Source organism: Brevundimonas sp. (genome assembly GCF_041648115.1).
GTDB lineage: Bacteria > Pseudomonadota > Alphaproteobacteria > Caulobacterales > Caulobacteraceae > Brevundimonas.
Window position 1 is genome coordinate 221,656 of record NZ_JBAZPR010000003.1, and the last position, 50,187, is coordinate 271,842.

Consider the following 50,187-nt stretch of genomic DNA (forward strand, 5'->3'; position numbering starts at 1 on the left):
CTTGCCGCAACTGGCGGCGCGCCTGGATCGCGAGGCGGCGGCAGGACGGTTCATGGGGGCGGTTCTGGTGGCCAAGGGCGACCGGGTGCTGTTCCGCCAGGTCTATGGCAAGGCGAATTACGAGCGGGACGAGCCGCTGGCGCTGGACTCGCGCTTCCGCCTGGCATCGATCTCCAAACAGTTCACGGCGACGGCGATCCTGAAGCTTCAGGACGAAGGCAAGCTGAACGTCTCCGACCCTGTCTGCAAATGGATCCAGCCCTGCCCGCAGGCCTGGGCGCCGGTGCGGATCAGTCATCTGCTGTCGCACACCTCGGGCATTCCCGACCTGATGGCGCGGCCCGGCTGGGGCATGCGGCGCACGACGCACGCGACGCTGGACGAGCTGACCGAGGATTCGAAGCGGTTCGGCCTGCAGTTCGAACCGGGGACCGAGGTCCGATACGACAACGCCGCCTTCAACCTGGCCGCTGCTATCGTCGAAAAAGCCAGCGGCAAGCCGTATCAGACCTATATGCGCGAGACCTTCTTCAAGCCTCTGGGCATGAAGGACAGCGGGCTGGATCTGGACGGCGGCGATCACGGCGTCATCATGGGCTACGCCAACTTCCCAGGCGGTCTGGCGGCCCAGCCGAACGCCAATACCTCCATCGTTGCGGGGGCGGGCGCGGTCTATTCGACCCTGGACGACCTGCTGGTCTGGCAAAGGGCGCTGCACCGCGGCGCGCTGCTGACGCCGGGCAGTTACCAGCAGATGCTGGCCGACCATGCGCCAGCGGACATGAAACCGAACGAGCGCAGCCATCCGCGTCGGGACTGGGGTTTCGGCATCTTCGCCAATCGTCTGGGCGATCAGGTGCAGCCCAGTTTCCAAGACCGCCAGATCTATCACACCGGCAGTTGGGGCGGGTTCCGCAACCTGATGCTGTATCAACCCGACGCCGACGTGACGGTGATCGTACTGTCCAACAATTATCACCTGCGCGACCAGGTATTCCTGATCAGCCAGCAGGCGATGGCCGAAGCCCTGGGTCGCGAGTTTCCGACGACGCTGGCGCGCTGAGGCATCCACCTGGTTTCCCAACGGGGAGAACAGGACTAGAACAGACGCATGATCGCCCTTTTCGCCACCATCGCCCTGTCCGCGTCTCTGATGCAGGCGTCGGATGACCCCAGTGTCACCGCAGGCGTCGTTCTGGACCGGATGCATGAGGCCGCATCACGCGCGGACGGCCCGGCCTATTTCGACCTGTTCACCCCCAACGCCCGGTTCATCGGCACGGATGCGACCGAGCGCTGGTCGCTGGCCGAGTTTCGCGCCTATGCGACGCCGTTCTTCTCGCGCGGAAAGGGCTGGACCTATCGGCCGCATGACCGGGTGGCGACATTGGCGCCGGGCGATTGTCGCTGCATCGTCTGGTTCGACGAACTGCTGGACAACGACGCCTATGGGCTGACGCGGGGATCGGGCGTGCTGCGTCTGACCGACGACGGCTGGAAGATCGAGCAATATGTCCTCAGCTTCACCGTGCCGAACGACAAGGCCAAGGGCGTGGTCGGATTGATCGCCGAAGGGCCGGCCGACTGATGGACTTTCACGAAGAGGCGTTCGTCCTGTCGGCGCGCAGCCATGGCGACACCGGGTCCGTGGTGGACCTGTTGACCGAGAACCATGGTCGACGGTCCGCCTATGTCGCGGGCGGGGCGTCGCGCAAGATGAAGCCGTTCCTGCAAGCTGGAGCGCGGGTCGTGGCGGACTATCGCGCGCGAACCTCGGATCATCTGGGCGCTGCGCGGCTGGAGCCGGTAGGCGAGGGGCCCAGCGCCCTGTTCGACGACGCCCTGGCGCTGACCGGGTTGGCGGCGGCGGCCGGCGTGGCGCAAGGGGCCTTGCCCGAGCGCGAGCCGCACCCGGGCATCTTTCTGGCCTTCGAGGCGCTGATGGCGGCCTTCGCCCTGCCGGATGTCTGGCCCGCCGTCTTCGTGCGGTTCGAGGCGGGGCTGCTGGAAGACCTGGGCTTTGGCCTCGATCTGTCGAAATGCGCGGCGACGGGCACGGCCGATGACCTGATCTACGTCAGCCCCCGCACCGGCCGGGCGGTCAGCCGCGAAGCCGGCGCGCCCTATGCGGACAAGATGCTGACCCTGCCGCCCTTCATGCTGGGCGCCCAGGCGGGGTTAATCGAGGGCGACGTGAAGGCTGGGTTCGATCTGACCGGGCATTTCCTCGAACAGTTCGTATTCCACCCGCAGAACAAGCCCCTGCCGGCCGCGCGCGTGTGGATGCTGGACAAGCTGGGCGACGCAGGCCGGCTCTAGCCGAAGGTGAAGGCGAACACCTGAACGCCGGGATCCAGGAATTCGATCTGGAACGTCCGCTCGCGCACCGCACCCGTCTGGCGAACCAGTTGATAGAGCCGTTCACCATCGACCCGACCCAGGCCCTGGGCGTCGATGTCGCTGCCCGCGTTCGAGCCTGGCGCGGCGCCATCGATCCGGACGCGGAAACGGACCGGGGCGCCCGGCTTGCTCGGCCCCATGACCAGATGCAGGTCGCGGGCCTTGAAGCGGAATGCGACACGCCCTCCAGCAGTCTGAAGGTCGGCGTGTTCGCGGGTGACCCTCCAGCGGCCGGACAGGTTCCAGCCGTTCAGTTGCAGCGGCGCGGCGACGTAGTCCTTGATGACATCATTGGCCAGGCCGCCGGGCGAACGGAAGTTCTCGGCGCGGGCATAGCCGACATAGGTTTCCGGCGATTGGACCTGGGCCATGTCGGCGGCCGCCTCAGCACCCTGAGCCTGGACGCTGACGACATTGCTGGCGACGTTTGCGGCCCCGGCTTCCTTGAGCAGTTGCTGGATCACCCGTTCGGAGCCCTCATAGTCGCCTTCGCCGAAGTGGTGGTGACGAATCTGGCCCTTGGCGTCGATGAAGTAGTGGGCGGGCCAGTACTGGTTCTTGAACGCGCGCCAGATGCCGAATTCGTTGTCCATGGCGACGGGATAGGTGATGCCCAACCGCTGAATGTTCTGGCGGACGTTGGCCTCGGATTTTTCGAAAGCGAACTCCGGCGTGTGGACGCCGATCACCACCAGGCCCTGATCCTTGTACTTCTCGGCCCAGGCGCGGACGTAGGGGATGGAGCGGATGCAGTTGATGCAGGAGTAGGTCCAGAAATCGACCACCACGACCTTGCCGCGCAGTTGCTCGGTCGTCAGGGGCGGGGAGTTGATCCAGGTCGTCGCGCCCGTCAGCGGCGGCATGACGCCCTCGACCGGCAGGTTCGCCAGATCGGTCGGGGCTTCGTTCGTCGGCATGCCGCGCCCGATCCCACCCAGCAGCGCCTGTTCGATCCGGCCTGTGCTGGCGGCGGAAATACGGGTCAGCAGGCCGGTATCGGCGCCCAGGCCGATGACGACCACGCCGATCAGGACCAGCACGCCCAGCCCGCGACGCACCCATTCGCCGACGCCCAATGCGCCCTTCATGGCCTTGAACACACGACCGCCGACCAGCAGGGCCAGACCCAGGGACGTCGCCGCGCCCGCCGCATAGGCCAGCAGCAACACCGTCGTGCCGACGCCCGCGCCCTGAAGCGCGGCGCCCGTCAGGATCACGCCCAGGATCGGCCCGGCGCACGGCGCCCACAGCAGACCCGTCGCAACGCCCAGCAGCAGAGAGGCTCGCACCTCGCCCTGATCACCACTGTGACGTTCCGCACGGTCCGTCAGCCAGGAACCGGCGGCGACGAACGGCCGCATCAGCCGGTCGCCCACTGCGGGGAACAGCAAGCTCAGGCCCAGGACCGCCATCACGCCCAGCGCGACCCAGCGCCCGACCTCATTGGCGCGCACCGCCCACCCGCCGCCCAGCGCCGCCAGCGTCGCCACGCCCGCGAAGGTGACCGCCATCCCAACCAGCAGCGGAAACCCATTGCGCAGGAACGGCCGGCCGGCACGCGCGAAAACGAACGGCAGGACAGGCAATATGCAAGGACTGATGATGGTCAGGACGCCAGCGAGATAGGAAAGCAGGAACAGGATCATGGCGCGGCCTGACGATGATGTGTGTCTCACATACGAACGGCGGAGGACTTTGGTAACTCCGCAACGCGCTTATCCCCCAATCTGCGGCTGGGCGGGCTAGACTTATCGCTTCCGATCCCCGATTCGCAGAGCCATGACGATCCATGCCCCGCCGCCGGAAGGCGGCCGTATCATCGACGAGCCGATGGAGACGGCGCTCAGCCGTCGCTATCTGGCCTACGCCCTGTCGACCATCACCAACCGCGCCCTGCCGGACGTGCGCGACGGGTTCAAGCCCGTGCACCGGCGCATCCTGTACGCCATGCACCAGATGCGGCTGAACCCGCAGGCGGCGGCGCGCAAATGCGCCAAGGTCGTCGGCGAAGTCATGGGCGGATACCACCCTCACGGCGACGCCTCGATCTATGAGGCCCTGGTGCGTCTGGCCCAGGATTTCGCCCAGCGCTATCCGCTGGTCGACGGTCAGGGGAATTTCGGCAATATCGACGGCGATAGCGCCGCAGCCATGCGCTATACCGAGTGCAAGCTGACGCCTGCCGCCGTGCTGTTGCTGGAGGGGATCGATCAGGATTCGGTGGATTTCCGCGCCACCTATGACGATCAGGACGAGGAGCCCATCGTCCTGCCGGCCGGCTTCCCCAATCTGCTTGCCAACGGCTCGTCCGGCATCGCCGTCGGCATGGCGACTTCGATCCCGCCGCACAATGTCGGTGAGCTGATCGACGCCTGCCAGATGCTGCTGGACAGGCCCGAGACGACGACGGCGGAACTGGTGCAACTGGTGCCGGGACCGGACTTCCCGACCGGCGGCGTGGCCGTCGAAGGTCATGCCTCTATCCTGGACGCCTATGAGACGGGCCGGGGCGGGGTGCGTCTGCGCGCGCGTTGGGAGACCGAGGACCTGGGGCGCGGCGTGTGGCGGATCATCGTCACCGAGATGCCGTACCAAGTTCAGAAGTCGCGCCTGATCGAGGCGCTGGCGGACCTGATCGAGCACAAGAAGGCGCCGCTGCTGGGCGACGTGCGCGACGAGTCCGCCGAGGATATCCGCCTGATCCTGGAGCCCAAGAACCGCACCATCGAGCCTGAAATGCTGATGGAAAGCCTGTTCAAACTGTCCGATCTGGAGGTCCGCTTCCCGATCAACATGAACGTGCTGGACGCCAGCGGCACGCCGCGCGTCATGGGGCTGAAGGACTGCCTGCGCGCCTTCCTGGATCACCGCCGCGTGGTCTTGAACCGACGTTCGCAATGGCGGATCGAGCGGGTCGAGAAGCGGCTTCACCTGCTGGAAGGCCTGCGCATCGTCTTCCTCAACCTGGACGAGGTGATCCGCATCGTTCGCGAGGAGGAGCAGCCCAAGGCGGTGCTGATCGCCCGCTTCGGTCTGACCGAAGCCCAGTCCGACTATATTCTCGACACCCGTCTACGTCAGTTGGCGCGGATCGAGGAAATGGCGATCGAGAAGGAATTCAATGCGTTGTCGGAAGAACTTGCACATCTGCAAGCGCTGACGTCGTCGGAAGGCAAGCAGTGGAAGGCCGTGTCCAAGGAGCTGGAGGTGGTGCGCAAGGCGCTGATCTCGCCGCGTCGGACCACCATCGCCGACGCCGTCGACAGCTCGGCCTTCGTCGCGCCCGAGGCCTTCATCCCGCGTGAAGCGATAACCGTCATCCTGTCGGAACGCGGCTGGATCCGCGCCGCCAAGGGCAAGGTCGAGGATCCGTCGGAACTGAAGTTCAAGGAAGGTGACCAGCTTGCCTATCTCGTGCCGGCCTATACGACCGATAAGCTGCTGGTGGCGGCGTCGGATGGGCGCATCTTCACCATCGGGGCCGACAAGCTTGCGTCGGGTCGAGGGCATGGCGAGCCGCTGCGCCTGATGATCGATCTGGACGAGAAGGCCGAAATCATCAACGTCCTGGCGCATCAGCCGGGCGGCAAACTGCTGATCGCGTCCAAGGCCGGTTACGGCTTCATCGCGCCGGAAGACGACACACTGGCCCAGAAGCGGGGCGGCAAGCAGGTGCTGAACGGCGACATGCTGGCCGTGCTGCGGGTCACCGGGGATCACGTCGCGACCATAGGCGAGAACATCAAGGCGCTGATCTTCCCGCTGGCAGAACTGCCCGAGATGGGTCGCGGCAAGGGCGTGCGTTTGCAGAACTTCAAACAGGGCGGCCTGGCCGACGTGACCGTGTTCAACGCCGAACAGGGGCCGGAATGGGCCGATGGCGGCGGACGACGTCGCAACTGGCCCGACTGGAAGGATTGGCTGGGCAAACGCGCCGGCGCCGGCCGTCAGGGGCCGCGGGGCTTAAGGAAGTTCAGGTAGAAAGTTACTTCTCCCTCCCCGTTTCGGGGAGGGTGGCTGAGGCGCAGCCGAAGCCGGGTGGGGAGGGCAGAGCGACGTCCCACAGACCTGTTTTGATGAAAAATGTGCGTCCCTAGCGGGCCGCCCCCACCCCGTCGCTGGCGCGACGACCCTCCCCGAAACGGGGGGGGAGAGGGGCGGGCTTTAGTCTTCCCTCCGGGCCCAGCCCAGCTTGCCGAGGACTTCCATCGGGCGGAAGTCGGCCTTGTAGTCCATCTTGGCCGAGCCCTGGACCCAGTAGCCCAGATAGACGAAGGGCAAGCCGACGATCGCGGCTTGGCGGACGTGATCGAGAATGGCGAACCGCCCCAGGCTGCGGCGCTCCATCGTCGGATCGTAGAAGCTGTAGACCATCGATAGCCCGTCCTTGAGCAGGTCGGTCAGGGTCACGGCGACCAGATCGCCGGGGCCGCCGTCGGTCGAGGGCAGACGATATTCGATCAGATGGGTGCGGACGGCCGTGTCCTCGACCATGGCGACATAGTCGAGCCAGCCCATGTCGCTCATGCCGCCGGTCGGATGGCGTGTGGTCAGATAGCGGCGCAGAAGCTGGAACTGCTCGGTCGTCGCCTCGGCCTCGACCAGATCGCGCGACAGATCGGCGTTGCGGGCCAGAACCTTGCGTTGAGAGCGGCTGAATGCGAACTCGGGCACGGGCAGACGCACGGAAACGCAGGCGTCGCAGGCCTCGCAGGCCGGGCGATAGGCGATGTTCTGGCTGCGGCGGAAGCCGGCGATGGTCAGTTCGTCGTTGACGTGGGCGCCGTCGGAGAAGGGCAGGTTGGCGAACACCTTCCGCTCGGTCTTGCCCGGCAGATAGGGGCAGGGCGCGACCGAGGTCATGAAGAACCGGAGCTGGCGGGTCGGTACGTGCTGGGTCACGGCCTCAGGTCCGCATCCGATCTTGCCAATATTGCGACAGTTGAACGCTCATGGCGCGATTTGGCGTCATTCGTGGCTGGGCTGCAAGCGTGTTCACGTCGCAGCCGAGCGGGGTCACAACGAGGTATCCATCGGCAGGACAGGCGCCTCGCGCAACAGGACGATGGCGATGCGGCGGTTGCCGGCGAGCGTGGGGTCGTCGGGATAGAGGGGGTCGGACCCCGCCTTGCCCGCCACCGAATAGACCCGGTCGGGATCGACGCCTGCGCCCTGAAGCACCAGGCGCGAGCCGTTGGCGCGTTCGGATGACAGGGTCCAGTCGGCCGGCGCGCTGGCGCGGCTGGAACCCGGCGTGGCGCTGGTGTGGCCGGTGATGGAGATCCGGTTCGGCAGTTGATTGATGACCTTGGAGATGGCGCGCAGCAGGACCTGGGCCCGCGCGTTCGGTCGTGACGAGTTGTTGTCGAACATCGACCGGCCTTCCTGATCGACCAGCTGGATGCGCAAGCCCTCAGGCGTCTGATCGACGATCAGCTGTTTCGACAGCTCGGCCAGTTCCGGCATCGACTGCATGGCCTGACGCAAGGATTCGGCGGCGCTGGCGAACTCGGCGGCTTCGCGTTTCTGGATTTCGGCCTGAAGGGCGGCGTCGCTGGCGGAGGACAGGTTCGAACTGGGGCCGGTCTGGTCGGTCGCCGGCGCCTCGGGCGCCAGTTCCTGCAGCACGGATTGCGAGCCGGAACTCTTGGGACCATCGTCGCCCAGCGACGTGCCGCCCAGGATGCCGCCCGAGCCGGAGGTCGTCTCGGACACGCTGGCGGGTGCGAAATATTCGGCGATGCCGCGCTTTTGTTCGGGGTCGGTCGTGTTGATCAGCCACATCAGCAGGAAGAAGGCCATCATGGCGGTCACGAAGTCCGCATAGGCCACCTTCCACGCGCCGCCGTGGTGGCCTCCGCCGGAGACCTTCTTGACCTTCTTGATGAGGATCGGACGATCGCTCACGGACATGGACACGTATCCCGAGGAGTGTTGTCCCATAATGCCCTCGCCAAGGTTAACCGGGCGTTGACCTTGAACCCCGGCGCGACCCGGCCTAGTCCGACGGCGAGATCAAGGAGCCTGTCATGAAGATCGCATTCGCCGGCCTGGGCGTCATGGGCGCCCCGATGGCGCGTCATCTGGTCGAGGCGGGCCACGACGTGACCGGCTTCAATCGCACGACGGCGAAGGCGCGGGCCTGGGCGGCGGCGACAGGCGGCAAGTCGGCCGCGACGGTGGCGGAGGCGGCGCAGGGCGTCGAACTGTTCATCCTGTGCGTCGGCAATGATGACGACGTGCGGGCCGTCGTGACCGAGGCCCTGCCGCATCTGGCCGAAGGCGCGGTTATCGTGGACCACACCACGACCTCGTCCAAGGTGGCGCGCGAGATGGCGGAACTGGCCCAGGGGCAAGGGCGCCAGTTCGTCGATGCACCAGTGTCAGGCGGTCAGACCGGCGCCGAGAACGGGCAGCTCAGCGTCATGGCTGGCGGGGAAGCCGCCGCCCTGGCGACGGCGGAACCGGCGCTGAAAGCCTATTCCAAGGCGATCAAGCACATGGGACCGGCCGGATCGGGCCAACTGACCAAGATGGTCAATCAGATCGCCATCGCCGGCGTGGTTCAGGGCCTGGCAGAGGCGGTGCATTTCGCCCAGGTCGCCGGCCTGGATACCGACGCCGCCTATGAAGCCGTGTCGAAGGGCGCGGCGCAAAGCTGGCAGATGGACAATCGCTGGAAGACGGCGGCCAAGGGCGAGTTCGAGTTCGGCTTCGCCGTCGACTGGATGCGCAAGGATTTGGGCCTGGTGCTGGACGAGGCGCGGTCGAACGGCGCGCGGCTGAGCCTGACGGCTCTCGTCGATCAATTTTACGCCGAGGTTCAGGCCATGGGCGGAAACCGCTGGGATACGTCCAGCCTGGCGGCGCGACTACAACCCCGCGACTGAAGCCTAAAGTTTGCGGTGCATGAGGTGCAGGCCGACCAGGCCGTGGGCCGGATGATCGAAGGCCTCGGGGACTGTGCCGACGATCTCGAAGCCCAGCGCCTTCCACAGGCCGACGGCGACGGTGTTGGTCTCGACGACCGCATTGAACTGCATCGACTTGAAACCGGCGTCGCGAGCGAAGGTCAGAGCGGCCTCGCCCAAGCTGCGGGCCACGCCTCGACCGCGTGCGGCAGTGGCGACCATGAAGCTGCCGTTGGCGACGTGGGCGCCGTTTCCTTGCTGGTTCGGAATGATCTTGGCGGCGCCCAGCACCTGGCCGTCCTCGATCGCGACCAGAGTTCCGCCGGGCGCAGGCGGCGTCCACATTATGCGGGCCTGCGCCTCGGTCATGTCCAGCGGATAGGTATAGGTCTCGCCCGCGCGGGTGACGGCCTCGATGATCGGCCACAGGCCGGGCCAGTCGGCATCCGCGATCGGTCGGATTTCCAAGCCCATCAGCCCAGCAGCCGTGCGGCCTGAGGCGCGAAATAGGTCAGCACGCCTGCACAGCCGGCGCGCTTGAACCCGTGCAGGGTCTCAAGGATCGCGCGGTCCTGATCCAGCCAGCCGTTGGCGATGGAGGCCTGCATCATCGAATATTCGCCCGACACCTGATAGGCGAAGGTTGGAACGCTGAAGGTCTCGGACACACGCCGGACGATGTCCAGATAGGGCATGCCCGGCTTGACCATCACGGCGTCTGCGCCTTCCGACAGGTCCATCGCGACCTCCTTTAGGGCCTCGTCGGAGTTGGCGTAGTCCATCTGATAGGTCTTCTTGTCGCCCTTCAGCAGGGTCGAAGAGCCGACGGCGTCACGGTAGGGGCCGTAGAAGGCCGAGGCGAACTTGGCCGCATAGGACAGGATCAGGGTGTCGGAAAAGCCGTTGGCCTCCAGCGCCTCGCGCACCGCCTGGATGCGGCCGTCCATCATGTCGGAGGGAGCGACCACATCGGCGCCGGCGTGGGCGTGGATGAAGGCCTGTTCGGCCAGCCGGTCCAGCGAGGCGTCGTTGGCGATCCGGTCGCCCTCCATCACCCCGTCGTGGCCGTGGTCGGTGTAGCAGTCCAGCGCCACGTCGGTCATGACGCCGATCTCGGGCGCGGCGTCCTTGATGGCCTTGATACAGTCGGGGATCAGACCGTCGGGATCGGTCGCGCCCGTGCCTACCGCATCCTTGATCGCGCCGTCCACGTTCGGAAACAGGGCGATCATCGGAATGCCCAGGTCGCGGGCCTCAACCGCCGTAGCCGCAGCGGCCTTTGGCGACAGGCGGAAGACGTCGGGCATGGAGGCGACGGGAACCCGATCCTCGGCGCCGTCGTGGACGATCAGCGGCCAGATCAGATCGGCCGGCGTCAGGGTCGTCTCCGCCACCAGCCTACGCACCCACGGGCTGGACCGCAGGCGGCGCGGACGGGCGAGCGGGAAGGGGGCGGGCTGATAGGGAAGCATGACGAAACCTTGGAAACTTGCCGTCGGACTAGCGCCGCAGCGACCAGGGCGCAAATCGCGTGATGCGTCGGATCGTTTCGCGCGTGATGACGGCTTGCGCGGATCGGCGAAATGCGAGCCTATCAGCGCCAAATCCAGGGAGATGACGATGATCAAGCGATTGGCGGCCGGCGCGGCGGTTCTGGCTCTTGCGACGGGCCTTTCGGCCTGTATCATCGTGTCGTCCGACGGCGGGTCGCGGACCGTGGTCGCGGGCGACAACGCCGTGATGGCGTCGCCGTCCTATGTCTCGCTCTATACCGACGCCGTCGCCGACACGAAGCGTCCGGCCGAAGAGGTGGCGCGTGATCCGCTGCGTCATCCGGCCGAGATCCTGGCCTTCGCCCAACTGGCTCCGGGCGACAAGGTCGCCGACATCCGCCCCGGCGCCGGCTATTTCACCCGCCTGTTCTCTGACGTGGTCGGCCCGACCGGCCGGGTCTACGCCTTCGTGCCCGAGCGGACGATGGCGCGGGAGAACGCCGGAGCGGACGCCCTTGCCGCTGCCTATTCCAATGTCACGCGCGTCAACGGCCTGCTGGACTCGATGACCTACGCCGAGCCGCTGGACATGATCTTCATGAGCCAGGAATACCACGACTTCCACATCCCCGGCTTCAACACCGACGTGGCCAAAATGAATGCGGCCGTGTTCGCCGCGCTGAAGCCCGGCGGGCGTTACATCCTGATCGACCATGAGGCGGCGCCCGGCACGGGCATTTCGGCGGTCCAGACCCTGCACCGCATCGAAGGCGACTATCTGAAGCGCGAGGTCGAGGCGGCGGGCTTCGTCTATGAGGGTGAGAGCACGGCTGTCGCCAATCCGGCCGACGACCACAGCCTGAACGTCTTCGACGAGAAGATTCGCGGCAAGACCGACCAGTTCGTCTATCGCTTCCGCAAGCCGGGCTGATGCGGGTGACGGCCGCGCTGGCGACGGCGCTGGTTCTGATCTGCGGGCCGGTCGCGGCGGCTGACGGCGATCCGCCTTATACGGTCGCGCCGAATCTGTTTCGGCTGGATGCGCCCGATCTGGGCCTGACGCCTGCGCCGGGGACCGAGACTTTCACCGTCTTCGCGCCGACGCAGGACACGGATCGGTTCAGCAATGGCGTGGTGCTGATCCCCTTCAGGGGCCGCCTCTACGCCCAGTGGCAAAGCTCAGCGCGGGACGAGGACGCCGCCGACACCTGGGTCGCCTACAGCGTCAGCGACGACGGCGAGACGTGGGCGGCGCCTCATGTGTTGGCGCCAAAGGGGCAGGGCGGGCGGATGCATTCCAGCGGCGGCTGGTGGACCGACGGCGAAACTCTGGTGGCCTATGTCAATGTCTGGCCCGAGGGTTTTCAGTCCGGTGCGGGCGGCTTCACTGAATATAGAACCAGCACGGACGGCGTGACCTGGAGCGATCCGCGTCGCGTGACCGGCGCGGACGGTCGTCCGGTCGAAGGCGTGATCGAACAGGATCCACACCTGATCGACGGTCGGGTGATGACGGGCTTTCACCTGCGACCCGGCATGATCGCGACGCCCTTCTTCACCGATGATTCGCTGGGCGTCACAGGATGGACGGCGGGCCAGATGGAGAACCTGCCGCGCGACGCCAGCGGCGCCCAGGCCGCACACGAGCGTCGTCTCAGCCGCGAGATCGAACCCAGTCTGTTCCGGCGCGCCGATGGCTGCGTGGTCATGGTGTTCAGGGACGAGGAGCTCAGCTTCCGCCAACTGGCGTCCGAAAGCTGCGACCGGGGCGTGACCTGGACGACGCCGGTGTTGACCGACATGCCGGACGCTCGCGCCAAGCAGAGCGCCGGCAATCTGCCGGACGGAACGGCCTATCTGGTCAATGCGCCCAACAGCGACCGACCCCGCCTGCCGCTGGCGGTGACGCTTAGCCGCGACGGTCGCCTGTTCGATCGCAGCCATCTGTTGCGGGGGCAAGGCGACCTTCAGCCGTTGCGGTTCGAGGGGCAGTACAAGCGGCCGGGCTATCACTATCCAAAGAGCGTCGTGTGGGGCGCCTACCTCTACGTCGCCTATGCCGCGAACAAGGAGGATGTGCAGGTCACGCGCGTCCCGCTGCGATCCCTGCAATACTGAGAACCGTTATCAATTAAGGGTTTGGGTCGTTTTGTCCATGTGGCGGACATGGACAAGCCCGCGCCGGGGGAGCAAATAACGCAAAGACATCGCCATAAGCGAAAGAACGCGTAGTTTGTTCGACTATAAGGCCGCCTTTAAAAGCTCGGTGGAGCAGGTTCGCAGCGAAGGACGTTACCGCGTCTTCGCCGATCTGAAACGCGTGCGCGGACAGTTTCCGCTGGCGGTGCGCCGCCGCGACGACGGTTCACAGCAGGACGTCGTGATCTGGTGCTCCAACGACTATCTGGGCATGGGCCAGCATCCCGTCGTTCTGGACGCCATGCACAATGAGATCGATGCGGTCGGCGCCGGCGCAGGCGGCACACGCAACATTTCGGGCACCACCCGTTCGGCCGTCGATCTGGAGGCTGAACTGGCCGACTGGCACCAGAAGGAAGCGGCCCTGCTGTTCACCTCGGGCTACGTCGGCAATGAGGCGACCCTGTCGACGCTGCAGAAGATACTGCCCGGCCTGATCACCTTCTCCGATTCGCTGAACCACGCCTCGATGATCGCCGGCATTCGCCACGGCGGCGGCGAGCGCCATGTGTTCATGCACAACGACCTGGCGCATCTGGAGGCTCTGCTGGCGGCGGCGCCGTCCGAGGCGCCCAAGCTGATCGCCTTCGAGAGCGTCTATTCGATGGATGGCGACATCGCCGACCTGGCCGGCACCATTGCTTTGGCCAAGAAGTACGGCGCCCTGACCTATCTGGACGAAGTCCATGCGGTCGGCCTGTATGGCGAGACCGGCGCGGGCGTGGCCGAGCGTGACGGCGTGCTGGATCAGATCGACATCATCGAATGCACGCTGGGCAAGGCTATCGGCGTGATGGGCGGCTATATCGCCGCCGACGCCATGATCATCGACGCGGTGCGCAGTTGGGCCTCGGGCTTCATCTTCACCACCTCGTTGCCGCCGGCGTTGACGGCGGGAGCGCTGGCCTCCGTGCGGCACCTGAAGGCCCACCCCGAACTTCGCGTCCAGCATCAGGAGCGGGCCGCGACGCTGAAGTCGCGCTTCGCGGCGGCTGGCATTCCGGTGATGGAAAGCGAGAGCCACATCGTGCCCGTGCACGTCGGCGATCCGATCCACTGCAAGATGATCTCGGACATGCTGCTGGACGAGTACGGCGTCTATGTTCAGCCGATCAACTATCCGACCGTGCCCAAGGGGACCGAGCGCCTGCGCTTCACGCCTTCGCCGAACCACACCGACGCCATGATGGATCATCTGGTCCAGGCGATGGACAAGCTGTTCGCCCACTGCAACGTGGCGCGCCAGCCCGTCGCGGCCTGAGGCTCGGCGATGGCGGACGAAGATCTCGGCGAGGTGATCGTCGAGTTCACGCGAAACGGCTCCTACCTCAAATGTTCGGCCATCCACGTCGCCACCGGCCGCGAGGTCAGCGCCATGGGGCCGGTCAACGAACCGAAGTCCGTCGAACGGGTGGCGATCGCCAAGTTGCGGCGGGCTTTGGCTTCAACCTGACCACAAGATGTTGTGGTCGGGCGCTGTGGGGACTAGATAGGCGGCCTTCTGATTTTCGGGGATTCCAGCGTGACGGCCTTCACCCACGACGCCTATTTCACCAAGACTCTCGCTGACGCCGACCCGGACGTCTTCAAGGGCATTCAGGGCGAGTTGGGTCGCCAGAAGGAGCAGATCGAGCTGATCGCTTCCGAGAACATCGTCTCCCAGGCGGTGCTGGATGCGCAAGGCTCGGTGCTGACGAACAAATACGCGGAAGGGTATCCCGGTCGTCGCTATTACGGCGGCTGCGAGTTTGTCGACATCACCGAGGATCTGGCGCGCGAGCGGGCCAAGACGCTGTTCGGCGCGGCCTTCGCCAACGTCCAGCCCCACTCGGGCGCCCAGGCCAACCAGGCGGTCTTCTTCACCCTGCTTCAGCCCGGCGACACCTTCCTGGGCATGGACCTGGCCTGCGGCGGTCACCTGACGCACGGCTCGCCCGCGAACCAGTCGGGCAAGTGGTTCCGCCCGGTGACCTACAAGGTGCGCGAAGACAATCACCTGATCGATTACGATCACGTCGCCGAAATGGCCGAGCGTGAGAAGCCCAAGCTGATCCTGGCCGGCGCCTCCGCCTACAGCCGTCACATCGATTTCAAGCGCTTCCGCGAGATCGCCGACAGCGTCGGCGCCTATCTGATGGTGGATATGGCCCACTATGCGGGCCTGATCGCCGGCGGGGCCTATCCCGACCCGGTGCCGCACGCCCACGTCGTGACGACGACGACGCACAAGACCTTGCGCGGTCCGCGCGGCGGCATGATCCTGACCAACGACGGCGACATCGCCAAGAAGATCAACTCGGCTGTCTTCCCCGGCCTGCAGGGCGGGCCGCTGGAACACGTCATCGCCGCCAAGGCCGTGGCCTTCGGCGAGGCGCTGAAGCCCGAGTTCAAGCTCTATGCCAAGCAGGTGGTCAAGAACGCCCAGGCCCTGTCGGGCGTGCTGATCGAACGCGGCCTGGCCATCGTCTCGGGCGGCACCGACAGCCACCTGGCCCTGGTCGACCTGCGGCCCAAGGGTGTGACCGGCAAGGCGACCGAGCACGAGCTCGAAAAGGCGCTGATGACCTGCAACAAGAACGGCGTGCCTTTCGACACCGCCCCCTTCACCGTCACCTCGGGCGTCCGCCTGGGCACCCCGGCGGGCACCACGCGCGGCTTCGGCGAGGAAGAGTTCAAGCAGATCGGCCACTGGATCGCCGACGTCGTCTCGTCGATGAACGGCGGCGACGAAGCCGATCCGGCCGTGGTCGCGGGCGTGGCGGCCCAGGTTCGCGAGTTGACGAACCGCTTCCCGATCTACGGATAACCCTCTGATGAAGTGCCCCTTTTGTGGTCATCAGGATACTCAGGTGAAGGACAGCCGGCCGTCGGACGACGGCTCGGCCATCCGACGCCGTCGATCCTGCCCCAACTGCAATGGGCGCTTCACCACCTTCGAGCGGGTGCAGCTGCGTGAGCTGGTGATCCTGAAGCGCAACGGCCGGCGCACGCCGTTCGAGCGCGACAAGCTGGAACGCTCGCTGGGCGTGGCCCTGCGCAAACGCCCGGTCCAGGCCGATCAGGTCGAGCAGATGGTCAACCGCATCGTCCGTCAACTGGAAAGCCTGGGCGAGACCGAAATCCCGTCCAGCACGGTCGGGGACTTCATCATGAAGGCGCTGAAGGGCGTCGATGAGGTGGCCTATGTCCGCTACGCCTCGGTCTACAAGGACTTCCGCCACACGGGCGATTTCGCCAAATTCCTCGGCGACGAAGGGTTCGACGAACCGTCCGGCAAGGCCTGATGCGGGTCACTCTGAAACTGGCGACCTCGCTGGATGGGCGCATCGCCACGGCGTCGGGCGAAAGCCAGTGGATCACCGGCGAGGCGGCGCGGCTGGAGGGCCACCGCCTGCGCGCCGCGAATGACGCCATTCTGGTCGGCGTCGAGACGGTTCTGCACGACGATCCCGAGATGACCGCCCGCCTGCCGGGCCGCAGCGTGGACCAGCCGCTGCGCGTGGTTCTGGACAGCCGCCTGCGGACGCCGGGGACGGCGAAACTGGCGGGGGAGAACACCCTGATCCTCACGGTCGCCGAGCCACACCCCGTTGGCGCGGCCAAAGTGAAACGGGTCGAGGCAGACCAGGGTCGGCCGGCCATCCCGGCTGTTCTGCAAGCTTTGAAAGCGGCGGGCGTCAAGTCGGTGTTGATCGAAGGCGGGGGGCAGGTCGCCGCATCATTTTTGCGCGCCGGCTTGGTGGATGCGCTGGAATGGTTCCGGGCCCCGATCCTGCTCGGCGGCGAGGGCAGGCCCTGCGTCGCTGCTTTGGCTCTTGCAAAGCTGTCCGACGCCCCCAAGTTCCGTCGCCTGGGCGTCGAGCCTGTCGGGGACGATCTGTGGGAACGCTACGCGCGTCTCTGACGCGGTAGATTCCAGACGATTGAGACTATTCAGACTGTGTTTTTCGGGTCCGAAAGGGGCCAGCGTCCAATGTTCACCGGCATCGTCACCGACATCGGCCGTGTCCGCGAGGTCCGCGAGACAGATCGCGACCGGCGTTATGAGATCGAGACCGTCTGGAACACTGACGACATCGACCTTGGCGCCTCCATCAGCCACGCGGGCTGCTGCCTGACGGTGACGGAAAAGGGGCACGATATACGGGGGGGCTGGTTCGCCGTCGAAGTGTCGAACGAGACCCTGTCCAAGACCACGCTGGGCGCCTGGAAGGCCGGCGACGGCGTCAATCTGGAGCGCGCCGCAAAGCTGGGCGACGAGATGGGCGGCCATGTGGTCTCGGGTCACGTCGACGGCCTGGGCCGGATCGTGTCGATCACGCCCGAGGGCGGGTCGCATCGGGTCGAGGTCGAGGCGCCCGCGCCCCTGCACCGCTACATCGCCGCCAAGGGGTCGATCACAGTCGATGGCGTATCCCTGACGGTGAATGCCGTCGAAGGCCGGGGCTTCTCGCTGAACATCATCCCGCATACGTGGGAGGTGACGACCCTGGGCCGTCTGAAGGCTGGCGATCCGGTCAATCTGGAGATCGACATGCTGGCGCGTTATCTCGCGCGGTGGCAGGAGACCGCATGATGCAATTGGCCGCCAACATGAACGACAGCCCGATCAGTCCCATCGAGGACATCCTGGAAGACGCCCGCAACGGTCGTCCCTACATCCTGGTGGACGCCGAGGACCGCGAGAATGAGGGGGACATCATCATCCCCGCCCAGTTCGCGACCCCTGACCAGATCAACTTCATGATCCGCCAGGCGCGCGGCCTGGTCTGCCTGGCCATCACAGCCGAGCGGGCGAACCAGCTGCGCCTGCCGCCGATGGCGGCCGACAATCGCGAGAGCATGAAGACCGCTTTCACCGTCTCGATCGAGGCCAAGGACGGCGTCACGACCGGCATCTCCGCCGCCGACCGCTCGCGCACCATTCACGTCGCTACCGATGCGTCGAAGGGCATGGACGACATCGTCTCGCCCGGCCACATCTTCCCTTTGGTGGCGCGCGATGGCGGCGTCCTGGTTCGCGCCGGCCACACCGAGGCGGCGGTGGACATCAGCCGCATGGCGGGCCTGACCCCGGCCGGGGTGATCTGCGAGATCATCAAGGACGACGGCGAGATGGCGCGGATGCCCGATCTGGTCGCCTTTGCGCAGCTGCACGGGCTGAAGATCGGCACCATCGCCGACCTTATCGCCTATCGCCGCCGCACCGAGCGGTTCGTCGAGCGGATCATGGATACGCCGTTCGAAAGCGTTCACGGCGGGCCTTTCCGCCTGATGCTGTACAAGAACACAATCGAGGGCGCCGAGCACGTCGCCCTGGTCAAGGGCCGGATCGACCCATCCAAGCCGACCCTGGTGCGGATGCACCAGGTGGACTTCGCCTGCGATCTGCTGGGCCATGTCGAGGCCCGCCAGGACTATGTGCCCACCGCCCTCAAGCAGATCACCGATCACGACGGCCCCGGCGTCGTCGTCTTCCTGCGGGATCCATCGCTGAACTCGCTGGCTGAACGGTTGGCGGGCGTGGACAAGCCGGCGGCGATGGATCGGTCGCTGCGCGCCTATGGCGTCGGGGCTCAGATCCTGCTGGACCTGGGCGTCAAGGACATGATCGTGATGAGTTCGACGCGACCCGAACCGACGGCGCTTGAGGGCTATGGCCTGCGCATCGTCGGCTGGCGCGACATGGATGGAGAAGACAAGGCGTGACTGACGCACCCCGTATTCTGATCGTCGAGGCGCGCTTCTACGATGACCTGGCCGACGCCCTGCTGGAAGGCGCCAAGGAGACGCTGAAGGCGCGCGGCGTCGACTTCGACGTCATCACCGTGCCCGGCGCGCTGGAAGTGCCGCCGGCGATCGCCCTGGCCGAGGAAGCCGGGCGTTTCCCGACCGCGCCCCGCTATGACGGCTATGTGGCCCTGGGGACGATCATCCGCGGCGAAACCTATCATTTCGAGATCGTTTCAGACCAATCGGCGGCCGGCATCATGGCCCTGGGCGTCAAGGGCGTGATCATCGGCAACGGCATCCTGACGACCGAGGACGAAGATCAGGCCTGGTATCGGGCGCGTCTTTCGGAAGGGGATAAGGGAGGCGGCGCGGCCAAGGCCTGCCTCGACCTCATTGCATTGAAGAAGCGGTTGCGTCATGGCGTCGGCGCATGACTGAACCGAACAGCGTCAAAGCCGTCCTCGAACAACTCGCCGAAGCCGAAAAGCAACGCGCCGAGCCCAATCTCAGCTCCAAGCAGCGCCGGGCACGCACCGTGTCGCGTCTCGCCGCCGTCCAGGCCCTGTACCAGATGGAGCTGGCAGGCGAAGGCGTGGAGACGGTGATCACCGAATTCTCGAACTTCCGCTTCGACACCGATATCGAGGGCGAAGCGCTCGCCGAGGCCGACGAGGCCTATTTCGCCGACATCGTGCGCGGCGTGATCGAAAGCCAGCGCGACATCGACGCCGCCATCAAGGCGCGCCTGGCCTCCAACTGGAAGCTTGAGCGGATCGACGCCACCCTGCGCGCCCTGCTGCGCTCCGGCGCCTGGGAGTTGATCAAACATCCCGAGACGCCGCGCGAGGTCGTGATCGACGAATATGTCGAGCTGGCCAAGGCCTTCTTCGACGACTCCGAAGCGCGCTTCGTCAATGCGGCGCTGGACGGCGTGTCCAGAGACACGCGCAAATAATGCCGGCGCTCGACGTCGCGGGCGAGTTCGAGACGATCGAGAGGCTGTTGCGGCCCCTGGCCCATCCCGAATGGGGCAGGGGGCTTGCCGACGATGTGGCGGTGTTGCCGTCCCGACAGGGCTATGACCTGGTCCTGACCAAGGACGCCATCGTCGAAGGGGTGCATTTCCTGCCCGACGATCCGCTGGATACGGTGGCCAGGAAGCTGTTGCGGGTGAACCTGTCGGACCTAGCGGCCAAGGGGGCCGAGTCGTTCGGTTATCTGCTCGCCTGTTTCTGGTCCGAGCGCTGCGGCTGGCCCGAGCGTGAGGCCTTTGCGGCGGGTCTTGCCGAGGATCAGGCCAGGTTCGGCGTCTTCCTGCTGGGCGGGGACACCGTGAAGACGCCCGGCCCCGCGACGTTCTCGCTGACGGCCCTGGGCTGGGTTCCGACGGGCGCGGCCGTATCGCGTGCGGGCGCCCAGGCGGGAGATCTGGTGTTCGTGACCGGCGCAATCGGCGACGGCCTGCTGGGTTTGAAGGCGGCCCGGGGCGAGCTGTCGCTTGAGCCTGAACGCCTCGCGGCCCTGGCGGACCACTATCGCACGCCGACGCCCAGGGTGGATTTCGCCGACGTCGTGCGGGACTTCGCGACGGCTTCCGTCGATGTGTCCGACGGACTGGCGGCCGATCTGGCCCATGTCGCGGAGGCGAGCGGGGTGGGCGTTTCGTTGAACCTGAACGTCCTGCCGCTGTCGGCGGCGGCCCAAGCCTGGTTTGCTGACCGGGTCGATCCGCAGCTGTCGTTGGAAGACCTGGCGAGCGGCGGCGACGACTATGAGATCGCCTTCACAGCCCATCCGCGCCACGAGGAAACCCTGCGTCGCGAGGCCGAACGCCGGTTGCTGCGTCTAACCCGGATCGGCGAGGTGACCGCCGGATCGGGCCTGACCGTCACCTATGACGGCCTGCCCATCGTAATGGCGCACGGCGGCTGGACCCACGGCTGACGTCGCAAGGGAATCCTAACGGCCTTGCGTCATAAGCGACGGATGAACCGTCGCTCGCTGATCGCCTCCGGAACCGCCGCTCTCGCCGGGGCGGCCGCCACATCCGCAACCGCATCGAGCAGCAGCGACGCGCCCGCCGCACCTGCCGCGCTGAGCATCGCCGGGCTTGGCCTGCCCGTGATCGAGGGCGGCCGATTGAGGAACTACGTCTTCGTGGCGCTGCGCCTTCAACTGGGGCGTGGCAAGACCGTCGAGCAGATGCGGCCCAAGGAGGCGTTTTTCCGTGACGCCTTGGTCAAGGCCGCGCATCGGACGCCGTTCACCGTCGCGGGCGATTGGACACGACTGAACGAACAGTCGCTGTCCGCCGCTGTCGTGTCGGCCGCAAACACGATCTCTGGACGAGGCTCGATCACCGGCGTCGAGGTCGTGTCGCAAAGCCCGAGACGTCGCACCGGCATGCCGACCACGCGTTGAGTGCTCGTCGATCACGGTTGCGCGACCTGTAAGGCCATGACACGCTCCCCTGGCAAATCCCAAAGAACGCACTGACGCGTTCGCCGCGTGCGGGGGGACCGGAAGGCGGACAGAGGCGATAATGCCCGACCGCGCCAAGGCCTGCGCGCCTGTTTGCAAGGGCATGGAAACGCCAATGACGAACTCACTTACGCTGGTCTTCGCGGCCGGTGTGCTGGCGGTGCTGTATGGCGCCTTACAGACCGCCGTGCTGATGAAGGCGAGCACCGGCAACGACAAGATGCGAGAGATCGCCGCCGCGATCCAGGAAGGCGCGTCCGCCTATCTGAAGCGGCAATATTTGACCATCGGCATCGTCGGGATCGTGATCCTGATCGCCGCCTATTTCCTGATCGGCATCTATGCCGCCATCGGCTTCCTGGTCGGGTCCGTCCTGTCCGGCGCGGCCGGTTATGCCGGGATGCTGATCTCGGTGCGAGCCAATGTGCGCACGGCCCAGGCGGCGTCCGAAAGCCTGTCCAAGGGTCTGAACCTGGCGTTCCGCTCGGGCGCCATCACCGGCATGTTCGTGGCGGGCGGGGCCCTGATCGGGGTGTCGGGCTACTATATTGTGCTGACCCACCATCTGGGACTGGCCTCGACCAGCCGCGAGGTGATCGATGGGCTGGTGGCGCTGGGCTTCGGCGCCTCGCTGATCTCGATCTTCGCGCGCCTGGGCGGCGGCATCTTCACTAAGGGTGCCGACGTGGGCGGCGACATGGTGGGCAAGGTCGAGGCCGGCATTCCCGAGGACGACCCTCGTAACGCCGCGACCATTGCAGACAACGTCGGGGACAATGTGGGCGACTGCGCCGGCATGGCGGCCGACCTGTTCGAGACCTATGCGGTGACGACCGTCGCGACCATGGTGCTGGCGGCGATCTTCTTCCGGGGGCAACCCTATGTGGACGTGATGATGGTCCTGCCGCTGGCGATCTGTGCGGTGTGCATCGTCACCTCCATCGTCGGCAGCTTCTTCGTGCGGCTGGGCAAGAGCCAGAACATCATGGGGGCGCTGTATCAGGGTCTGATCGTGACCGGCGTCCTGTCCATCTTCGCGGTCTGGTGGGTGATCGACCAGATGGTGACGGGACCGATCGTGACGGCAAGCGGTCTGGAAATCCAGCCGATGGCGCTGTTCTGGTCCGGCATGGTCGGTCTGGCGGTGACGGCGGCCATCGTGGTGGTGACCGAATACTACACCGGCTCGAACTTCCGGCCCGTGCGGTCGGTGGCCAACGCCTCTGTGTCCGGGCACGGCACCAACGTCATCCAGGGACTGGCGGTGTCGCTGGAATCCACGGCGCTCCCGGCGCTGACCATCATCGTCGGCATCGTGGCCAGCTTCCAGTTGGCGGGCCTGTTCGGCATCGCCATCGCCACCACGACCATGCTGGGCGTTGCGGGGATGATCGTGGCGCTGGACGCCTTTGGACCCGTGACGGACAACGCCGGCGGCATCGCCGAGATGGCGGGCCTGCCCAGCGACGTTCGGCATTCGACGGATGCGCTGGACGCCGTGGGCAATACGACCAAGGCCGTGACCAAAGGATACGCCATCGGTTCCGCGGGCCTCGGCGCGCTGGTGCTGTTCGCGGCCTATACGTCGGACCTGCAGTATTTCTCGGCCAATCCGGCGGACTATCCCTTCTTCGCCAACATGGGGCCGATCGCCTTCGACCTGACCAACCCCTACGTCGTCGTCGGCCTGCTGTTCGGAGGGCTGTTGCCCTTCCTGTTCGGAGGCATGTCGATGATGGCGGTCGGGCGTGCGGCCGAGGCCGTGGTCGCCGAGGTGCGGCGCCAGTTCCGCGAGAACCCCGGCATCATGACCTATGAGGTCAAGCCGGAATACGGGCGGGCGGTCGACATCCTGACCAAGGCGGCGATTCGCGAGATGATCGTGCCATCGCTGTTGCCGGTTCTGTCACCGATAGTCTTGTTCGTCGCCATCCTGACGATCTCGGACAAGGCCAACGCCTTCGCCTCTTTGGGCGCCATGCTCATGGGGGTAATCGTCACCGGCCTGTTCGTCGCCATCTCAATGACCTCGGGCGGCGGCGCCTGGGACAACGCCAAGAAGGTGATCGAGGAAGGCTTCACCGACAAGAACGGCGTCGTCCACGGCAAGGGGTCGGAAGCCCACAAGGCGGCCGTGACCGGCGATACGGTCGGCGATCCCTACAAGGACACGTCTGGTCCTGCGGTGAACCCGATGATCAAGATCACCAACATCGTCGCCCTGCTTCTGCTGGCGGTGCTGGCGAGCGGCAACATCGGCTAGAGCCTGATCGGTCGAGATGGAATCGCTTCGCGATTTCATCGATGCCGTGAATCAGGCTCCAGAATCATGCTGGACCGAAATCTGGGTTCAGATGGACTGCGTCCAACTGAACCGATTTCGGTCTAGGTCGAACGGCCGCCGATACGAAAACGCCCCGGAGAGCGATCTCCGGGGCGTCTTTGTTGAGATCGGTGAGCCGCCTTAGTCGGGGCGGCGTTGGCCAGGCGTGTTTTGTTCTGTCCGGGGCAATTGGCCACGACCGACGTTGCCGAGCAGTTGTTCCAGAACCGTCAGCTCACGACCGCGCGTCGGCGTCTGGTTGCGGTTTATGGCGATCTGCTCGCCGTCCGTCAGGCCCAGGGTGCGGACCGCCGCGACCTGATCGCCCTGAGGGACGAAAGTGATCTCGGTCACCGTTCGGGTCGAGACCTTGGGCAGGTTGTAGGTGTATTTTTCGGTCGTCTGGCTGATGTAGTACCAGACCTGATCAGGCTCGAAGGTCGAGGTGGTCGAGGGCGAGCCCAGCTTGGCCAGGACCGTTTCCTTGGTGTCCGTGCCGGCGACCACGTCCTGAGGCTTGGCGTCGATGGCCTGGAAGCCGTTGGAGCCGATGGTCGGAGCACAGGCGGCGGACAGGCCGGCCAGCGAAACGGCGACGAAAAGCGGGACGAAACGGGACATGGTCGGGCGCCTGCGAGAGAACAAGGTCTTTGACCTAGACGGACCTGCGTCCTAGTTCAACGGCGCGGCGGAAAAGGGGCCGTTGAAACCCATGCTCAAAAACCTGTTCAAACCCCGACCCGGCATCCGAATCGGCGATGATCTGTACGCCAAGGCCGTGAGCCAGGCGCGCAATCCGGCCTTCTATACGCGGCTGGCGGTCGCGGACCGCATCGACGCCCGATTCGAGCTTTATACGCTGCACGTGCTGTTGCTGGTGCTGCGGCTACGCGATGAGAATACGGCCCAGGGCCAGGATGCGGGACAGGCGGTGTTCGACGTCTATGTCTCGGCGCTCGATCATGCCCTACGCGAAGAAGGCGTGGGCGATGTCGCGGTCGGCAAGAAGATGCGCAAGCTAGGCGAGGCCCTGTATGGCCGGATGAACGCCTATGAGCAGCCTCTGCGCGCCGACGACGCCGTCGCTCTGGCGGAGGCGATGGCGAAGAATGTCTATGCTGAGCCGCAGGCGGCGCACGCTCAGACACTGGCGCACTATGCGCTGACCACGCGCGCGGCTCTGGCGGCGCAGGATTTCAACAAGGTGCTGGCGACGCCGGCCTGGGCGGAAGTTTGAGACAGATGAACGTGACGCTCCCCTACAGCGAGACGGTGCGGGTCAATCAGATCGGGGCCGGATTGAACCGGAAGCTCGAACCTGACGCAGACACGTGCAAACGAATCGCGCGTGCCCTGGACCTGCAAGGGCTCGACGACTTCGTGGTGGATTTCGACGTGAAGCCGACCCCGTCCACCAGCGAGTGGACCCTGAAAGGACGCATCACGGCCCATGCCGTTCAGTCCTGCGGCCTGACGCTTGAGCCCTTGCCCGTCGATGTGGATCGCCGCTTTTCGATCCAACTGGTCCAGGCCAAGCCTCAGGAGACTGAGGAGATCGAGGTCACGCTGGACGAGGAAGACGCCGACGTGATCGAGGACGGCAAGATCGACCTGGGTCAGTACGCCGTCGAACAACTGCTGCTGTCGCTGGATCCTTTCCCGCGCAAGCCGGGCGCGGAATTCGTGCAACCGGAGGAGCCGGGCGAGATTTCACCCTTCGCCGCCTTGAAGGCGCTTAAATCCCAGGACGATAAAGGCTGAGGTTGACGCAGGGGCCGGGTGGTTGCATCCCCCGGCTTCGGCGCTATCGTTCAGCGCATACTGCCAAGCGTCGCGCGACAAGACGACGCGGCCAAACGAGGTCCATTTGCCAGCCCCAGTTACGATCTCGCTTGACGCCATGGGCGGCGATCACGGGCCATCCGTCGTCGTTCCCGGCATCCGCAGCTACATCCGCACCCACGACGGCGAGGGGGTTCGTTTCCTGCTGCACGGCGACGAGGCCAAGGTCGCTCCCGAACTGGCGCGTTGCGGCCTGACGACGGACACCTGCGAAATCCGCCACACCGACAAGGTCGTGGCCATGGACGAAAAACCAGCCCAGGCCATGCGGAGGGGCAAGGGCTCCAGCCTGTGGAACGCCATCGAGGCGGTGAAGACGGGTCAGGCGGGCGGCGTCGTTTCGGCCGGGAACACCGGCGCCCTGATGGCGATCTCGAAACTGATTCTGCGCATGTCGGCGCCGGGCCTTGAGCGGCCGGCCATCGTCGCCAGCTGGCCGACCTTCAAAGGTCATACGGCGGTTCTGGACGTCGGCGCTAATATCGGCAGCGACGCCGAACAGCTGGTTGAGTTCGCCATCATGGGCGAGGCATTTCAGTCCGCGGTGCGCGGGATCGCGCGCCCGACAATCGGCCTGCTGAACGTCGGTTCGGAAGACATGAAGGGCAATGAACAGGTCAAGGAGGCGCACGCCATCCTGCGCGACGGCCCGTTCGACCTGAACTATCACGGCTTCGTCGAGGGCGACGACATCGCCAAGGGCACGGTCGACGTGGTCGTCACCGATGGCTTCACCGGCAATATCGCGCTGAAGACCGCCGAAGGCACGGCGCGCTACATCTCGGCCCTGTTGAAAGAGGCCCTGACCTCGAATCTGCAATCCAAGCTGGGCGCCGTAATCGCCATGCCGGCGCTGAAGAAGATGCGTCAGAAGATCGACCCGAGCACCATCAACGGCGGGCCTCTGCTGGGCCTGAACGGCATCGTCGTGAAGAGTCACGGCGGCGCAGACGCCAAGGGTTTCGGCAATGCGATCCGCATCGCTGTCGATCTGGCGCGCAGCGACTATATGAGCAAGGTGGGGGACAACCTGGGCAAGCTGGACGCGGTGTTCGATCATGCCGCCAAGCCTGCCGCATCCGTGGGAGAACCCCTTCAGTGAGCGTCACCCGCAGCGCCGTGACCGGCGTCGGCTCCTATCTGCCGGAGCAGATCGTCACCAACGCCGACCTGGCCAAGTTCGTCGATACGTCGGACGAATGGATCCAAGAGCGCACCGGCATCAAGCAGCGCCACAAGGCGCGCGACGACCAGCCGACCAGCGACCTGGCGGTCGAGGCCGCCAAGAAGGCGCTGGCCGATGCAGGCAAGAAGGCGACGGATGTCGATCTGATCATCGTGGCCACGACGACGCCCGACATGACCTTTCCGGCCGTCGCCTCGATCGTTCAGGCCAAACTGGGCGCCGGCGTCGGCATCGCCTTCGATGTTCAGGCCGTGTGTTCGGGCTTCGTCTACGCTTTGAGCGTCGCCGACGGTTTCGTGGCGCGCGGTCTGTCGAAATGCGCCCTGGTGATCGGGGCCGAGGAAATGACGAAGCTGATGGACTGGACCGACCGGACCACCTGCGTCCTGTTCGGCGACGGCGCCGGCGCCGTGGTGCTGGAACCGCGCGAAGGGCAGGGGACGTCCGACGACCAGGGCATGCTGGGCTTTGCGTTGCGCGCTGACGGCTCCAAGACCGATCTGCTTTATGTTGACGGCGGCCCGGCGACGACCGGGACAGTCGGCCATCTGCGTATGGCTGGCAATCAGGTCTTCCGCCACGCTGTGGTGAACATCGCTGAGGGCATCACCGCCGCCTGCGCCGCCGCGAACATCGAGATCGCGGACGTGGACTGGTTCGTGCCCCATCAGGCCAATCAGCGCATCATCAAGGGCGTCGGCGACCGGCTGGGTCTGGACGAAAACAAGGTGATCTCGACCGTGGCGACCCATGCCAACACCTCGGCCGCCTCCATCCCCCTGGCGCTGGACGCCGCGATCAAGGATGGTCGGATCAAGAAGGGCGACATGGTCCTGCTGGAAGCCATGGGAGGCGGCCTGACCTGGGGCGCCTGCGCGCTGCGACTTTAAATCGGCCATAGGCATTGATTTTTCGGGGCCTTTGCGGCCCTATGAATGCGAGCGGATCGCATGAGCGGGGATACGATGGCAGGCCAACAGACCGTGACGCGCGCTGACCTGTGCGAGGCTGTGCACAACGAGGTCGGCCTGTCGCGTCAGGAGTGCTCCAGCCTGGTGGAGCGCACCCTCGAACTGATCGTCGAATCGCTGGAACGCGGCGAGACGGTGAAACTATCCGGCTTTGGTGTTTTCCAGGTCCGCGAGAAACGCGCCCGCATGGGCCGCAATCCCAAGACCGGCGAACCGGCGGCGATCAATCCGCGCCGGGTCATCAGCTTCCGCGCCTCGCAGATCATGAAGAGCCGGGTTCACGACGCCGTCGTCGAGGACTGAGGCGCGTGGCCAAGAGCGCCGACGCCTTTCGCACCATTTCCGAAGCGGCCGAACAGGTCGGCGCGCCCCAGCATGTGCTTCGCTTCTGGGAGACGAAATTCGTCTTCGTGACGCCGGTTAAACGCGCAGGCGGGCGGCGCTTCTATCGCCCTCAGGACATCGCCGTCCTCAAGGCGGTCAAGCGGCTGTTGCACGATGACGGCCTGACGATTCGCGGCGTCCAGCGTCTGCACAAGGAACAGGGGCTGAAAAAGCTGATCGGGGCCGAAGCCGCCGCCCTGATCGAGGACGGCGATGTGGAGATCAGCCCTGCTTCGTCCAACGACGTTCGCCTCGAAACCTCGGATTTGCAGCAGGTTCTGGCTGATCTGGAGCAGGCGAAGGTTCGTCTGGACGCCGTTCTTTCACGGTAGGTGGAAAAGTCGTTTTAGCGTTTGCGGACGACGATCCCCCCGTCTATAGGGAGCGCCTTCGGAGCGTGGCGCAGCCTGGTAGCGCACTTGACTGGGGGTCAAGGGGTCGCAGGTTCGAATCCTGTCGCTCCGACCATTCTTGCAAAAGAATGATTGATGGTGGGGTCGTCCTTACGGGCGGCCCCATCGCCGTTTCTAGGCCTGACTCAGCCGCGCTCGGCCCACTTCAGCAGCGGGATGAGAGGCAGGCCCCAGGCGGTGCCGCCAATGCCAAAAAAGAGGAAGTCGATCCACTGCGATGGCGGCAACATTCCGCGCAGCGCGATCAGGCCCCACACCCAGAAGACCAGGAAGGCCAGCACGCCGATCGCGGCGACGAAGCGACGCAGACGCGGGTGCATCAGCGTTTGTTCCGAAACAGGAAGAAGGCGAGCAGGCAGAAGCCCGATCCGACCAAGGCCCACGGCACCCAGACCCAGCTGTCCATCGTGCTGATCGCGAACACGCGCACGGCCAGGAACCAGCCGCAGGCCAGCCCGACGCCGGACACCAGGCTGGTGCCGCCAAAGCCGCGACGGCCCGTCAAAAGGTCCGCGATCCAGGCCAGCAGCAGGCCGCCCACAGCGGCGGCGGCGATATCGGCGTATTGCAACCCTGATCTCCTGCGGCGTCATCGCCGTTAACTCAATCCGACTCGATCTTGTCGCTCCAGGGGGGCATACCGCACCGGTCGCGATTTGATCATCGTCGAGCGCGACACCATATCCGGGTCAGCGTCAGGCGTCGAATGAACCGTTTCGGAAATCCAGATCGCAATCGCGTCGTCGGCGTGTGGCTGTTCGCCACGGCGGCCATCGTCTTTTTGATGGTCGTGATCGGAGGCATCACCCGCCTGACCGGATCGGGTCTGTCGATCACCGAATGGAAGCCCATCATGGGCGCCATCCCGCCGCTGAACGCCGCCCAGTGGGCCGAGGCGTTCGAGAAATACAAACAGATTCCCCAGTACGCCCAGATCAACGCCGGCATGAGCCTGGGCGAGTTTCAAGGCATCTTCTGGTGGGAATGGCTGCACCGGCTGATCGGCCGCCTGGTCGGCATGGTGTTCGCCCTGCCGCTGGTCTTCTTCCTGCTGTGCCGCATCGCGCCGCCGCGTTCGCTGTTCCGTCAGTGGGCCATGCCGGATCGGCTGATCTGGCGCTGTGTCTTGCTGTTGGCCCTTGGCGGCCTGCAGGGGCTGATCGGCTGGTGGATGGTGTCCAGCGGCCTGTCCGAACGGGTCAGCGTCGCGCCAGAGCGGCTGGCGACGCACCTGGGCCTGGCCTTCATCCTGTTCGCGGCCCTCATCTGGACTGGGCTGGAGGCCTGGAACGGCGAGGACCACGGACGGCCGCCGGTCGGCTGGGCGCGCGGCGCCGGTTTCCTGCTGGGCGCGGTCTTCGTGCAGTGCCTGCTGGGCGCCCTGGTCGCGGGCGGCCATGCCGGACTGGTCTATACCGACTGGCCGCTGATGAACGGGGCCGTGCTGCCGCCGGCCGACTGGAGCCTGGGGGCGAGCGCCTTCCTGCACGACCAGGCCCTGACGCAGTTCAATCACCGGCTGGTGGCCTATGGGCTGCTGATCGCCGTCAGCATCTATGCCTTCCAGGCCTGGCGCTGGCGCGTGGCCGAGGGGATGGGCCTGGCCGCCTTCATCCTGGCGGGTGTGGTGTGGTTCCAGGCCCTGCTGGGGATCGTCACCCTGATGCACGCCGTGCCGGTGTGGCTGGGTGTGCTGCATCAGGGTGGGGCCGCCGTCGTGCTGGCCGTGGCGACGGCGAACCTGTGGCTGGTGTTGCGGGCTCAGCCTCGCATCTTCATGTCCGGACCGCGCTCCATGGGCCGGTGATCGCGAAGGTCACGCCGGGATACTGGATGTTGACGAACAATGTCCTGCCGTCAGGCGAGAAGACCGCGCCCGCGAACTCCGAGTTTCCCTGAAACACGTTGCGGCCCAGGGTGTAGATCCTGCCGTCCGGCGTGACGCCCTTCAGGTGATTGCGGATCGCGCTGGAATAGTTGTCTTCGCACACGATCAGATGGCCCCATGGCGCGATGGTGATGTTGTCGCCCATGTTCAGCGTCTTCTCGTTCGTGCTTTCGACGAACAGCTGGAGGCGGCCGGGACGACGTGTCTCGCCGGGGCGGCCTTCTTCGGGCGAGGGAACATAACGCAGGATCTGGCCGCGCTGGATCGAGCCGCCCGAGGTGGCGGTCAGATACATTTCGCCGTCGCCCCACCAGATGCCTTCGCCCCGCGCGACCAGGGCGGCGCCTTCGGCATGGCCGCGCTGGCGCAGGTCGCCTTGCGGGCTCTCGACGTCGGCCATGTCGATCCAGTCGACGCTCAGCCAGTCGCCGACCGACCAGACTCGGGCGTCATGGTTCGAGGTGTCGACGCCCTTGTGATCGCGCAGCACCATGGCCTGAAGTCGGCCGCCCTTGATCAGTTCGCCGGGCGCGTTGGGAATGAAGCGGTAAAACAGGCCGTCGGCCCGGTCCTCCGTCAGATAGACGATGCCGGTGCGCGGATCGACGCAGACCGCTTCGTGGTCGAACCGGCCCATAGCCTTCAGCGGGACTGGATCGACCAGGCCCTCGGCGCGCGCCGGCACCTCGAAGACATAGCCGTGTTCCTTGGTCACGTCGGCGTCGGCGGGGGTTTCCTCCGTCTCCTCGCAGGTCAGCCACGAACCCCAGGGCGTGTGCCCGCCGCAGCAGTTGGTGCTGGTCCCGGCCAGGCTGAGGTGCTGGCGCTCGGTCTTGCCGGTCGCCATATCGTAAACGACCGTGGTCGTGCCGCCGGGCAGGGGGCGGCCGTCCTTGTAGGTGTCATAGGCGCGGCCGGCGTCCAGCAGGTCGATGCGCTGCTGGTTGTAGCCGCCGGGGCCCCAGTTGCGGTGGGCGGCGGACGAACCCTTGAGTTCGTGGTTGCGGACCAGGGCGACACGGTTTCCATCGAGGGCGAAACAGCCCATGCCGTCGAACTGACCGGGGACCAGCAGGCCGTCGGCCATGGTCTCGCCGCCCTGTGACACGATGCGGTAGGAGAAGCCCTCGGGCAGGTCGAGCATGCCGTTGGGATCGCGCTTCAGCGGACCGTAGCCCTCGACCTCGTTGACGTAGGTTTCCTCGGCGGCGGCCTGGACGCTGTGGGCCAGACCCAAGAAGGCGAGGGCGGCGCTGGAGCCGATCAGGCTGCGACGGTGAAGGATCATGAGAGGGCTCCGAGAGAACATCGGCCCTCCGATGGCCCGAAAAGGTCATGGTTTGATGACGGAAGGCGTTATTTCGTAACGCTGAAAGCCGCAATGCGCCGGGTATTTTAATACCGTATTTATAATCACCAACAATAACAGCATCTTGTGGTCATTGTGACGCATTCGAACGCGTTGACGCGACCAATCGTCTCCTGTATCAGCGCGCCTTCATTCGGTTCCCTCGGGGGCCGGACCCGATTTTCGTCTCCAGGAACCCTCTCAATGCTGAAGAGCACTACGGCTTCGTTGAAGCCGGCTGAGGTCGAGAAGAAGTGGATCCACATCGACGCCGAAGGCGTCGTGGTGGGCCGCCTCGCGACCTTCATCGCCAATCGTCTGCGCGGCAAGCACCGCGGCGACTACACCCCGCACGTTGACTGCGGCGACTATGTCGTCGTGACCAACGTCGACAAGGTCGTGTTCACCGGCAAGAAGTCGACCGACAAGGTCTATTATCGCCACACCGGCCACCCGGGCGGCGTCAAGTCGACCACGCCTGAGAAGGTTCTGGGCGGTCGCTTCCCCGAGCGCGTGCTTGAGAAGGCCGTCGAACGCATGCTGCCGAAAGAAAGCCCCCTGGCCCGCAAGCAGATGACGCACCTGCGCCTGTTCGCCGGCGGCGCACACGAACACGAAGCCCAGCAACCGGAAACGATCGACTTCGCGTCGGCGTCGCCCAAGAACACCCGGAGCGCCTGAGCATGACTGACGCGACGCAAGACACCGCCGCCACCGGCTTCGACGCCCTGAAGGGCCTGAGCTCTTCGGTCGAGAACGACGCCCCCGTCTATGTCCAGAAGCTGGACGCCCAGGGCCGCGCCTATTCGACCGGCAAGCGCAAGAACGCGATCGCTCGCGTCTGGGTCAAGCCCGGCACGGGCAAGATCACCGTCAACGGCAAGGACCAGGAGCAGTATTTCGCTCGTCCCGTGCTGCGCATGATGATCGCCCAGCCGCTGACCGTTTCGGACCGCGCCACCCAGTATGACGTAATCTGCACCGTCGAAGGTTCGGGTCTGTCGGGCCAGGCCGGCGCCATCCGCCACGGCCTGTCGCACGCCCTGACGCACTTCGAGCCGGAACTGCGCAAGGTCCTGAAGCCGCACGGCTTCCTGACCCGCGACAGCCGCGTCGTGGAGCGCAAGAAGTACGGCCGCGCCAAGGCACGCCGTTCCTTCCAGTTCTCGAAGCGCTAATCGCGTTCACGCGGTTTGGATTTGGGGCGCTTCGGGGACACCCGGAGCGCCCTTTTTCTTGTCTATCTTCTCCCGCAAGGAAGAACGGTCAGGAGCAGCCTATGACCCACACCATCTTCATCGACGGCGAGGCCGGCACCACGGGGCTGGAGATCCGCGAGCGGCTGGAGGCGCGCCCGGATCTGGAGCTGATCCTGCTGGGCGATCGTCGTCGCGACGTGGATGCGCGGCGCGAGGCGCTGAACGGCGCTGACGCGGTAATCCTGTGCCTGCCCGACGATGCGGCGCGGGAAGCTGTGGCCATGATCGAGAACCCGTCGGTCAAGGTGATCGACGCCTCGACCGCCTATCGGGTTGCGCCTGGCTGGGCCTATGGATTCCCCGAAATGGATGCGGGACAGCGCGCGCTGATCTCGCGGTCGTCGTTCGTGTCGAACCCCGGCTGCTATCCGACGGGCTTCATCGGGCTGATGCGGCCGCTGGTGAAGGCGGGGCTGGTTCCGGCGGCCTATCCGGTCACGGTCAATGCGGTGTCGGGCTATTCCGGGGGCGGCAAGGCGATGATCGCCGAGTTCGAGGCGCCTGAGGCGGCGACCGCCTATCGCGCCTATGGCCTGTCGCTGAAGCACAAACATGTGCCGGAAATGACGAAACACACGGGGTTGAGCCGCGACGTGCTGTTCGCCCCGGCGGTCGGAAACTATCGTCAGGGCATGCTGGTGGAGGTTCCGCTGCATCTGGCGGCCTTGCCGGAGACGCCATCCGTCGAACGCCTTCACGGCGCACTGGTCGAGGCCTATGAGGGGCAGCACTTCGTCGAGGTCGCCGATCTGGAAGAAACCGAGGCCATGTCGGGACTGGAGCCCGAGGGTCTGAACGGCACCAACCGCCTGCGTCTGCACGTCTTCGGCGATCGCAACGGCGAACAGGCGCGGCTGGTGGCCCTGCTCGACAACCTGGGTAAGGGCGCGTCAGGCGCGGCTGTGCAGAACCTGAACATCATGCTGGGGCTGGACGAGACGATCGGCCTGATCTGATCGGCTGAAACCATTTCACCGCGTCCGTCGTATGAAGGGCATGACCCAGTCCCTGATCGTGAATCGCCGGGGCCTTCTGATGGGCGCCGGCGCGCTCGCCCTGTCCGCCTGTTCGCCTGAAACCTCTGAGGCAGGGGAGGGGCCGTATGCGACCTCGCCCTATCGCCGCGTGTCGGATGCCGACTGGCGTCGTCGGCTCGGCGACGCCTCGTGGCGCGTTATGCGGCATGAGGGGACGGAGCGGCCCTATTCCAGCCCATTGAACGACCAGCACGGGCGCGGCGCCTTCGCGTGCAAGGGCTGCGACCTGCCGCTGTTTCGATCACAGTGGAAGTTCGATTCCAACACCGGCTGGCCCAGCTTCTATGACGTGATCGCCGCCAACATCAGCCGAAAGGGCGATCTGGCCATCGGCATTCCACGAACGGAATATCACTGCGCTCGCTGTCTGGGGCATCAGGGACATGTGTTCGACGACGGCCCCCGCCCGACCGGACTGCGCTATTGCAATAACGGCGTCGCCCTGAAGTTCGTCGCGGCCTAGGCCCTACGCGCCCTGATGGCGGAATCGACGGTGAGGCCGAAGATGACCGAGGCGATGATGACCAGCAGCCCGTAGTCATGACCCGCGAAGAAAACGGGCGCGCACGCCATGGCGATGACGATCAGCGGGAACAGGCCGGCCCAGACGGCCGTGCCGGGCGCGTTCGGATGGATCATCGGCTGAACCGTCGGGCGCTTCATCATCCGGGCCATGCGTCCGTTAAGCAGCACAAAGGCGGCTGCGCAGATGACGGCCGAGATGACATATTTCACCGTATTGCCCGGCTCGCCGAAGACGCTGGCCGTCATGATCAACAGGATCAACGCCACCCCCGTGCTGATCGCGAGCAGGGCGTTAGGTTCGATACGGTTCAAGACTTCACTTTCACATAGCTGCCGGGCGCCGGCTCAATGGGCTTGAGCGGCCCCTGTTCAGGATCACGGGCGGTGATCTGAGGCCCAGCGCGCTCGCCTAGCCATGCCGCCCAATGTTCCCACCAGCTGCCGGGATGCTCTACTGCGTCGGCCTGCCATTCGGCCAGTGTCGCGGGCAGGGCGGCATTGGTCCAGTGCTGGTATTTCCTGGCCGCAGGGGCGTTGATGACGCCGGCGATATGGCCCGACCCCGCCAGGGTGAAGGTGACGTCCTTGCCGCCGAACAGCTTTGCCGAGCGATAGACCGAGTTCATCGGCGCGATGTGATCCTCGCGGCTGGCCTGGAAATAGAGCGGGATCGACACCTTCGACAGGTCCGCCGTCAGGCCGCCGATCTGGAAGCCGCCCTGGGCCAGGGCGTTGGCCCCGTACATCTGACGCAGATAGTCCAGATGCAGCGTCTTGGGCATCCGCGTCTGGTCTGCGTTCCAGAACAGCAGGTCGAACGCGGGCGGATCCTTGCCCAGCAGATAGTTGCTGATGAAGAAGGACCAGATCAGGTCGTTGGAGCGCAAGGCGTTGAAGGTCTCGGCCATGGCCGCGCCGGGCAGGACGCCGCCGGCCGCATCCATCTGACGCTCGATCTCTGCGATCCAGTGCTCGTCGGTGAACAGCAGCAGGTCGCCCGCCTCGGCGAAGTCATGCTGGGCGGCGAAGAAGGTCGCGGCGGCGACCCGCTTGTCGCCCTTGGCCGCCATGTGCGCGAGACCCGCCCCCAGCAGGGTGCCGCCGATGCAATAGCCGACGGCGTTCAACTGCTTCGTTCCGGCCTGTTCCAGCGTCTTCTCGACGGCGCGATAGATGCCCTTTTCCAGATACTGGTCGAAACCGAAATCGGCCTTGTCCTTGTCCGGATTGACCCAGGAACAGACGAACACCGTAAAGCCCTGTGTCGACAGCCAGCGGATCAGCGAATTCGCCGGCTGCAGGTCCATGATGTAGAATTTGTTGATCCACGGCGGGAAGATCAGCAGCGGGATTTCGTGCTGGGTCTCGGTCGTCGGGGCATATTGGATCAGTTCGAACAGCTCATCGCGCCAGACGACCTGGCCCGGTGCGGTGGCGACGTTCTCGCCGACGACGAACTTGCCGTAGTCGGCCTGGCTGATGCGGAGCGACCCACCGCCGCGTTCCAGATCGGCAGCGAAGTTCTGCATCCCCTTCACCAGCGATTCACCGCTGGTCTCGGCCAGGGCCTTCAGCGCGACGGGGTTGGACGCCAGGAAGTTCGACGGTGAGAAGGCGTCGGTCAGCAGACGGGTGAAGAACTGGGCGCGGCGTTTCAGCGTCGGATCGACATCCTCCACCCCCGCGATCAGGCCATTCATCCAGTCCGACGTCAGCAGATAGGACCGCCGCATCATGTCGAACATGGGGTTTTCGGACCAGGCCGGGTCCTTGAACCGTTTGTCGGTCGGAGCGGGGTCGGGCGCCTCGCCTGCAGCCTGACGGGCGGTCGAAGACCAGAGCTGCATATAGCGACCGAACAGGTCGGCCTGCGCCTGCATCATCTTGTCAGGCTGAGCCGCCAGGCTGGTCATCACCGAGGTCATGGCGGGCGCGACGTTGAACGGGTCGGCCGACAGGGCGGCGGGGCGGTCGGCCTGTGTCAGGGCGGCTTCCGCAATGGCGCTCTGGGCCATCATGGCCGCCTTGGCCAGGTTCATCGACAGGGTTTCGATCAGTTCTGCTTGTGCGGCGCCGGGGAGGGTCGGTTCGGGCGCGTCCTCGGCGGCGGTTTCAGGGGGCGCCTCCTGTGGTTCGACCGACTTCGGCTTGGGCTGGCGCGGCGGGCGGGGCTTGGCGGAAGTGGGCCGGCCGGCCTTGCGCGCGGGGCGTTCGGCGGCGTCTGTTGGCGTCTTCGGGAGCTTGGCCATGATCGTCCTTCGCGCTTCCTGCACCAGAGGCCGGTTCATCCGCCCTTCCGCGCGTGGCGATGATGGCATAAGACCAGCCAGGAAATGAACGCGCTGAATTCGAAAAAGATGATCCTGATCGCCGTAGTCGCGATCTCAGCGCCGCTGGCCGGCTGCATCGGCGGGTCTGCGTCCAAGACCGAGCCCGTTTCACCGCTGGCGCCGCGCGTCCAGGAACTGGTCAACGCCAATCGCCACTATCCCCGCTGGGAGGATTTCCCGGCCGCCCCCACAGACCTGCCGCCCGTCGCCCAGGTCGCCGCCAATGCTCAGCGCCTGCAGAATGACAGCACGACGCTGAACAGCGAGATCGCGCGGATCGACTGGACACTGACCGATCCCGAGGCCCTCGCCGCCGAGACGGCGGCTGCGGTCCGATCCGTGCCGGTCTCGCCCGACGCCGCCCGCACCCAGGCGGACATCGAAGCCTTCGCCCAGAGCCTGCGCGACCGCGCCAAGGCGCCGCCGCCGCTCGACCGCCGCCCGACGCAATGACCGGTCGCCGGGGATGCAGAATCCCGCGATGATGCGCTGATGGCGGACGACGGCGGCGCAAAGACACTCAACGCATTCCTGGGCGTGACCCGGTCCCTCTCAGGACGCGCCTGGCGTCAGCGACCAGCGGATGCGGCGACGACCCGCGCCCATATGCAGGGCCTCGGGTTGGACGAGCTCCTGGCCCGCGCCCTGGCGTCGCGTGGCGTATCGGCGGATCAGGGGGCTGATTTCCTGACGCCGACCCTGCGCGCCCTGTTCCCCGACCCGTCCAGCTTCATGGACATGGATGCGGCGGCCGATGCGATCCTGAACGCGCTCCAGGCCAAGGCCAACATCCACGTCTTCGCCGACTATGACGTGGATGGGGCGTCCAGCGCGGCGCTTCTGGTGCGCTGGTTCCGGGCGATGGATCATGAGCTGTCGATCTACGTGCCCGATCGGCTGACCGAGGGATACGGCCCCAGCGCAAAGGCTTTCGACACGCTGAAGGCCTCGGGCGCGGACCTTGTCATCACCGTGGACTGCGGCGCTGCGGCGAACGAGGCGCTGGCCCATGCCGCCGCCATCGCCCTGAACGTCGTGGTCATCGACCACCACCTGATGCGCAGCGAGCCGCCGACGGCGCTTGCGGTCGTCAATCCTAACCGGCCGGGTTGCACCTCCGGTCAGGGCAATCTGGCGGCGGCGGGCGTAGTGTTCGTGCTGCTGGCGGCCCTGAACCGTGAGGGACGCCGGCGCGGCCTTTTCACCGATAGGCCGGAGCCGAACATTCGCCAGTGGCTGGATCTGGCGGCGCTGGGGGCCATTTGCGATGTCACGGGCCTGACCGGCTTCAACCGCGCTCTGACCGGATTAGGGCTCAAGGTCATGAGCGACTGGCGAAATCCCGGCTTGCGCGCCCTGCTGGCGGCGGCAGGGGCGGAACCGGGGCCGGCCAAGAGCAATCACGCCGGCTTCATCTTGGGGCCCCGCATCAACGCCGGCGGTCGCATTGGACGGTCGGACCTGGGCGCGCGGCTGCTGTCCACCGATGACCCGGCCGAGGCCGAGGCGCTGGCGATCGAACTGGACGCGCTGAATCTTTCGCGGCGCGATGTCGAACGGCAGGTGACGGACGCCGCCGTCCGGCGCGTGGAGGCCACCGGCGTTCATGCCGACGACAGCGCTGTCGTTATAGTGGCCGGCGAGGACTGGCACCCCGGCGTCGTCGGCATCGTCGCCGGCCGCCTGCGCGAACGCTGGCGCAAGCCTGTCATCGTCATCGGCGTCGATCCGGTGACGGGTCTGGGCAAGGGCTCGGGACGATCCCAGCCCGGCATGAACCTGGGCCGCGCGATCCAGGTGGCGTGGGAGAGCGGCATCCTGATGGCGGGAGGCGGTCACGCCATGGCTGCCGGCCTGACCATGGACAGCGCGCGCGTTGCAGAACTGACAACATTCCTGAACGAGCGACTGGCGTCTGAGCGTGTCGAGGCGGTCGCCCAGGATGTGCTGGAGATCGACGCCCTGATCGACCCCGGCGCGGCGACTCGCACCCTGTTCGAATCGTTCGAGCAGTTGGCGCCCTTCGGTCCCGCCAATCCCGAACCGAGCTTTGCCCTGACCGGCGTTCAGGCGCGCGAACCCGTGGCGATGAACGGCGGTCATGTCCGTTGTCGCCTGGTCGGCGCGGACGGCGCATCGGTGAAGGCCATCGCTTGGCGCTGCGCCGATCTGCCGTCGGGCCAGGCCCTGCTGTCGGGGCAGGGCGGGCTGAGCGTCGTCGGGCGCCTGAAGGCCGACGACTGGAACGGCCGCAAGGGCGTGCAGTTCGAGATCGAGGATGTCGCCGATCCCCGGATGATCTGACGACGTCCAAAAAACTCGAAATCCACGCTTGCACCGTCCCGAGGGCGCGGCTATATCGCCGGCTCTCCCGCGCAGCGGTCCCTTCGTCTATCGGTTAGGACGTCAGGTTTTCAACCTGAAAAGAGGGGTTCGACTCCCCTAGGGACTGCCACGCGGGCAGTTCGCCGGTCGAGCCGCAAGGCTCCTGGCAACGAAATCGCCTTACATTTCAGACGATGCGGAAACGCCTTCCATTATATGGCGTCGCACCTGCGTCTTCATTCCCCAAAGGCACATCCTTCGCCCCGAGCGTGCATTTTCCGCTTTTCAAACTTTCGCGGAACAGTGTTAAACATAAGAATAAGTCCGTTAGAGGCACGGACGGGGGTTCTTAAGTGTCTGAATATAGCGAGACGGAGACGGCGCAGACCGTCCGCGTCACTGGGCGCGTGAAGTGGTTCGATGCGATGAAGGGTTATGGGTTCATCGTCCCGGACGATCCCGCCCTGACGGAAATGCGAGACGTTCTGCTGCACATCAGCAGCCTGCGCGACCTTGGCCGCGACGCCGCCGACGAGGGCGCGCCCATCACCTGCGACTGCGTCAAACGCTCGAAAGGCTGGCAGACGCTCGAAATCCACGACCTGGGGGAGGGCGAAGCGCCTCAGGTCGTGCGTCGGCCGGCCGCCACGACGACCATGCGGCCGCCGGTCGAAACCGATGAAGAGCTGGAGACGGCGCTGGTCAAATGGTTCAATCGCACCAAGGGCTACGGATTCGTCGTGCGAGATCGCGAACCGGGCGATATCTTCGTCCATATCGAAACCCTGCGTCGCTGTGGCCTGGAAGATCTGATTCCCGGCGATGCGGTGCGGGTGCGATTCGCCAACGGCCCGAAAGGCCTGGTGGTCGCGGACATCAGACCGGGCGACTGATCCGTCGCCCAGGAGAGGCGTATGATCGAGACGACGAGACGTTTTCTGATGGCGGGCCTGCTGATGCTCGCTGTCGCCGGTTGCGCCGCCAAGGCGCCGCTTGGTCCTAATGGCGAGCCGCTGCAGAAACTGGCAATCGTCACCACATCCGGCGAACATCCGTTCTGGGTCGAGATCGCCGATGAGGAGCCTGAGCGGCAGCGCGGCCTGATGTTCCGTCCGCCGCTTGAGGACGACCGCGGAATGCTGTTCCAATGGCCGGGCGAGGCGCCGCGCGAGCAGAGTTTCTGGATGCGCAACACGCCCAGCTCCCTGGATATCCTCTACATCGACCCTCGGGGACGAATCGTCTCCATCGCTTCGCACGCCACGCCCTTCTCGGAATCACCCATTGCGTCGAACGGCGCCGCCAATGGCGTGCTGGAATTGCGCGCTGGGCGGGCTGCCGAGATCAACGCCAAGCCCGGTGACAAAGTTTTACATCCTTATTTCAAGCCTTGATTGCGGATCGCCGCGCGAAGTGCCAATAGAGCGCTCCGTTCGGTCCGGGGTGTAGCGCAGCCTGGTAGCGCATCTGGTTTGGGACCAGAGGGTCGGAGGTTCGAATCCTCTCGCCCCGACCAACGGAAGGCCGCTGGATCATACGTCCAGCGCGCGTTATGGCAGGGCCAGAGGCCCCGCCGTCACTGAGGATTTCGCCATGCTGGCTCGCATTTACCGCCCGGCCAAAACCGCGATGCAGTCGGGCAAGGCCAAGAGCCGCGACTGGCGTCTGGAATTCGAACCGACCTCGGCGCGCACCATCGACCCGCTGATGGGCTGGACCAGCTCCAGCGACATGAACGGTCAGGTCCGCCTGAACTTCGAATCGAAGGAAGAGGCGGTCGAATACGCAGAGCGCCACGGCATCGCCTTCCGCCTGTCCGAGCCGAACGATCCGCCGATGATCATCAAGGCCTACGCCGACAACTTCGCCACCAACCGCAAGCAGTCCTGGACGCACTGACGTCTGACGTCTTGCAAGAGCGCCCATAGCTCAACCGGATAGAGCACCCGCCTTCTAAGCGGGATGTTGCAGGTTCGAGTCCTGCTGGGCGCGCCATCCCCGGCGCCTTCGAGGGGCCTGATCCATGACCGACTTTCAGACCTCGCCCGATCACGCAGTCCGTGTCGCGGCGCTCTATCGTTTCGCACCCGTCGCCGATCGTGCCGCCGTGCGCGAAGCGCTTCAGGCCGTTTGCGACGCCGGAGAGGTGAGGGGGACGCTGCTGGTCGCGTCAGAGGGACTGAACGGCACCATCGCCGGGTCGGCGGCGGCCGTCGACGCGGTGTTGTCCACAATCCACGCCATGCCGGGGTTCGAGACGCTGGAGCTCAAATACGCCTGGACGAACGCCTTGCCGTTTCACCGAATGAAGGTGCGCGTCAAACGCGAGATCGTCACCATGGGCCAGCCGGATCTGGACCCGGCGCGACAGGCGGGCGTCTATGTGTCGCCGGCGGACTGGAACGCGCTGATCGCCGATCCGGAGACCTTGGTCATCGATACGCGCAACGACTACGAGGGCGAGATCGGCGCGTTCGAGGGGGCGGTCCAACCCAACACCCGCAGCTTCCGCGACTTTCCCGACTGGTTCCGCACCGAGGGCCGCGCCCTGCTGGAGCAGACGGGCGCCAAGCGCGTGGCCATGTACTGCACCGGCGGCATTCGCTGCGAAAAATCGACGGCCTTCCTGAAGGCGGAGGGCGTTGAAAACGTCCACCATCTGGAAGGTGGCATCCTGCGCTACCTTGAGACGGTAGGTGAAGATGAGAGCCTATGGCAAGGCGAATGCTTCGTCTTCGACGAACGGGTCTCGGTCGGGCACGGGTTGAGCCAGGGGCCGCACACGCTTTGCAGGGGATGCCGTTTGCCGGTGGATGACGCCGGTCGGGCCTCGCCCCACTACGTCGAGGGCGTCTGCTGCGAGCGTTGCCACACGACGCGCGATGACGGTCAACGCGAGCGCTATGCCGAACGCCACAGGCAGATGGAAATTGCTCGCAAACGTGGCGACATTCACCTCGGGATCGCCCACAAGGACTGAGGTCGGTTCAGCGACGCGGCGGGCGAGGGAGAAAGGCGCTGGTTCGCGCGGCATAGGCCTCGAACGCCTTAGGGCGCGAACGCCGCATATGCTCTTCCAGCAAGGGCACGCCTGACACCTGGGTCAGAAGCCAATACATATAGGCTGGCCCCGTCAGCGCCAGCCAGCCCCACGGCCATTCGCCGCTCAGATTGACGGCGAACAGAGGCCAGGCGCACCAGCCCAGCCATTCGAAGAAATAATTCGGATGACGTGACCAGGCCCACAGACCGACATCGCAGACCTCGCCCTTGTTGGCAGGATTGCGCTTGAAAGCCGCCAGCTGCCGATCCGAAATGGCCTCGCCCACGAGCGCACCGACGAAGACCAGCGTCGCGACACCGTCTTGCAGGGTCAATCCGGGCGTCGGATTGCGGGCGGCGGCCATGACGCTGAGCGCAAGGAAAGCGGCAGCTCCGGCTTGAAGCATCAGGAAGCCGAACATCTTGGCCTGAAATCCGGTGCCCCAATCCTGGCGCAGCCGGGCGTAGCGGGCGTCCTCGCCCTCATGGGCGGCGCGCGCTGCGATGTGGGCGCCCAACCGCAGCCCCCACAGACCGATCAGCAGCGCCGCCAGATATTGCCGCAGAGACGGCGCCGCGCCATCGATCGGAAACAGCGCGACGCCCACGCCCGCCGCGCCCAGGCCCAGCGACCAGAAAGCGTCGGCCCAGCCGCCTTGACCCGTGCGTTTCTGCACCAGCCAGGCCGTCGACATCACGATGACGAGAAACAGGGCTGCAACGCCCCACAGGGCCGCCAGGCTGGTCACAGGCGAACGAACGGCTGGATCAGCTTGCCCACCCAGCCGTCCAGCTGGATCTGGCCATCCAGCGCCACGACGCAAAGGCAGGCTTCCTCGGACACCACGCGCGGCTGGTGTAGCACCTCGGGATCGGCTTCTTCGAAGTCGCCCACGTCGAACCGCTCGGTCTCCGTCGCATAGGCGCCGGAGATGACGCAGGTAAGTTCGACGCCGCCGTGCGTGTGCTTGGGCGTCTCTCGGCCGGATTCGATCTTCAGCAGGATCACGCGGCAGTCGCCATCACGAGGCGCATGGACATCGCGCACCCGCATGCCGGGGCCGACCCAGCGCCAAGGGCTGAGCGCATAGCGCCGCAGCGGCTCGGGCAGTTCGGGCATGTCGTTCAGCGGCGCGAGCGCCTTCACCTCACCTGCGTCGGTTTCGATCCGCGCCATCGCCCGGGCGAGCGCATCCTGAGACAGGGCCGACGGCGCCGCGTCGTCGAGGAATTCGCCGCCTACAGCCTGGAGATCACGCACCCAGGCATCGTTTGCCGGCCGCATCGCCAAGTGAGCGGCCATCACGACGGCTTCGGGCGGACTGAGGGTGCCGGCGGCATAGGCGAGCAGCCGTTCTTCGGAAGGATTGCGTTGCGGGTTCATCGCGCGGCTTCCTCTGACGGAGCGAGGATCAAGCGGAGTTTGGTCATGGCGTTACGAATACGGGATTTGACGGTGCCGAGCGGCAGGTCGAGGTGTTTGGCGATTTCGGAATGAGAGCTGTCCATGAAGAAGGCGAGGCGCAGGACCTCGACATGATCGGCGCTGAGCCGAGACAGGGCGTCTCGAACGCGGTCGGCGTCCTGGGACATCGACAGAAGTTCGTCGGGGCGGCGTACATCCTCGCCCGCCAACTCGATCTCCGGCGTCGGCAGAGGGCGCGCGTCGCGACGAAGCATGTCCAGGCGACGATTGCGGGCGATGGTGAAGATCCAGGTCGCGGCGCGGGCCTTGGAAGTGTCGAACAAGTCAGCCTTGCGCCATACGGTCAGCATCGCATCCTGGGCGAAGTCTTCGGCCGCGCCGGGCGTCGCCCCCGACTTGATCAGCCAGGCTTTCAGGCGCGGCGCGAAATAGGCGAACAGGGCTGCAAAGGCCTCCCGGTCGCGACGCAGCGCAATCGCTTCGATCAGCCGATCATGCAGGAGGGGGTCTGAAGGATTGTCGAGTGTCTTCATGCGCGGGGACCGGCATGGATTCGACGTGAAGGGCAGTGACTCGACATGCATGGACCCTAATACGCTCAGCCGAAATGTCTGGATCAATCGCGATCCGATCATGACGGCGGCCCGTAATCCGTTCATGCCTAGGCTTACGCCAGCGGGCGTGTATTCGGAGTTTCCATGTCCCTGTCGCCCGCGAATCCGTCTGCCGATCGCCTGAAGATCGCCGTCATCGGCTCCGGCGTCGCCGCCCTGTCGTCGGCTTGGCTTCTGTCCCAGCGGCATCAGGTGACGATCTATGAGAAAGCCGACCGGTTGGGCGGCCACTCCAACACCGTGAGGGCGGGCGTGCCGTCAGGCGACATCGCCGTCGACACCGGCTTCATCTGCTTCAACGATGCGACCTATCCCAATCTGATCGCCCTGTTTGAACACCAGGGCATCGCGACCCGCGCCACCGACATGTCGTTCGCCGTCTCGCTGGATGACGGCAAGTTCGAATATGCAGCGCCGGGCCTGTTCGCCCAGCGTCGCAATGCGCTGCGGCCTCGATTCTGGTCGATGCTGAGCGAAATCCTGCGCTTCTATCGCGATGCGCCCAAGGATCTGGCCGGCATGTCCGATCCGTCGCTCACCCTTGGCGACTATCTCAAGCGGGAAGGATTCAGCGAGGCATTCCGTGACGACCATCTACTGCCGATGGCCGCCGCCATCTGGTCTTCTCCGGCCCATACGCTGATGGATTATCCGGCCGAGTCCTTCATTCGATTCTGCGGAAATCACGGCCTGCTGAAACTGGTTGGCCGTCCCATGTGGCGCACCGTCGAGGGCGGCAGCCGGGTCTATGTCGAACATCTGGCGCGCGCCATCGACGACGTGCGCCTGGATCGTGGCGTGACATCGGTGCGGCGCACCGAGGAGGGCGTCTTCGTCCATGACAGCCAGGGAGGCGTCGAGCGTTTCGACCAGGTGGTGATCGGCGCCCACGCCGATCAGGCCCTTGCCATGCTGGCGGAACCCACGGCCAAGGAGAAAGCCCTGCTGGGCGCCTTCCGCTACAGCCGCAACCTGACGGTCCTGCATACGGACGCCAGCCTGATGCCGCGTCGTCGTCGCGCCTGGGCCAGCTGGAACTATATCGGCGCGGACGATGGTCTTTGCGTCACTTACTGGATGAACAAGCTTCAGGGCCTGCCGGGGGACGACCTGTTCGTCACGCTGAACCCGCCGCGCCCGCCGCGCGCAGACACCCTGTTGCGCAGCGAACTCTACGAACACCCAGTCTTCGATCCCGCCGCCATCCAAGCCCAGAAAGCGTTGTGGAGCCTGCAAGGGCAGGGGGGCGTCTGGTTCTGCGGCGCCCACTTCGGTGCCGGCTTCCACGAGGATGGGCTGCAATCCGGCTTGGCGGTCGCCGAACAACTCGGCGGCGTCCGTCGCCCGTGGTCGGTGCAGAACGAAAGCGGCCGCATCCATTTGTCGCCGCTGTCGACCCCCGTATTCGAGCAGGCCGCGTGAACCAGGTCTCGGCCCTCTATCGTGGCCGGGTCATGCACCGACGCCTGCGCCCAAAGACGCACCAGCTGAACTACCGCGTCTTCTGGCTGCTGCTGGATCTGGCCGAGATCGATGATCTGGATAGAGGCTTGCGGCTATTCTCTCGCAATCGCTTCAACCTGCTGTCCTTTCACGACGGCGATTACGGCGACGGTTCCGGCGCCTTGAGGCCTCAGGTCGAGGCTTGGATGAACCGCGCAGGCATTGACCTGGACGGCGGCCCCATCCGTCTGCTGACCATGCCGCGCGTGCTGGGGTACGTCTTCAATCCGATCAGCCTCTATTATTGCCATCACGCCGACGGCCGACTGGCGGCGATGGTGTACGAGGTGACCAGCACCTTCGGCATCCGCCACGCCTATGTCATTCCCGTGCCAGCCGAGGATCAAACGTCCGGCCTGATCCGACAGGGCGCCGCCAAGGCGCTGTATGTTTCGCCTTTCATGGGCATGGACATGGATTATCGCTTCCGCGGCCATGCACCGGCTGAACGGGTCGATATGACGATCGACGGCCTGGACGACGATGGCGTGCTGATCACGGCGGCCATGTCCGCTGAACTCCAGATCCTAGACGACCGCCATATCGCGGCGGCTACAGCGGCGATCCCGCTGATGACTTTCAAGGTGGTCGCCGCCATCCATTACGAGGCGCTCAAGCTTTGGCTGAAGGGCGTCAGACTGACGCGCCAACCGCCATGCGCGAAGATGCCGGTGACGATCCAGAACCAGGCGCAGGATAGCCGATTGTGACCGACCATGATTGATTCCCGCGTTTTTCGCGATTGATTGCCGACCGACGCGCTGCGCGGCCTCGCAGAAAATGTGAAATTTGCAGAATTAGGCCGGCTAATTTGGCTCATAATTACTACCGTCACGCCTGAAGTAGTAATTGTGGAATCGTGCATTGCTGGCGCGGCCACTCCTAAAGGCGTTTGTTAATTGGCGACAGGAGTCGCCAATCATGCCTTCCGCATCCCGTGCCTATGACGAACGACTTAGACGACGTTTTGTCGTTGCTCGTCGAATAGCGGCTGGGGAATTCGGTGGCTACGCGCTGCCTGAGAGCGTTCTGAAGGAGACCTTGAATGTCTCCTTGAAAACCCATCAAGGCGATATCAAACGAGCGAAAATCTTCGACACATTCGAGTCATGGAAGCCCGGAAAAACGGGACCAAAACCGGGAACGCGGATCTCTAAGCGTTTGCTGAGGATCATAGAAGCCTGGACGTACGAACGGGCGAACAAGAAGCGGAATGACCGAAAGCTGAGCGCCGATCTCGCATCTCACTTCGAACGAAATGGAGTGCCTGCAGCCGAGCAGCCATCCGAGTCGTCAATACGGCGCGCCATTCTAGACATCTACAAGCGTGATCCGGCGCACTTCGCTTCGCAACGTCACGGTCGGTTGGGGCGTCGGATGCACATGCTGCAGAAAGGTACTTTGCAGGCCGAAAGGCCTCTTCAGTTTGTAATTATCGATCACACGCCCGCCGATGTGAAGGTGCTGAGCATCGAGCACCCTGAACACGTCGTGCGACCCACGCTCACGACAGCTACAGACTTGTTTACTGGCGTGAAGCTTGCCGGCTTTCTCTCCAGGTTTCCGCCCGGACGAGAAACCGTAGCGCTGGCAATGGCGATGGTCGTGGCCGACAAGACGGACTTGCTGCGCACCTATCTGGTGCCGGGAGAATGGGAATGCTGCGGCATTCCAGAATGCGTCATGGTCGATGGTGCTGGCGAGTTCGACAACGACACCTTCAAATGGTCCTGCGACCGGTACGGCATCGATTTGGAGATCGGGCTGCCCGGTTTGCCTGAACAGCGATCGCCGCATGAGCGGGCCTTCAGAAGCCTAACCTCAGATATTCACGAGTGGCCGGGCACCACGCTCAGCAACCCGCAAATGCTGAAAGATCACGGAGGTGAAAGGGCTGCCGAACTTCCGTTCGAAGAGGCCCAGCGTCGGCTATTACTGGCGCTTATGGAGTTCAATAACGAGACCTATGGTGGTTCGGAGCCTCCTCGAATTTATAAATGGAGGCAGTATCAAAGCACTCATCCTACACGGCGATTGGACGCACTGGATCAACGAAGGACATTCATTGAATTTCTACCACATAGAAATGCAAAGCTTCAAACCAGAGGAATCAAGTTCGAAAACTGCTGGTTTCGATCGGGAGACCTTGCCAAGCCCATCTACGAAGGGCGCCGGCAGGTCCGGTTCCATTGGAATCCCCGCGACTTGAGCGAGATCTATGTCTCGATTGAAGATGGACCATACCTGACCATCCCAAGAGTGACCAACCGTCACGCACCCATCGAGCTGTATGAGTTGCGGCTCTACAATAAGGGGCGTCGCCGGGCGGCTGAAGAAGCCAAAGACTCGCTGCTGCTGGCGCATATTCGAGAAGCGAAGAGAGCTGACGTTTCCCCTTATCTCCGTCTTTTGGGTGAGGCTCGCGATCGCGGCCCAACTGCTTCACACCTCGAAGACTTATCTCGGCCCCTGGATCTGTCAGGTTTTCATCCCAGGAAGTCTCTCGATATCGCCACTGAGATAGTGCCCACCGAGCCGCCACTCACAGCTCGTGCTGAACCACCCCCCACAGTGCATGCTGAACAGGCGCTATTGGGTTTCCGAATTCCTGATTTTCCCACGAGGCTGAAATGACCTCGGTCGAGTCAGATCCATTCGCACATTTGATCCCCGACGCCCGCAAGGTCTTGGACGGCTCGGAAGCGGCAAGATTTGCCTTCATCGGCCGCGACAAGTTGATCGAAACCCCAGCCTTGAGGCAGGTGCAGCAGTATGGGGAGGACCTTTACGCTCATGCTCAGATCCAGCGCCCGCCCAATGGCCTGCTGATTGGACCATCGGGTATCGGAAAGACCCATGCCATCTCATCACTGCTTGATCGCCACCCTCCGCGCCGGTCTAGAGCTAGCGGGGAGCTTAGAGTGCCTATCCTTCTCCTGGAATACCCGCCGGAACCAAGCCGGCGCTGGTTCGCCAAGGGCATTGCTGAAGGTCTCGGCTATGCAATGCCGCTGCCTAGGCACAGCGCCGACATCTACGCCCTGTTGTTGAGATTGATCGACAGGGCGCGGACTAGGCTCATCATTTGTGAGGAGGTTGGTCAGCTTCATGGGTGGGGTCGAGACCACGTCTTATATTTCTACGGCCTCACGCGATGGCTTTCCAATCAGACGAAGGTTCCAATTATCTACACGGGAACCGATCAGGCGGCTGATCTCATTGACGGTGACATCCAGCTCAAGAGACGGTTCGAGCGCATGGAGTTGCAGCCTTGGAAGGCGGACGCCGAGTTCGCGGGGTTCATCAAAGCCTACCTTAGAACGCTGCCTCTACGCCACGAGACCATCGTCGATATCAGCCTGGTGGAATGTGTCCACGAGATGGGCGAGGGGATCACCGACACAGTCGTCAAAATCCTCAACCGGGCAGCAAAGCGCGCCATCCAGTCGGGTGCGGAGAGAATAACGGCAGCCGCCATCGTCGCCGACGTTAGTCTGCCGCCGGTGACGACGATCGGCCGCCCGATCGTCAGGCGGCGAAAACGCCGTCGCTAGGTTTGCTGGCCACCATGCAAACTAGATCGAGCGAGAACCCACCCGATGACGCGTAAGCAGCGGCGAGTCGGCTACAGCTATGCACCACCTCCCGTGGACAACGAAACGCTAGGGTCGTGGGTCCAGCGTGTCGCCTGGGGCCAGGAGACGTGTGGATCACGACTGATTGGTCGCATCGACGTCGATTGGTCGCCGCCAACCGAAGTGCTCCAGCTGCTGGCTGAGGGTAGTGCACAGCCGGTCGACAGGCTTCGAGCCATGGCTTTAGATCGGCGCTATCCTGGGACGACCCGCTCCGATTTCGCCCGATCTGACGGGGTTGCGTTCCCCGGATGCCATGCCTTTTGCCCCATATGCGCACGACGTGATCTCGCGTTTTACGGCCATGTCGTATTGAGGGCGCGGAATGCCGGGTTTTGGCGCCTGGCCTGCGGCGAGCATCGCTGTCTGCTCGACAGCGTGGAAAGCGAAGACGAGATCACCCCTCATCGCAGGCTCCATGACCGTGGGTGGCTCGATGGTCGAATCCGCGCAGCAAGACCAGCGTTTGCAGCGCCGCCGACGGCGCTGGCGTTCGAACGCGCAGTACACCGCGCTACTGCCGGACGTTCCCCTGGTCCGTTATGGCTTGAGCAAGACCCGCAACGCTTCAAGGCTGCAGCCACCTTTCTAACCACTCAGGTTCTGTTGGTGAGACGTGACGGAGTCGGCCCCGGTCCATCGCCTGCATGGGCCCTGCTCGGCGCCAGAATGCCTGATATTCACGGAAAGGGGACCGACCGCTGGGATGACAGTTTCGTTCGGCGCGCACCAAGTTGGCTACGCGTCAGGGCGATGACGGCATGTGCCCGTCTTCTCCTTCGACCTCGTGCATGTGGATCGGCGTGGAAAAGGGACCCCGTTAGCGGTGTGATCGGCGTCGAATAAGGACCCCTCATTCCTGAGGTCTAACGGTGGCGGCTTGGCGGATGTCAGGCGGCGAGTTCGGGATGTTGGTGTT

At 65.0% G+C, this 50,187-nt stretch carries 55 protein-coding genes and 4 tRNA genes (1 of these 59 only partly in view); 45 read left to right on the forward strand and 14 right to left on the reverse strand.

All coding sequences use genetic code 11. From position 1 onward, the window contains the following. The 3 genes in view from WC597_RS04120 to recO are tightly spaced (at most 48 nt apart) and all read left to right on the forward strand, a layout consistent with a single transcriptional unit that may run on beyond the window. Nucleotides 1-1,063: the 3' portion of a serine hydrolase domain-containing protein gene (locus tag WC597_RS04120; RefSeq protein ID WP_372691985.1), read on the forward strand. The gene continues 185 nt to the left of window position 1, outside the view; the window shows 1,063 of its 1,248 coding nt (coding positions 186-1,248); the start codon falls outside the window, past its left edge; it ends in the stop codon at nucleotides 1,061-1,063. A 48-nt stretch (nucleotides 1,064-1,111) separates the two neighbouring features. Beyond that, the gene (locus WC597_RS04125; RefSeq protein ID WP_372691986.1) at nucleotides 1,112-1,588 is read left to right on the forward strand and encodes a nuclear transport factor 2 family protein; all 477 of its coding nucleotides are present in this window, start codon (nucleotides 1,112-1,114) and stop codon (nucleotides 1,586-1,588) included. Then, nucleotides 1,588-2,319, forward strand: coding sequence for a DNA repair protein RecO (gene recO / locus WC597_RS04130; RefSeq protein WP_372691987.1), 732 nt, complete (start codon nucleotides 1,588-1,590; stop codon nucleotides 2,317-2,319). Before WC597_RS04125 ends, recO begins: the two co-directional genes overlap by 1 nt. Here the strand turns inward: recO and WC597_RS04135 are convergent. Then, complete coding sequence (locus WC597_RS04135) at nucleotides 2,316-4,046, reverse strand: cytochrome c biogenesis protein DipZ (RefSeq protein ID WP_372691989.1); 1,731 nt, start codon at nucleotides 4,044-4,046, stop codon at nucleotides 2,316-2,318. The two genes, recO and WC597_RS04135, sit on opposite strands and share 4 nt — an antisense overlap. A 133-nt stretch (nucleotides 4,047-4,179) precedes the next feature. Between WC597_RS04135 and parC the strand changes: the two genes are divergently transcribed. Beyond that, the gene (parC, locus tag WC597_RS04140) at nucleotides 4,180-6,381 is read left to right on the forward strand and encodes a DNA topoisomerase IV subunit A (protein ID WP_372691991.1); all 2,202 of its coding nucleotides are present in this window, start codon (nucleotides 4,180-4,182) and stop codon (nucleotides 6,379-6,381) included. Nucleotides 6,382-6,564: 183 nt separating this feature from the next. On the opposite strand, the gene WC597_RS04145 is transcribed toward parC, so the two are convergent. Together WC597_RS04145 and WC597_RS04150 are read right to left on the reverse strand one after the other, a co-directional pair. Beyond that, nucleotides 6,565-7,302: an arginyltransferase gene (locus WC597_RS04145; protein WP_372691992.1), complete on the reverse strand. Its 738-nt coding sequence runs from the start codon at nucleotides 7,300-7,302 to the stop codon at nucleotides 6,565-6,567. Nucleotides 7,303-7,416: 114 nt separating this feature from the next. Next, entirely contained in the window at nucleotides 7,417-8,313 is an 897-nt protein-coding gene (locus tag WC597_RS04150) for a flagellar motor protein MotB (RefSeq protein WP_372691993.1), read from the reverse strand. Between the two features lie 116 nt (nucleotides 8,314-8,429). On the opposite strand from WC597_RS04150, the gene WC597_RS04155 reads away from it, so the two are divergent. Then, on the forward strand, nucleotides 8,430-9,290 hold the full coding sequence (locus tag WC597_RS04155; protein ID WP_372691994.1) for an NAD(P)-dependent oxidoreductase: 861 nt from the start codon (nucleotides 8,430-8,432) through the stop codon (nucleotides 9,288-9,290). 3 nt (nucleotides 9,291-9,293) lie between these two features. On the opposite strand, the gene WC597_RS04160 is transcribed toward WC597_RS04155, so the two are convergent. Both WC597_RS04160 and hemB read right to left on the reverse strand, forming a co-directional pair. Beyond that, nucleotides 9,294-9,779 carry an N-acetyltransferase family protein gene (locus WC597_RS04160; protein WP_372691995.1) on the reverse strand — a complete coding sequence of 162 codons (486 nt, stop codon included), beginning with the start codon at nucleotides 9,777-9,779 and terminating at the stop codon, nucleotides 9,294-9,296. A 5-nt stretch (nucleotides 9,780-9,784) separates the two neighbouring features. Continuing rightward, the gene (hemB, locus tag WC597_RS04165) at nucleotides 9,785-10,783 is read right to left on the reverse strand and encodes a porphobilinogen synthase (protein WP_372691996.1); all 999 of its coding nucleotides are present in this window, start codon (nucleotides 10,781-10,783) and stop codon (nucleotides 9,785-9,787) included. Between the two features lie 148 nt (nucleotides 10,784-10,931). Here hemB and WC597_RS04170 point away from each other — a divergent pair, with 148 nt between their 5' ends. The 14 genes from WC597_RS04170 (at nucleotide 10,932) to WC597_RS04235 (ending at nucleotide 23,480) form a co-directional block, all read left to right on the forward strand. Further along, complete coding sequence (locus tag WC597_RS04170) at nucleotides 10,932-11,735, forward strand: class I SAM-dependent methyltransferase (RefSeq protein WP_372691998.1); 804 nt, start codon at nucleotides 10,932-10,934, stop codon at nucleotides 11,733-11,735. Further along, on the forward strand, nucleotides 11,735-12,922 hold the full coding sequence (locus WC597_RS04175) for a sialidase family protein (RefSeq protein WP_372691999.1): 1,188 nt from the start codon (nucleotides 11,735-11,737) through the stop codon (nucleotides 12,920-12,922). The genes WC597_RS04170 and WC597_RS04175 overlap by 1 nt, the downstream gene beginning before the upstream one ends. Nucleotides 12,923-13,037: 115 nt before the next feature. Further along, nucleotides 13,038-14,264: a 5-aminolevulinate synthase gene (gene hemA / locus WC597_RS04180; protein WP_372692001.1), complete on the forward strand. Its 1,227-nt coding sequence runs from the start codon at nucleotides 13,038-13,040 to the stop codon at nucleotides 14,262-14,264. A gap of 9 nt (nucleotides 14,265-14,273) precedes the next feature. Then, nucleotides 14,274-14,456: a hypothetical protein gene (locus WC597_RS04185; RefSeq protein WP_372692002.1), complete on the forward strand. Its 183-nt coding sequence runs from the start codon at nucleotides 14,274-14,276 to the stop codon at nucleotides 14,454-14,456. A gap of 69 nt (nucleotides 14,457-14,525) precedes the next feature. Next, nucleotides 14,526-15,809, forward strand: coding sequence for a serine hydroxymethyltransferase (gene glyA / locus WC597_RS04190; protein ID WP_372692003.1), 1,284 nt, complete (start codon nucleotides 14,526-14,528; stop codon nucleotides 15,807-15,809). Nucleotides 15,810-15,816: 7 nt separating this feature from the next. After that, a complete protein-coding gene (gene nrdR, locus WC597_RS04195) occupies nucleotides 15,817-16,287 on the forward strand; it encodes a transcriptional regulator NrdR (protein WP_135195991.1) in 471 nt (156 codons plus the stop codon). After that, a complete protein-coding gene (locus tag WC597_RS04200; protein ID WP_372692004.1) occupies nucleotides 16,287-16,907 on the forward strand; it encodes a RibD family protein in 621 nt (206 codons plus the stop codon). The genes nrdR and WC597_RS04200 overlap by 1 nt, the downstream gene beginning before the upstream one ends. 69 nt (nucleotides 16,908-16,976) lie before the next feature. Then, nucleotides 16,977-17,579: a riboflavin synthase gene (locus WC597_RS04205; protein ID WP_372692005.1), complete on the forward strand. Its 603-nt coding sequence runs from the start codon at nucleotides 16,977-16,979 to the stop codon at nucleotides 17,577-17,579. Further along, nucleotides 17,576-18,712 (forward strand): 3,4-dihydroxy-2-butanone-4-phosphate synthase, encoded by a 1,137-nt coding sequence (ribB, locus tag WC597_RS04210; protein WP_372692006.1) that lies wholly within the window; start codon nucleotides 17,576-17,578, stop codon nucleotides 18,710-18,712. The genes WC597_RS04205 and ribB overlap by 4 nt, the downstream gene beginning before the upstream one ends. Further along, nucleotides 18,709-19,170, forward strand: a complete 462-nt coding sequence (ribH, locus tag WC597_RS04215; protein ID WP_372692007.1) for a 6,7-dimethyl-8-ribityllumazine synthase — start codon at nucleotides 18,709-18,711, stop codon at nucleotides 19,168-19,170. The genes ribB and ribH overlap by 4 nt, the downstream gene beginning before the upstream one ends. After that, entirely contained in the window at nucleotides 19,167-19,691 is a 525-nt protein-coding gene (gene nusB / locus WC597_RS04220; protein WP_159851412.1) for a transcription antitermination factor NusB, read from the forward strand. Before ribH ends, nusB begins: the two co-directional genes overlap by 4 nt. Beyond that, on the forward strand, nucleotides 19,691-20,680 hold the full coding sequence (gene thiL, locus WC597_RS04225) for a thiamine-phosphate kinase (protein ID WP_372692008.1): 990 nt from the start codon (nucleotides 19,691-19,693) through the stop codon (nucleotides 20,678-20,680). The genes nusB and thiL overlap by 1 nt, the downstream gene beginning before the upstream one ends. Before the next feature lie 42 nt (nucleotides 20,681-20,722). Then, nucleotides 20,723-21,157 (forward strand): hypothetical protein, encoded by a 435-nt coding sequence (locus WC597_RS04230; RefSeq protein ID WP_372692010.1) that lies wholly within the window; start codon nucleotides 20,723-20,725, stop codon nucleotides 21,155-21,157. Between the two features lie 175 nt (nucleotides 21,158-21,332). Then, nucleotides 21,333-23,480, forward strand: a complete 2,148-nt coding sequence (locus WC597_RS04235) for a sodium-translocating pyrophosphatase (RefSeq protein ID WP_372692011.1) — start codon at nucleotides 21,333-21,335, stop codon at nucleotides 23,478-23,480. Nucleotides 23,481-23,681: 201 nt separating this feature from the next. Here the strand turns inward: WC597_RS04235 and WC597_RS04240 are convergent, their stop codons facing one another. Beyond that, entirely contained in the window at nucleotides 23,682-24,161 is a 480-nt protein-coding gene (locus WC597_RS04240; RefSeq protein WP_372692012.1) for an outer membrane protein assembly factor BamE, read from the reverse strand. 91 nt (nucleotides 24,162-24,252) lie between these two features. Between WC597_RS04240 and WC597_RS04245 the strand changes: the two genes are divergently transcribed. The 7 genes from WC597_RS04245 to WC597_RS04275 all read left to right on the forward strand — a co-directional run bounded on the left by WC597_RS04245 (nucleotide 24,253) and on the right by WC597_RS04275 (nucleotide 28,391). After that, nucleotides 24,253-24,777 carry a ubiquinol-cytochrome C chaperone family protein gene (locus WC597_RS04245; protein WP_372692014.1) on the forward strand — a complete coding sequence of 175 codons (525 nt, stop codon included), beginning with the start codon at nucleotides 24,253-24,255 and terminating at the stop codon, nucleotides 24,775-24,777. A gap of 5 nt (nucleotides 24,778-24,782) precedes the next feature. Further along, on the forward strand, nucleotides 24,783-25,301 hold the full coding sequence (locus WC597_RS04250; protein ID WP_372692015.1) for a DUF177 domain-containing protein: 519 nt from the start codon (nucleotides 24,783-24,785) through the stop codon (nucleotides 25,299-25,301). A 106-nt stretch (nucleotides 25,302-25,407) separates the two neighbouring features. Then, nucleotides 25,408-26,484, forward strand: a complete 1,077-nt coding sequence (plsX, locus tag WC597_RS04255) for a phosphate acyltransferase PlsX (RefSeq protein ID WP_372692016.1) — start codon at nucleotides 25,408-25,410, stop codon at nucleotides 26,482-26,484. Further along, nucleotides 26,481-27,458 (forward strand): beta-ketoacyl-ACP synthase III, encoded by a 978-nt coding sequence (locus WC597_RS04260; RefSeq protein ID WP_372692017.1) that lies wholly within the window; start codon nucleotides 26,481-26,483, stop codon nucleotides 27,456-27,458. Before plsX ends, WC597_RS04260 begins: the two co-directional genes overlap by 4 nt. Nucleotides 27,459-27,533: 75 nt before the next feature. After that, nucleotides 27,534-27,842 (forward strand): integration host factor subunit alpha, encoded by a 309-nt coding sequence (locus WC597_RS04265; RefSeq protein WP_135196090.1) that lies wholly within the window; start codon nucleotides 27,534-27,536, stop codon nucleotides 27,840-27,842. Between the two features lie 5 nt (nucleotides 27,843-27,847). Then, on the forward strand, nucleotides 27,848-28,255 hold the full coding sequence (locus WC597_RS04270; RefSeq protein ID WP_372692018.1) for a MerR family transcriptional regulator: 408 nt from the start codon (nucleotides 27,848-27,850) through the stop codon (nucleotides 28,253-28,255). A 59-nt stretch (nucleotides 28,256-28,314) separates the two neighbouring features. Beyond that, a tRNA-Pro gene (locus tag WC597_RS04275) sits at nucleotides 28,315-28,391 on the forward strand. Nucleotides 28,392-28,461: 70 nt separating this feature from the next. Here the strand turns inward: WC597_RS04275 and WC597_RS04280 are convergent. Both WC597_RS04280 and WC597_RS04285 read right to left on the reverse strand, forming a co-directional pair. After that, nucleotides 28,462-28,656, reverse strand: a complete 195-nt coding sequence (locus WC597_RS04280; RefSeq protein WP_372692019.1) for a DUF2842 domain-containing protein — start codon at nucleotides 28,654-28,656, stop codon at nucleotides 28,462-28,464. Further along, complete coding sequence (locus tag WC597_RS04285; RefSeq protein WP_372692020.1) at nucleotides 28,656-28,907, reverse strand: transglycosylase; 252 nt, start codon at nucleotides 28,905-28,907, stop codon at nucleotides 28,656-28,658. Before WC597_RS04285 ends, WC597_RS04280 begins: the two co-directional genes overlap by 1 nt. A gap of 135 nt (nucleotides 28,908-29,042) precedes the next feature. Here WC597_RS04285 and WC597_RS04290 point away from each other — a divergent pair, with 135 nt between their 5' ends. Continuing rightward, complete coding sequence (locus WC597_RS04290) at nucleotides 29,043-30,143, forward strand: COX15/CtaA family protein (RefSeq protein WP_372692021.1); 1,101 nt, start codon at nucleotides 29,043-29,045, stop codon at nucleotides 30,141-30,143. Here WC597_RS04290 and WC597_RS04295 read toward each other — a convergent pair. Next, nucleotides 30,112-31,512 carry an alkaline phosphatase PhoX gene (locus tag WC597_RS04295; RefSeq protein WP_372692022.1) on the reverse strand — a complete coding sequence of 467 codons (1,401 nt, stop codon included), beginning with the start codon at nucleotides 31,510-31,512 and terminating at the stop codon, nucleotides 30,112-30,114. The two genes, WC597_RS04290 and WC597_RS04295, sit on opposite strands and share 32 nt — an antisense overlap. Before the next feature lie 267 nt (nucleotides 31,513-31,779). Here WC597_RS04295 and rplM point away from each other — a divergent pair, with 267 nt between their 5' ends. The 4 genes from rplM to msrB all read left to right on the forward strand — a co-directional run bounded on the left by rplM (nucleotide 31,780) and on the right by msrB (nucleotide 34,331). Further along, complete coding sequence (gene rplM, locus WC597_RS04300; RefSeq protein ID WP_159851782.1) at nucleotides 31,780-32,253, forward strand: 50S ribosomal protein L13; 474 nt, start codon at nucleotides 31,780-31,782, stop codon at nucleotides 32,251-32,253. Between the two features lie 2 nt (nucleotides 32,254-32,255). Continuing rightward, nucleotides 32,256-32,750: a 30S ribosomal protein S9 gene (gene rpsI, locus WC597_RS04305; RefSeq protein WP_135195973.1), complete on the forward strand. Its 495-nt coding sequence runs from the start codon at nucleotides 32,256-32,258 to the stop codon at nucleotides 32,748-32,750. Between the two features lie 101 nt (nucleotides 32,751-32,851). Beyond that, nucleotides 32,852-33,787 carry an N-acetyl-gamma-glutamyl-phosphate reductase gene (gene argC / locus WC597_RS04310; protein WP_372692023.1) on the forward strand — a complete coding sequence of 312 codons (936 nt, stop codon included), beginning with the start codon at nucleotides 32,852-32,854 and terminating at the stop codon, nucleotides 33,785-33,787. Nucleotides 33,788-33,827: 40 nt separating this feature from the next. Further along, nucleotides 33,828-34,331, forward strand: a complete 504-nt coding sequence (gene msrB, locus WC597_RS04315) for a peptide-methionine (R)-S-oxide reductase MsrB (protein WP_372692024.1) — start codon at nucleotides 33,828-33,830, stop codon at nucleotides 34,329-34,331. On the opposite strand, the gene WC597_RS04320 is transcribed toward msrB, so the two are convergent. Together WC597_RS04320 and phaC are read right to left on the reverse strand one after the other, a co-directional pair. Beyond that, nucleotides 34,328-34,705, reverse strand: a complete 378-nt coding sequence (locus WC597_RS04320; RefSeq protein ID WP_372692025.1) for a hypothetical protein — start codon at nucleotides 34,703-34,705, stop codon at nucleotides 34,328-34,330. The two genes, msrB and WC597_RS04320, sit on opposite strands and share 4 nt — an antisense overlap. Then, a complete protein-coding gene (gene phaC / locus WC597_RS04325) occupies nucleotides 34,702-36,642 on the reverse strand; it encodes a class I poly(R)-hydroxyalkanoic acid synthase (RefSeq protein WP_372692026.1) in 1,941 nt (646 codons plus the stop codon). Before phaC ends, WC597_RS04320 begins: the two co-directional genes overlap by 4 nt. Nucleotides 36,643-36,726: 84 nt before the next feature. Here phaC and WC597_RS04330 point away from each other — a divergent pair, with 84 nt between their 5' ends. The 9 genes from WC597_RS04330 (at nucleotide 36,727) to WC597_RS04370 (ending at nucleotide 42,028) form a co-directional block, all read left to right on the forward strand. Further along, on the forward strand, nucleotides 36,727-37,176 hold the full coding sequence (locus WC597_RS04330; RefSeq protein WP_372692027.1) for a hypothetical protein: 450 nt from the start codon (nucleotides 36,727-36,729) through the stop codon (nucleotides 37,174-37,176). A 39-nt stretch (nucleotides 37,177-37,215) separates the two neighbouring features. Continuing rightward, the gene (recJ, locus tag WC597_RS04335; protein WP_372692029.1) at nucleotides 37,216-39,027 is read left to right on the forward strand and encodes a single-stranded-DNA-specific exonuclease RecJ; all 1,812 of its coding nucleotides are present in this window, start codon (nucleotides 37,216-37,218) and stop codon (nucleotides 39,025-39,027) included. Between the two features lie 76 nt (nucleotides 39,028-39,103). Further along, nucleotides 39,104-39,178, forward strand: a tRNA-Glu gene (locus WC597_RS04340). A gap of 295 nt (nucleotides 39,179-39,473) precedes the next feature. Beyond that, a complete protein-coding gene (locus WC597_RS04345; RefSeq protein ID WP_372692048.1) occupies nucleotides 39,474-39,941 on the forward strand; it encodes a cold-shock protein in 468 nt (155 codons plus the stop codon). Nucleotides 39,942-39,962: 21 nt separating this feature from the next. Then, a complete protein-coding gene (locus tag WC597_RS04350; RefSeq protein ID WP_372692030.1) occupies nucleotides 39,963-40,442 on the forward strand; it encodes a DUF192 domain-containing protein in 480 nt (159 codons plus the stop codon). A 45-nt stretch (nucleotides 40,443-40,487) separates the two neighbouring features. Next, nucleotides 40,488-40,564 (forward strand) — tRNA-Pro (locus WC597_RS04355). A 77-nt stretch (nucleotides 40,565-40,641) separates the two neighbouring features. Then, nucleotides 40,642-40,947, forward strand: coding sequence for an ETC complex I subunit (locus WC597_RS04360; RefSeq protein ID WP_372692031.1), 306 nt, complete (start codon nucleotides 40,642-40,644; stop codon nucleotides 40,945-40,947). 19 nt (nucleotides 40,948-40,966) lie between these two features. After that, nucleotides 40,967-41,043: transfer RNA gene (locus tag WC597_RS04365), tRNA-Arg, on the forward strand. 28 nt (nucleotides 41,044-41,071) lie between these two features. After that, nucleotides 41,072-42,028, forward strand: a complete 957-nt coding sequence (locus WC597_RS04370; protein WP_372692032.1) for a rhodanese-related sulfurtransferase — start codon at nucleotides 41,072-41,074, stop codon at nucleotides 42,026-42,028. A 7-nt stretch (nucleotides 42,029-42,035) separates the two neighbouring features. Here WC597_RS04370 and WC597_RS04375 read toward each other — a convergent pair whose 3' ends face one another. From WC597_RS04375 to WC597_RS04385, 3 genes are read right to left on the reverse strand one after another with little or no spacing between them, the layout of a single operon-like run. Then, nucleotides 42,036-42,839 carry a DUF1295 domain-containing protein gene (locus tag WC597_RS04375; protein WP_372692033.1) on the reverse strand — a complete coding sequence of 268 codons (804 nt, stop codon included), beginning with the start codon at nucleotides 42,837-42,839 and terminating at the stop codon, nucleotides 42,036-42,038. Then, nucleotides 42,836-43,474, reverse strand: coding sequence for a ChrR family anti-sigma-E factor (locus WC597_RS04380; protein WP_372692035.1), 639 nt, complete (start codon nucleotides 43,472-43,474; stop codon nucleotides 42,836-42,838). The genes WC597_RS04375 and WC597_RS04380 overlap by 4 nt, the downstream gene beginning before the upstream one ends. Next, nucleotides 43,471-44,049: a sigma-70 family RNA polymerase sigma factor gene (locus tag WC597_RS04385; protein ID WP_372692036.1), complete on the reverse strand. Its 579-nt coding sequence runs from the start codon at nucleotides 44,047-44,049 to the stop codon at nucleotides 43,471-43,473. Before WC597_RS04385 ends, WC597_RS04380 begins: the two co-directional genes overlap by 4 nt. Before the next feature lie 165 nt (nucleotides 44,050-44,214). Here WC597_RS04385 and WC597_RS04390 point away from each other — a divergent pair, with 165 nt between their 5' ends. The 5 genes from WC597_RS04390 (at nucleotide 44,215) to WC597_RS04410 (ending at nucleotide 50,114) form a co-directional block, all read left to right on the forward strand. Further along, nucleotides 44,215-45,552, forward strand: a complete 1,338-nt coding sequence (locus WC597_RS04390; RefSeq protein WP_372692037.1) for an NAD(P)/FAD-dependent oxidoreductase — start codon at nucleotides 44,215-44,217, stop codon at nucleotides 45,550-45,552. Further along, the gene (locus WC597_RS04395) at nucleotides 45,549-46,343 is read left to right on the forward strand and encodes a DUF1365 domain-containing protein (RefSeq protein ID WP_372692038.1); all 795 of its coding nucleotides are present in this window, start codon (nucleotides 45,549-45,551) and stop codon (nucleotides 46,341-46,343) included. The genes WC597_RS04390 and WC597_RS04395 overlap by 4 nt, the downstream gene beginning before the upstream one ends. 211 nt (nucleotides 46,344-46,554) lie before the next feature. Beyond that, complete coding sequence (locus WC597_RS04400) at nucleotides 46,555-48,267, forward strand: Mu transposase C-terminal domain-containing protein (protein ID WP_372692039.1); 1,713 nt, start codon at nucleotides 46,555-46,557, stop codon at nucleotides 48,265-48,267. After that, a complete protein-coding gene (locus WC597_RS04405; RefSeq protein ID WP_372692040.1) occupies nucleotides 48,264-49,187 on the forward strand; it encodes a TniB family NTP-binding protein in 924 nt (307 codons plus the stop codon). The genes WC597_RS04400 and WC597_RS04405 overlap by 4 nt, the downstream gene beginning before the upstream one ends. A gap of 45 nt (nucleotides 49,188-49,232) precedes the next feature. Continuing rightward, nucleotides 49,233-50,114: a TniQ family protein gene (locus WC597_RS04410; RefSeq protein ID WP_372692041.1), complete on the forward strand. Its 882-nt coding sequence runs from the start codon at nucleotides 49,233-49,235 to the stop codon at nucleotides 50,112-50,114. Nucleotides 50,115-50,187 lie beyond the last annotated feature (73 nt).

Coding starts and splice junctions, on each gene's coding strand:
- WC597_RS04370 (WP_372692032.1), top strand. CDS start 41,072: ATGACCGACTTTCAGACCTCGCCCGATCACGCAGTCCGTGTCGCGGCG.
- WC597_RS04400 (WP_372692039.1), top strand. CDS start 46,555: ATGCCTTCCGCATCCCGTGCCTATGACGAACGACTTAGACGACGTTTT.
- WC597_RS04390 (WP_372692037.1), top strand. CDS start 44,215: ATGTCCCTGTCGCCCGCGAATCCGTCTGCCGATCGCCTGAAGATCGCC.
- WC597_RS04405 (WP_372692040.1), top strand. CDS start 48,264: ATGACCTCGGTCGAGTCAGATCCATTCGCACATTTGATCCCCGACGCC.
- WC597_RS04250 (WP_372692015.1), top strand. CDS start 24,783: ATGAACGTGACGCTCCCCTACAGCGAGACGGTGCGGGTCAATCAGATC.
- WC597_RS04280 (WP_372692019.1), bottom strand. CDS start 28,656: ATGCACCCGCGTCTGCGTCGCTTCGTCGCCGCGATCGGCGTGCTGGCC.
- WC597_RS04200 (WP_372692004.1), top strand. CDS start 16,287: ATGCGGGTCACTCTGAAACTGGCGACCTCGCTGGATGGGCGCATCGCC.
- WC597_RS04245 (WP_372692014.1), top strand. CDS start 24,253: ATGCTCAAAAACCTGTTCAAACCCCGACCCGGCATCCGAATCGGCGAT.
- rpsI (WP_135195973.1), top strand. CDS start 32,256: ATGACTGACGCGACGCAAGACACCGCCGCCACCGGCTTCGACGCCCTG.
- WC597_RS04330 (WP_372692027.1), top strand. CDS start 36,727: ATGAACGCGCTGAATTCGAAAAAGATGATCCTGATCGCCGTAGTCGCG.
- thiL (WP_372692008.1), top strand. CDS start 19,691: ATGCCGGCGCTCGACGTCGCGGGCGAGTTCGAGACGATCGAGAGGCTG.
- nusB (WP_159851412.1), top strand. CDS start 19,167: ATGACTGAACCGAACAGCGTCAAAGCCGTCCTCGAACAACTCGCCGAA.
- WC597_RS04125 (WP_372691986.1), top strand. CDS start 1,112: ATGATCGCCCTTTTCGCCACCATCGCCCTGTCCGCGTCTCTGATGCAG.
- WC597_RS04350 (WP_372692030.1), top strand. CDS start 39,963: ATGATCGAGACGACGAGACGTTTTCTGATGGCGGGCCTGCTGATGCTC.
- WC597_RS04155 (WP_372691994.1), top strand. CDS start 8,430: ATGAAGATCGCATTCGCCGGCCTGGGCGTCATGGGCGCCCCGATGGCG.
- WC597_RS04290 (WP_372692021.1), top strand. CDS start 29,043: ATGAACCGTTTCGGAAATCCAGATCGCAATCGCGTCGTCGGCGTGTGG.
- argC (WP_372692023.1), top strand. CDS start 32,852: ATGACCCACACCATCTTCATCGACGGCGAGGCCGGCACCACGGGGCTG.
- parC (WP_372691991.1), top strand. CDS start 4,180: ATGACGATCCATGCCCCGCCGCCGGAAGGCGGCCGTATCATCGACGAG.
- WC597_RS04380 (WP_372692035.1), bottom strand. CDS start 43,474: ATGAACCCGCAACGCAATCCTTCCGAAGAACGGCTGCTCGCCTATGCC.
- WC597_RS04135 (WP_372691989.1), bottom strand. CDS start 4,046: ATGATCCTGTTCCTGCTTTCCTATCTCGCTGGCGTCCTGACCATCATC.
- WC597_RS04235 (WP_372692011.1), top strand. CDS start 21,333: ATGACGAACTCACTTACGCTGGTCTTCGCGGCCGGTGTGCTGGCGGTG.
- ribB (WP_372692006.1), top strand. CDS start 17,576: ATGATGCAATTGGCCGCCAACATGAACGACAGCCCGATCAGTCCCATC.
- WC597_RS04265 (WP_135196090.1), top strand. CDS start 27,534: ATGGCAGGCCAACAGACCGTGACGCGCGCTGACCTGTGCGAGGCTGTG.
- msrB (WP_372692024.1), top strand. CDS start 33,828: ATGACCCAGTCCCTGATCGTGAATCGCCGGGGCCTTCTGATGGGCGCC.
- WC597_RS04185 (WP_372692002.1), top strand. CDS start 14,274: ATGGCGGACGAAGATCTCGGCGAGGTGATCGTCGAGTTCACGCGAAAC.
- WC597_RS04230 (WP_372692010.1), top strand. CDS start 20,723: ATGAACCGTCGCTCGCTGATCGCCTCCGGAACCGCCGCTCTCGCCGGG.
- hemB (WP_372691996.1), bottom strand. CDS start 10,783: ATGCTTCCCTATCAGCCCGCCCCCTTCCCGCTCGCCCGTCCGCGCCGC.
- WC597_RS04295 (WP_372692022.1), bottom strand. CDS start 31,512: ATGATCCTTCACCGTCGCAGCCTGATCGGCTCCAGCGCCGCCCTCGCC.
- WC597_RS04360 (WP_372692031.1), top strand. CDS start 40,642: ATGCTGGCTCGCATTTACCGCCCGGCCAAAACCGCGATGCAGTCGGGC.
- WC597_RS04345 (WP_372692048.1), top strand. CDS start 39,474: ATGAAGGGTTATGGGTTCATCGTCCCGGACGATCCCGCCCTGACGGAA.
- WC597_RS04410 (WP_372692041.1), top strand. CDS start 49,233: ATGACGCGTAAGCAGCGGCGAGTCGGCTACAGCTATGCACCACCTCCC.
- WC597_RS04175 (WP_372691999.1), top strand. CDS start 11,735: ATGCGGGTGACGGCCGCGCTGGCGACGGCGCTGGTTCTGATCTGCGGG.
- recO (WP_372691987.1), top strand. CDS start 1,588: ATGGACTTTCACGAAGAGGCGTTCGTCCTGTCGGCGCGCAGCCATGGC.
- recJ (WP_372692029.1), top strand. CDS start 37,216: ATGGCGGACGACGGCGGCGCAAAGACACTCAACGCATTCCTGGGCGTG.
- WC597_RS04385 (WP_372692036.1), bottom strand. CDS start 44,049: ATGAAGACACTCGACAATCCTTCAGACCCCCTCCTGCATGATCGGCTG.
- WC597_RS04240 (WP_372692012.1), bottom strand. CDS start 24,161: ATGTCCCGTTTCGTCCCGCTTTTCGTCGCCGTTTCGCTGGCCGGCCTG.
- WC597_RS04205 (WP_372692005.1), top strand. CDS start 16,977: ATGTTCACCGGCATCGTCACCGACATCGGCCGTGTCCGCGAGGTCCGC.
- WC597_RS04150 (WP_372691993.1), bottom strand. CDS start 8,313: ATGTCCGTGAGCGATCGTCCGATCCTCATCAAGAAGGTCAAGAAGGTC.
- WC597_RS04170 (WP_372691998.1), top strand. CDS start 10,932: ATGATCAAGCGATTGGCGGCCGGCGCGGCGGTTCTGGCTCTTGCGACG.
- phaC (WP_372692026.1), bottom strand. CDS start 36,642: ATGGCCAAGCTCCCGAAGACGCCAACAGACGCCGCCGAACGCCCCGCG.
- nrdR (WP_135195991.1), top strand. CDS start 15,817: ATGAAGTGCCCCTTTTGTGGTCATCAGGATACTCAGGTGAAGGACAGC.